This window comes from Cupriavidus sp. FW305-27, assembly GCF_058787995.1.
In genome coordinates this window covers 1-54,983 of the sequence record NZ_JBYTAG010000049.1, presented here as the reverse complement: position 1 = coordinate 54,983, position 54,983 = coordinate 1, and the positions used below count along the sequence as shown (strand labels likewise).

The 54,983-nt window shown below is 68.9% G+C and carries 55 protein-coding genes; 30 read left to right on the top strand and 25 right to left on the bottom strand.

Annotated elements, in window-relative coordinates; all coding sequences use genetic code 11:
• The first annotated feature begins 51 nt into the window (after positions 1-51).
• Positions 52-756: a tetratricopeptide repeat protein gene (locus AC3WRI_RS22405; protein ID WP_010811455.1), complete on the top strand. Its 705-nt coding sequence runs from the start codon at positions 52-54 to the stop codon at positions 754-756.
• A gap of 104 nt (positions 757-860) precedes the next feature.
• Here AC3WRI_RS22405 and AC3WRI_RS22400 read toward each other — a convergent pair whose 3' ends face one another.
• Positions 861-1,691, bottom strand: a complete 831-nt coding sequence (locus AC3WRI_RS22400; protein WP_010811456.1) for a MerR family transcriptional regulator — start codon at positions 1,689-1,691, stop codon at positions 861-863.
• Between the two features lie 98 nt (positions 1,692-1,789).
• Here AC3WRI_RS22400 and AC3WRI_RS22395 point away from each other — a divergent pair, with 98 nt between their 5' ends.
• The 3 genes from AC3WRI_RS22395 (at position 1,790) to AC3WRI_RS22385 (ending at position 4,918) form a co-directional block, all read left to right on the top strand.
• The gene (locus tag AC3WRI_RS22395) at positions 1,790-2,734 is read left to right on the top strand and encodes a LysR family transcriptional regulator (protein ID WP_010811457.1); all 945 of its coding nucleotides are present in this window, start codon (positions 1,790-1,792) and stop codon (positions 2,732-2,734) included.
• A 122-nt stretch (positions 2,735-2,856) separates the two neighbouring features.
• The gene (locus AC3WRI_RS22390; RefSeq protein WP_011614342.1) at positions 2,857-3,825 is read left to right on the top strand and encodes a Bug family tripartite tricarboxylate transporter substrate binding protein; all 969 of its coding nucleotides are present in this window, start codon (positions 2,857-2,859) and stop codon (positions 3,823-3,825) included.
• Positions 3,826-3,943: 118 nt separating this feature from the next.
• Positions 3,944-4,918, top strand: a complete 975-nt coding sequence (locus AC3WRI_RS22385) for a M14 family metallopeptidase (RefSeq protein WP_011614343.1) — start codon at positions 3,944-3,946, stop codon at positions 4,916-4,918.
• Positions 4,919-5,006: 88 nt separating this feature from the next.
• Here the strand turns inward: AC3WRI_RS22385 and AC3WRI_RS22380 are convergent, their stop codons facing one another.
• The 5 genes from AC3WRI_RS22380 to AC3WRI_RS22360 all read right to left on the bottom strand — a co-directional run bounded on the left by AC3WRI_RS22380 (position 5,007) and on the right by AC3WRI_RS22360 (position 8,836).
• Complete coding sequence (locus AC3WRI_RS22380) at positions 5,007-5,549, bottom strand: Sbal_3080 family lipoprotein (RefSeq protein WP_011614344.1); 543 nt, start codon at positions 5,547-5,549, stop codon at positions 5,007-5,009.
• A 139-nt stretch (positions 5,550-5,688) separates the two neighbouring features.
• Complete coding sequence (locus tag AC3WRI_RS22375; protein ID WP_010811461.1) at positions 5,689-5,892, bottom strand: hypothetical protein; 204 nt, start codon at positions 5,890-5,892, stop codon at positions 5,689-5,691.
• 30 nt (positions 5,893-5,922) lie between these two features.
• Complete coding sequence (locus AC3WRI_RS22370; RefSeq protein ID WP_492294111.1) at positions 5,923-6,492, bottom strand: OB-fold putative lipoprotein; 570 nt, start codon at positions 6,490-6,492, stop codon at positions 5,923-5,925.
• A gap of 41 nt (positions 6,493-6,533) precedes the next feature.
• Positions 6,534-7,778: a glycosyltransferase gene (locus tag AC3WRI_RS22365; protein ID WP_041687095.1), complete on the bottom strand. Its 1,245-nt coding sequence runs from the start codon at positions 7,776-7,778 to the stop codon at positions 6,534-6,536.
• Between the two features lie 101 nt (positions 7,779-7,879).
• The gene (locus AC3WRI_RS22360; RefSeq protein ID WP_011614346.1) at positions 7,880-8,836 is read right to left on the bottom strand and encodes a LysR family transcriptional regulator; all 957 of its coding nucleotides are present in this window, start codon (positions 8,834-8,836) and stop codon (positions 7,880-7,882) included.
• Positions 8,837-9,016: 180 nt separating this feature from the next.
• Between AC3WRI_RS22360 and AC3WRI_RS22355 the strand changes: the two genes are divergently transcribed.
• The 5 genes from AC3WRI_RS22355 to AC3WRI_RS22335 all read left to right on the top strand — a co-directional run bounded on the left by AC3WRI_RS22355 (position 9,017) and on the right by AC3WRI_RS22335 (position 15,519).
• Positions 9,017-9,991 (top strand): Bug family tripartite tricarboxylate transporter substrate binding protein, encoded by a 975-nt coding sequence (locus AC3WRI_RS22355; RefSeq protein WP_011614347.1) that lies wholly within the window; start codon positions 9,017-9,019, stop codon positions 9,989-9,991.
• Positions 9,992-10,038: 47 nt separating this feature from the next.
• On the top strand, positions 10,039-11,241 hold the full coding sequence (locus tag AC3WRI_RS22350) for a CaiB/BaiF CoA transferase family protein (protein WP_037025277.1): 1,203 nt from the start codon (positions 10,039-10,041) through the stop codon (positions 11,239-11,241).
• Between the two features lie 65 nt (positions 11,242-11,306).
• A complete protein-coding gene (locus AC3WRI_RS22345; protein WP_492294110.1) occupies positions 11,307-12,080 on the top strand; it encodes an enoyl-CoA hydratase/isomerase family protein in 774 nt (257 codons plus the stop codon).
• Positions 12,081-12,135: 55 nt separating this feature from the next.
• Complete coding sequence (locus AC3WRI_RS22340) at positions 12,136-14,490, top strand: acyl-CoA dehydrogenase family protein (protein ID WP_058697469.1); 2,355 nt, start codon at positions 12,136-12,138, stop codon at positions 14,488-14,490.
• 33 nt (positions 14,491-14,523) lie between these two features.
• Entirely contained in the window at positions 14,524-15,519 is a 996-nt protein-coding gene (locus tag AC3WRI_RS22335; protein WP_492294108.1) for a Bug family tripartite tricarboxylate transporter substrate binding protein, read from the top strand.
• Between the two features lie 16 nt (positions 15,520-15,535).
• Here AC3WRI_RS22335 and mnmE read toward each other — a convergent pair whose 3' ends face one another.
• Positions 15,536-16,963, bottom strand: a complete 1,428-nt coding sequence (mnmE, locus tag AC3WRI_RS22330) for a tRNA uridine-5-carboxymethylaminomethyl(34) synthesis GTPase MnmE (protein ID WP_492294106.1) — start codon at positions 16,961-16,963, stop codon at positions 15,536-15,538.
• A 71-nt stretch (positions 16,964-17,034) separates the two neighbouring features.
• Positions 17,035-17,856, bottom strand: coding sequence for a CHAD domain-containing protein (locus AC3WRI_RS22325; protein ID WP_058697471.1), 822 nt, complete (start codon positions 17,854-17,856; stop codon positions 17,035-17,037).
• A 174-nt stretch (positions 17,857-18,030) separates the two neighbouring features.
• Between AC3WRI_RS22325 and AC3WRI_RS22320 the strand changes: the two genes are divergently transcribed.
• Both AC3WRI_RS22320 and AC3WRI_RS22315 read left to right on the top strand, forming a co-directional pair.
• Positions 18,031-18,468, top strand: coding sequence for a PaaI family thioesterase (locus tag AC3WRI_RS22320; protein ID WP_010811472.1), 438 nt, complete (start codon positions 18,031-18,033; stop codon positions 18,466-18,468).
• A gap of 31 nt (positions 18,469-18,499) precedes the next feature.
• Entirely contained in the window at positions 18,500-18,886 is a 387-nt protein-coding gene (locus AC3WRI_RS22315) for a VOC family protein (RefSeq protein WP_058697472.1), read from the top strand.
• An 8-nt stretch (positions 18,887-18,894) separates the two neighbouring features.
• Here AC3WRI_RS22315 and tam read toward each other — a convergent pair whose 3' ends face one another.
• The 6 genes from tam to gatC all read right to left on the bottom strand — a co-directional run bounded on the left by tam (position 18,895) and on the right by gatC (position 24,770).
• Positions 18,895-19,665, bottom strand: coding sequence for a trans-aconitate 2-methyltransferase (gene tam, locus AC3WRI_RS22310; protein WP_058697473.1), 771 nt, complete (start codon positions 19,663-19,665; stop codon positions 18,895-18,897).
• A 77-nt stretch (positions 19,666-19,742) separates the two neighbouring features.
• Positions 19,743-21,200: an Asp-tRNA(Asn)/Glu-tRNA(Gln) amidotransferase subunit GatB gene (gene gatB / locus AC3WRI_RS22305; RefSeq protein WP_011614355.1), complete on the bottom strand. Its 1,458-nt coding sequence runs from the start codon at positions 21,198-21,200 to the stop codon at positions 19,743-19,745.
• Between the two features lie 90 nt (positions 21,201-21,290).
• Positions 21,291-22,382 (bottom strand): dienelactone hydrolase family protein, encoded by a 1,092-nt coding sequence (locus tag AC3WRI_RS22300; RefSeq protein WP_010811476.1) that lies wholly within the window; start codon positions 22,380-22,382, stop codon positions 21,291-21,293.
• A 17-nt stretch (positions 22,383-22,399) separates the two neighbouring features.
• Positions 22,400-22,876 (bottom strand): hypothetical protein, encoded by a 477-nt coding sequence (locus AC3WRI_RS22295; RefSeq protein WP_010811477.1) that lies wholly within the window; start codon positions 22,874-22,876, stop codon positions 22,400-22,402.
• Positions 22,873-24,378 (bottom strand): Asp-tRNA(Asn)/Glu-tRNA(Gln) amidotransferase subunit GatA, encoded by a 1,506-nt coding sequence (gatA, locus tag AC3WRI_RS22290; protein WP_010811478.1) that lies wholly within the window; start codon positions 24,376-24,378, stop codon positions 22,873-22,875. Before gatA ends, AC3WRI_RS22295 begins: the two co-directional genes overlap by 4 nt.
• Before the next feature lie 92 nt (positions 24,379-24,470).
• Positions 24,471-24,770, bottom strand: coding sequence for an Asp-tRNA(Asn)/Glu-tRNA(Gln) amidotransferase subunit GatC (gatC, locus tag AC3WRI_RS22285; RefSeq protein WP_011614358.1), 300 nt, complete (start codon positions 24,768-24,770; stop codon positions 24,471-24,473).
• A gap of 589 nt (positions 24,771-25,359) precedes the next feature.
• Here gatC and AC3WRI_RS22280 point away from each other — a divergent pair.
• The 7 genes from AC3WRI_RS22280 (at position 25,360) to AC3WRI_RS22250 (ending at position 33,469) form a co-directional block, all read left to right on the top strand.
• Positions 25,360-26,403 carry a rod shape-determining protein gene (locus tag AC3WRI_RS22280; RefSeq protein ID WP_008648066.1) on the top strand — a complete coding sequence of 348 codons (1,044 nt, stop codon included), beginning with the start codon at positions 25,360-25,362 and terminating at the stop codon, positions 26,401-26,403.
• Between the two features lie 196 nt (positions 26,404-26,599).
• Positions 26,600-27,565 carry a rod shape-determining protein MreC gene (gene mreC, locus AC3WRI_RS22275; protein WP_010811480.1) on the top strand — a complete coding sequence of 322 codons (966 nt, stop codon included), beginning with the start codon at positions 26,600-26,602 and terminating at the stop codon, positions 27,563-27,565.
• A complete protein-coding gene (mreD, locus tag AC3WRI_RS22270; RefSeq protein ID WP_010811481.1) occupies positions 27,562-28,074 on the top strand; it encodes a rod shape-determining protein MreD in 513 nt (170 codons plus the stop codon). The genes mreC and mreD overlap by 4 nt, the downstream gene beginning before the upstream one ends.
• A gap of 53 nt (positions 28,075-28,127) precedes the next feature.
• Positions 28,128-30,434, top strand: a complete 2,307-nt coding sequence (gene mrdA / locus AC3WRI_RS22265; protein ID WP_011614359.1) for a penicillin-binding protein 2 — start codon at positions 28,128-28,130, stop codon at positions 30,432-30,434.
• 11 nt (positions 30,435-30,445) lie between these two features.
• Complete coding sequence (gene rodA / locus AC3WRI_RS22260; RefSeq protein WP_010811483.1) at positions 30,446-31,588, top strand: rod shape-determining protein RodA; 1,143 nt, start codon at positions 30,446-30,448, stop codon at positions 31,586-31,588.
• 89 nt (positions 31,589-31,677) lie between these two features.
• Positions 31,678-32,364, top strand: a complete 687-nt coding sequence (locus AC3WRI_RS22255) for a DUF484 family protein (protein ID WP_010811484.1) — start codon at positions 31,678-31,680, stop codon at positions 32,362-32,364.
• Between the two features lie 25 nt (positions 32,365-32,389).
• The gene (locus AC3WRI_RS22250; RefSeq protein WP_010811485.1) at positions 32,390-33,469 is read left to right on the top strand and encodes a tyrosine recombinase XerC; all 1,080 of its coding nucleotides are present in this window, start codon (positions 32,390-32,392) and stop codon (positions 33,467-33,469) included.
• A 1-nt stretch (position 33,470) separates the two neighbouring features.
• Here the strand turns inward: AC3WRI_RS22250 and AC3WRI_RS22245 are convergent, their stop codons facing one another.
• Entirely contained in the window at positions 33,471-34,427 is a 957-nt protein-coding gene (locus tag AC3WRI_RS22245; RefSeq protein ID WP_010811486.1) for a transcriptional regulator GcvA, read from the bottom strand.
• Positions 34,428-34,675: 248 nt separating this feature from the next.
• Between AC3WRI_RS22245 and AC3WRI_RS22240 the strand changes: the two genes are divergently transcribed.
• The 9 genes from AC3WRI_RS22240 (at position 34,676) to pcp (ending at position 42,163) form a co-directional block, all read left to right on the top strand.
• On the top strand, positions 34,676-35,044 hold the full coding sequence (locus tag AC3WRI_RS22240; protein ID WP_010811487.1) for a DUF2917 domain-containing protein: 369 nt from the start codon (positions 34,676-34,678) through the stop codon (positions 35,042-35,044).
• Between the two features lie 170 nt (positions 35,045-35,214).
• Positions 35,215-35,970 carry a lipoyl(octanoyl) transferase LipB gene (lipB, locus tag AC3WRI_RS22235; RefSeq protein WP_041687105.1) on the top strand — a complete coding sequence of 252 codons (756 nt, stop codon included), beginning with the start codon at positions 35,215-35,217 and terminating at the stop codon, positions 35,968-35,970.
• Positions 35,971-36,010: 40 nt separating this feature from the next.
• Positions 36,011-37,006 carry a lipoyl synthase gene (gene lipA, locus AC3WRI_RS22230; RefSeq protein ID WP_010811489.1) on the top strand — a complete coding sequence of 332 codons (996 nt, stop codon included), beginning with the start codon at positions 36,011-36,013 and terminating at the stop codon, positions 37,004-37,006.
• 241 nt (positions 37,007-37,247) lie between these two features.
• Positions 37,248-37,895, top strand: a complete 648-nt coding sequence (gene pxpB, locus AC3WRI_RS22225; protein ID WP_010811490.1) for a 5-oxoprolinase subunit PxpB — start codon at positions 37,248-37,250, stop codon at positions 37,893-37,895.
• Positions 37,892-38,911, top strand: a complete 1,020-nt coding sequence (locus tag AC3WRI_RS22220; RefSeq protein WP_011614361.1) for a 5-oxoprolinase subunit C family protein — start codon at positions 37,892-37,894, stop codon at positions 38,909-38,911. Before pxpB ends, AC3WRI_RS22220 begins: the two co-directional genes overlap by 4 nt.
• A gap of 55 nt (positions 38,912-38,966) precedes the next feature.
• Positions 38,967-39,707, top strand: a complete 741-nt coding sequence (pxpA, locus tag AC3WRI_RS22215; RefSeq protein WP_011614362.1) for a 5-oxoprolinase subunit PxpA — start codon at positions 38,967-38,969, stop codon at positions 39,705-39,707.
• A 100-nt stretch (positions 39,708-39,807) separates the two neighbouring features.
• On the top strand, positions 39,808-40,536 hold the full coding sequence (locus AC3WRI_RS22210) for a DUF969 domain-containing protein (RefSeq protein WP_010811493.1): 729 nt from the start codon (positions 39,808-39,810) through the stop codon (positions 40,534-40,536).
• 10 nt (positions 40,537-40,546) lie between these two features.
• On the top strand, positions 40,547-41,497 hold the full coding sequence (locus AC3WRI_RS22205; protein WP_010811494.1) for a DUF979 domain-containing protein: 951 nt from the start codon (positions 40,547-40,549) through the stop codon (positions 41,495-41,497).
• A 15-nt stretch (positions 41,498-41,512) separates the two neighbouring features.
• Positions 41,513-42,163 (top strand): pyroglutamyl-peptidase I, encoded by a 651-nt coding sequence (pcp, locus tag AC3WRI_RS22200; RefSeq protein WP_010811495.1) that lies wholly within the window; start codon positions 41,513-41,515, stop codon positions 42,161-42,163.
• A 12-nt stretch (positions 42,164-42,175) separates the two neighbouring features.
• Here pcp and AC3WRI_RS22195 read toward each other — a convergent pair whose 3' ends face one another.
• The 5 genes from AC3WRI_RS22195 to AC3WRI_RS22175 all read right to left on the bottom strand — a co-directional run bounded on the left by AC3WRI_RS22195 (position 42,176) and on the right by AC3WRI_RS22175 (position 47,071).
• Complete coding sequence (locus AC3WRI_RS22195) at positions 42,176-43,426, bottom strand: VanZ family protein (protein WP_010811496.1); 1,251 nt, start codon at positions 43,424-43,426, stop codon at positions 42,176-42,178.
• Positions 43,427-43,445: 19 nt separating this feature from the next.
• On the bottom strand, positions 43,446-44,075 hold the full coding sequence (locus AC3WRI_RS22190; protein ID WP_492294104.1) for an ABC-type transport auxiliary lipoprotein family protein: 630 nt from the start codon (positions 44,073-44,075) through the stop codon (positions 43,446-43,448).
• A gap of 70 nt (positions 44,076-44,145) precedes the next feature.
• Positions 44,146-45,087 (bottom strand): MlaD family protein, encoded by a 942-nt coding sequence (locus AC3WRI_RS22185; RefSeq protein WP_011614365.1) that lies wholly within the window; start codon positions 45,085-45,087, stop codon positions 44,146-44,148.
• Positions 45,084-45,938 carry an ABC transporter ATP-binding protein gene (locus tag AC3WRI_RS22180; RefSeq protein ID WP_010811499.1) on the bottom strand — a complete coding sequence of 285 codons (855 nt, stop codon included), beginning with the start codon at positions 45,936-45,938 and terminating at the stop codon, positions 45,084-45,086. Before AC3WRI_RS22180 ends, AC3WRI_RS22185 begins: the two co-directional genes overlap by 4 nt.
• Positions 45,935-47,071, bottom strand: coding sequence for an MlaE family ABC transporter permease (locus tag AC3WRI_RS22175; protein WP_011614366.1), 1,137 nt, complete (start codon positions 47,069-47,071; stop codon positions 45,935-45,937). The genes AC3WRI_RS22180 and AC3WRI_RS22175 overlap by 4 nt, the downstream gene beginning before the upstream one ends.
• A 171-nt stretch (positions 47,072-47,242) precedes the next feature.
• On the opposite strand from AC3WRI_RS22175, the gene AC3WRI_RS22170 reads away from it, so the two are divergent.
• The 3 genes from AC3WRI_RS22170 to AC3WRI_RS22160 are packed head-to-tail and all read left to right on the top strand — an operon-like array spanning position 47,243 to position 49,721.
• The gene (locus tag AC3WRI_RS22170) at positions 47,243-48,124 is read left to right on the top strand and encodes a biotin--[acetyl-CoA-carboxylase] ligase (RefSeq protein ID WP_037025304.1); all 882 of its coding nucleotides are present in this window, start codon (positions 47,243-47,245) and stop codon (positions 48,122-48,124) included.
• Positions 48,121-48,963 (top strand): type III pantothenate kinase, encoded by an 843-nt coding sequence (locus AC3WRI_RS22165; RefSeq protein WP_011614368.1) that lies wholly within the window; start codon positions 48,121-48,123, stop codon positions 48,961-48,963. The genes AC3WRI_RS22170 and AC3WRI_RS22165 overlap by 4 nt, the downstream gene beginning before the upstream one ends.
• 41 nt (positions 48,964-49,004) lie before the next feature.
• Entirely contained in the window at positions 49,005-49,721 is a 717-nt protein-coding gene (locus AC3WRI_RS22160; protein ID WP_010811503.1) for an SPOR domain-containing protein, read from the top strand.
• Between the two features lie 15 nt (positions 49,722-49,736).
• Here the strand turns inward: AC3WRI_RS22160 and rfaE2 are convergent, their stop codons facing one another.
• The 5 genes from rfaE2 to AC3WRI_RS22135 form a co-directional block, all read right to left on the bottom strand.
• On the bottom strand, positions 49,737-50,231 hold the full coding sequence (rfaE2, locus tag AC3WRI_RS22155) for a D-glycero-beta-D-manno-heptose 1-phosphate adenylyltransferase (protein WP_010811504.1): 495 nt from the start codon (positions 50,229-50,231) through the stop codon (positions 49,737-49,739).
• A gap of 717 nt (positions 50,232-50,948) precedes the next feature.
• Positions 50,949-51,812 carry a ferritin family protein gene (locus tag AC3WRI_RS22150; protein ID WP_010811505.1) on the bottom strand — a complete coding sequence of 288 codons (864 nt, stop codon included), beginning with the start codon at positions 51,810-51,812 and terminating at the stop codon, positions 50,949-50,951.
• A gap of 200 nt (positions 51,813-52,012) precedes the next feature.
• The gene (locus AC3WRI_RS22145; RefSeq protein ID WP_010811506.1) at positions 52,013-53,278 is read right to left on the bottom strand and encodes a patatin-like phospholipase family protein; all 1,266 of its coding nucleotides are present in this window, start codon (positions 53,276-53,278) and stop codon (positions 52,013-52,015) included.
• A 37-nt stretch (positions 53,279-53,315) separates the two neighbouring features.
• Positions 53,316-54,107, bottom strand: coding sequence for a polyhydroxybutyrate granule multifunctional regulator PhaM (gene phaM, locus AC3WRI_RS22140; RefSeq protein WP_011614369.1), 792 nt, complete (start codon positions 54,105-54,107; stop codon positions 53,316-53,318).
• A 74-nt stretch (positions 54,108-54,181) separates the two neighbouring features.
• Positions 54,182-54,983: enoyl-CoA hydratase/isomerase family protein (locus AC3WRI_RS22135; RefSeq protein ID WP_492294103.1), on the bottom strand; the 802-nt coding region annotated here is incomplete at its 5' end.

Sequence of the window (54,983 nt, the reverse complement as noted above, 5' to 3'; positions counted from 1 at the left end):
TGTCCTGACTTCTACACTGGATTCAGGAAGGCGCTGTGCCCGGAGTCCGCCATGTCGATTGCCCGCCCCCCGATTGCCGCCTTGCTCGCCGGCGCCACCGCCGCATGGCTGTTGTGCATGCAGGCGGCAGCCTCCGCACCGCAGCCGCCTGCCCCCGCGCAGGTCCAGACCCGCGACGCGGTCACCGCGTATGAAGCGGGCAACTTCGACCAGGCCCTGCGCGGCTTTGCCGATGCGGCCCGGCTGGGCAACCGTCTGGCCCAGTTCAACTACGCAATGATGCTGCTGCGCGGCGAGGGCACCGCCGCCCGCCCGCAGGAGGCGCTGGTCTGGCTGAAAAAAGCGGCCGACAACCAGATGACGCATGCCCAGTACACCTGGGGCGACCTTTACGAGCGCGGCGAACTGGTGCCGAAGTCACTGGAGGAAGCCAACCGCTGGTATGCACTGGCGGCACAGGGCGGGCATGTGCAGGCGCAGATGGCGCTGGCGACGAATTACTTCACTGGCCGGGGCGTGCCGCGCGACTACGGACAGGCGTTCATGTGGTACAGCCGCGCGGCCAGTGCCGGCGACGGCGGCGCGCAATACATCGTCGGCAGCTTCTACGAACACGGCGAGCCCGGCGTGGTCGACCGGGATCTCGAGCAGGCCAAGATCTGGTATGCGCGCTCAGCCGCGCACGGGGATCCGGGCGCGCTGGCGAAGTTGCGGTCGTTGCTGGAGGAGTCGGTGCGGGGAAGGGCGGCGAGGTAGCGCGGTGGGATGCGTGTGCCGGGAAGCGTCAATCATGTCCTCGCACACCTGTCACCTGTGTGCCCGCTCTGTACAGCGGGGGAGGGGACCGGACCGGAGCGGAATCATGGCTTCCCGCCGCTGCCATCTTCCTCGTCATGCAGATGCTCGATGATCGCCGCCACCCGGTCCCCCAGGTATTTGTTGGCCGAGATCTCCAGCGCCCGCATCATCTCCGTCTCCGCCATCACCAGTGCCAGCGGGCGGATGCGCCACAGGATCTCCACCAGCCGCGGCACGTCCTGCGGTGGCGGCAGCTTGCCAATGCCAAAGCGGTCCAGCTCGCGCACCACGGTAGCGACGATATGGTCAGATACCGCCTGGAAATGCCCGCGCGACTGCGCGATGATCTCCAGCACGTCTTCCAGCGCAAAGCCCGCCTGGGCGATCTCCGCGCCCGCGGCCAGCGCGCGCGGGCTGCGCGCGAGATAGCCCAGGCCGTCCGGTTCCAGCAGCCCCAGCGAGATCGCCTTGGCCAGGGCCGGGCGCGAGATCGCGCGGCCGAACAGCCGCGCCAGCGCCAGGTAGGAGTAGTGCCGCGGCGTCTCGTTGGTCCACGGGCTGCTGATGGCAGTCTCCAACCCAAGGATCGAGCGCAGGTCGTGCCCCTCGACGATGGCCTTGAGCAGCTCGGTGATATTGGCCAGCGTATAGCCGCGCGCCAGCAGGTGGTGGATCAGCTTGAGCCGTCCCAGGTGCGCCTGCGTGTAGATGCCGACGCGCCCGCGCCGCTGCGGCGGATCGATCAAGCCGCGGTCCTGGTAGGAGCGCACGTTGCGCACCGTGGTGCCGGCCACGCGCGCCAGCTCGTCGATGGTGTATTCCGGGGCGGGCGGCGTGGTGTCGGACGCCTGGCTGGTCGGGGACGAGGGGTGGCGGCGCCGGATCAGTGTCATGCGAAAAATTCTAACCGAGGAATGCGGCAGGCAAAGGTGGCGGCCGGTATTGCCGATAATGAGGGCATTGCCGCCCCACCTTCAACGGTCCGCCTTCCATGCATATCCGCTGGCTTGAAGACTTCGTCTGCCTGGCCCAGGCCGGCAGCCTGGCGCGCGCCGCCGAGCTGCGCAACGTGACCCCGCCCGCGTTTGGCCGGCGCATGCAGGCGCTTGAGGTCTGGGCCGGCGCCCCGCTGATCGACCGCAGCGCGTTCCCGGTGCGGCTGACCGCCGAAGGGCGCCAGTTCCTGGAAGCCGCGCAGAGCGCCTTGCGCACGCTGGACGAGACCCGCGTGGCGCTGCGCGCCGCGCACCGCGCCGACGCCAGCACGGTCACCATCGCCACCGGCAAGACCCTGGCGCGCTCGATGGTGCCGGCGTGGCTGGCGGGCCTGCGCGAGGCGCTGCGGCACGACCCCGCGGCGGCCGGTTTCCGCACGCAGCTGTCGACCTTCCCGATGCATGACGCGCTAGCCATGTTTGCCGAGGGCGATGCCGATTTCCTGCTCTGCTACAGCCCGCCGGACCTGCCGGTGATGCTGGATGACGCGCGCTACCAGTTCCACCTGGCCGGCGTGGAGCGGCTGGTTTGCGTCAGCGCCGCCGATGCGCGCGGCGCGCCGCTGCACCGGCTTGCGACCGGCAAGGCTGCGGCGAAGCCGGTGCCCATGATCGCCTACGCCGAGACCCTGACACTCGGCCGCATGGTCAACCAGGAGATCGCGCGCCGCAAGCTGGCGCCGCGGCTGGACGTGATCGCGGTCAGCGACTTTGCCGAGTCGGTGCACGAGATGGTGCGCCAGCGCATGGGCCTGGCCTGGCTGCCGGCACGCCTGATTGCCGACGACCTGCACGCCGGGCGCCTGGTGCGTGCCATCAGCGGCGCGCGCAGCGATGATGGCGGCGACCTGGCGCTCGATATCCGCCTGTACCGCCCGCGCGCGCCGATGCGCCCGCTGGCCGAGGCTTTCTGGCAGGCGGCGGTGCAGGCACCGCGCTGATGCGCCTTCGGCCACCATTGCCGAATCGGCAACCGCCCTTGCCAAAGCTGCACGCCGGGCCGGTTCCGCGCTCACTACCATCGCTCCACAACAACCATTCCGGGACCCCCAGAGCCAAGACCATGAAGACCATCCTGCGCGCGGCCGCTGCCGCACTCTGCCTTGCCGCTTCCGCCGGCGCCGTTGCCTCCGCCTGGCCCGCCAAGCCGATCACGCTGGTGGTGGGCTACACCGCCGGCGGCAGCGTCGACCTGGTGGCCCGGACCATTGCCCCGGAGCTGGGCAAGCGCCTGGGCCAGAGCGTGGTGATCGAGAACCTGGGCGGCGCCGGCGGCACCATCGGCGCGGCCAAGGTGGTCAAGGCCGAGGCCGACGGCTACACCCTGCTGATGGGCTCGGGCAGTGAAGTGTCGATCGCCCGCCTGACCAACCCCGCCGTGCGCTACGACGGCGAAAAGGACCTGGTGCCGGTGACCTTCGTCGGCACCCAGCCGATGGTGCTGGTCGGCAAGCCCGGCCTGGCGGCCAGGAACGCGGCCGAGCTGATTGCGCTGGCCAAGGCCCAGCCGGGCAAGCTGTCGTATGCCTCGTCGGGCGTGGGCACGCCGCTGAACCTGGCCGGCGAGCTGATCAAGCAGCAGGGCAAGGTCAATATCACGCACGTGCCGTACAAGGGCGCGTCGGCCATGGCCACCGACCTGCTCGGCGGCCAGATCGACCTGGCGGTAATGGTGCTGTCGTCGGCGCTGCCGCATATCCAGGCCGGCCGCGTGCAGGCCTACGGCGTGACCAACGCCAAGCGCTCGCCGGTGGCGCCGAACGTGCCCGCGCTGGCCGAGACGCCCGCGCTCAAGGGCGTCGACATGGGCGTGTGGTTCGGCCTGATGGGCCCGGCCAGGCTGCCGCAAGCGGTGGTGGAGCGCCTGAACACCGAGATGCAGGCCGTGCTGGCCATGCCGGATGTGAAGAAGAAGCTGGCAGAAGCCGGTGTGGAAGTGGCGCCTGCCAATCCGGCGCAGTTCGGCAGCTTTATCAAGCGCGAGACGGGGCGCTATCGCACCATCGTGCAGACCGCTGGCATTCATGAATAAGTGAGGTTGCGGGGCGGCGTCGCTTCTTGCAAGTGCCCGCCGCCCTTCCTCAACTCGATTCACAACAACGACCCCGCAGGCATACGACCTGCCAGGCGCCCTGAACGCACCGATTCCCATGACCCAGCCCACCGCACCGATCGACGCCTACCCAGTCGATGTCGCGTTCCCCGACATCCGCGCCTACGCCGCCGGCAATACCGGCATCCCCTACCTGTACACCTTCGACAGCGGCCAGCCCGGCCCGCACGTGATGGTCAACGCGCTGACCCACGGCAACGAGGTCTGCGGCGCCATCGGCGTCAAGGCGCTGCTGGACCACGGACTGCGCCCGCGCCGCGGCCGGCTGACGCTGGCGTTTGCCAACGTCGACGCGTACCACAGCTTCGATGCCGCCAGGCCCGACGCATCGCGCTTTGTCGACCAGGATTTCAACCGCGTGTGGACCGCCAGGGTGCTGGATGACGCCAGCCTGGATTCATCGGAGCTGCGCCGCGCGCGCGCCATGCGGCCGGTGATCGACACCGTCGACCTGCTGCTGGACCTGCATTCGATGCATGAGAAAAGCCGGCCGCTGATCGTCTCCGGCCCGCTCGACAAGGGCATCGCCCTGGCGCGCGCGCTGGGCGCGCCGGCCGATGTGATCGTCGACGAAGGCCACCCCGAAGGCCGCCGCATGCGCGACTACGATGGCTTTGGCGATGCCGCCAGCCCGCGCAATGCACTGCTGATCGAGTGCGGCCAGCACTGGGAGCCCGCCGCCGTGACCGTGGCGCAGGACAGCACCGCGCGCTTCCTGCTGCATGCCGGCGTGATCGATGCGAGCGACTTGCCCGCAGGCTGGCTGCAACCGCTGCCCGCCACGCAGCGCGTGGTGCGCGTGACCGAGCCGGTGGTGGCCACCAGCATGGACTTCCGCTTTGCCGGCCCCTATACCGGGCTGGAGACCTTTACCGAGGCCGGGACCGTAATCGGCTGGCGCGACGGCGAGCCAGTGGTGACGCCGTATCCGGATTGCGTGCTGGTGATGCCGTCGCTGCGGCAGCTGCGCCCGGGCGTGACCGTGGTGCGCCTGGGGCGGCTGGAGCGCTGATCCGGGTACGCTGGGCCGGGCGCGGCTGCGCCCGGCAAGATGCTGCGCAGAGAGGCATGGTCCGGCCCTCCGGTTGACTGCTGACAGGCTAGGCCGCCGGGGCGGCCGTGCCCGCCGGCGGCGGGGGCGGCGGCAGCATGCCGGGGAACAGCTGTTCGACCAGTTCATCCAGCTTGGACGACGGCTGCACGAAGTTGCTCAGGTTGAGCCCGCCCGCGCTGCGGTTGGCGTTATAGATGGCCTTGCCGACACGGTCGCCGTTGCGGAACACGGTGATGTCCGCGCTGTTCAGGTACGCAGTCCAGTACCAGGCGCTGCGCGCCGTGTACAGCGCCACCACCGGGCATGCCGCGATCGAGGTCTGCGCCTGCAGCACCTTCACCTCAAAATTGCGCCGCCGCAGCGATGAGAGAAAGTTCTCGACAAAGTCATTGCCTGTGACCGGGTTCACCACCACGCACAGCAGCGTGCCGTTGGCGCCGTAGTTGCCCAGCGGGCCGCCGCCAGCGGGCACCTGGAACGCGACCAGGGGATCGGTGTGGTCGGGCCGGTCGACCGGGGTCACTGCCTGGTAGGTCGAGCAACCGGTGATCAGCAGGCCAAGGCCTGCGGCCAGCATAGCTTTGTACATGGATGTCCTGTATGGCTGGGGCGGGCTGCCATGCAAGACACAGTGGCCACCGCATACCTTCACACTGTAGGCGCCGGCACGCCGATCCAATCGTCCAAACAGAAGCGCAAAACGGCCGCTTCTGCGCCGCGGTGGCGCCTCAGCCGCCCGCGCCGCCGCCTTGAGCCAGCCGGCCCACCAGGACCAGGCACAGCCCGGCAAGGCAGACCCCGATCACTGCGACCTGCAGCCGCGTGACGGGTCTGCCGCCAAACAGCGTCTGGCTGAGCCAGGCGGGCGAAACCACGCCGACGATGGTGGCCACCATGATCAGGATGGCAAGGACGGACAGAACGGATTGCATGGCGGGACTCCGGAATCTAGGATGGCGCGATCAGTTGGCGCCGCCGCGCAGCAGGCAGTCGCGCAGCAGCGGTGCGCTATCCGCCAGCCCTGCGCCGTTGCATTCGAGCGCGACCTTCTGGCCGCGCCGCACCATGGTGGCTCGTGCTTCCACCTCGCACACCCGCCCTGCCGGGCCGCAGATCTGGCGTTGCAGCAGCAGTGCGCGCACATTCACGCCGGGATCGTTGGTGCGGATATCGACAAAGACCTGGTCGCGCTCGCGGCGAATGCCGCTGGCGACGCCTTCGACGATCAGGTACTGGCCCAGGTAGCGGGTGTCGGCTTCCTTGGGGTTGTCGCGGTAGTCATTCAGCAGCGTGTCGGCCTGGAGCTGCGGCAGCCGGTCCGCGGGGCGCTCCGGGTCAATGCTGATCGGGTCGAGCGTGCCATCGCGCGGGATCCCGCGCACGACGCTGGCCGGCACCGCGCTGGCTTCGGCCTGCGCCTCGGGCGCGGCATCGCCGACATCGTCGCGGCGGTCATTGCCGGCAAACCACAACATGCCAAGGACAGCCACGGCGACGATGGCAACAAGGATTTGCTGGGTACGGTTCAACATCGGAAGGTCCTGCGTCAGTGAATGCGGAATGCGGAACGGGATTATGCGCCCTGCCTGCCGCAAAAGCGCTCAATCGCCGCCACGGCGTGGTCGACGCCACGCTCGGCGGCCATCGCGCGGCCCAGCCTGGCGGCCCGTTCGCGCGTGGCCGGCTGCTCGGCAAAGGCGATCATCGACGCCAGCCGCGGCGCGTCGATCTTGTGCCCGGCGACATGACGCGGCGCCACGCCCAGTGCCGCCAGCCGGCCCGCCCAGAAGAACTGGTCGCCCGCAAACGGCAGCACGATCGCCGGCACGCCCGCCGCCGCGGCCGCATGCGTGGTGCCCGCACCGCCGTGATGGATTGCCGCCGACACGCGCGGCAACAGCCAGTCATGCGGGGTGGCGCCCACCACGTGGAAGCTGGATGGCAACGCCGCCACGTCGATGCCGCTCCAGCCCGGATAGAACAGCGCGCGCCGGCCATCGGCCGCCTGCACCAGCGCCGTCACCACCTTGTGCCGGTCAAAGCCCGCCATGCTGCCAAAGCCGATATACAGCGGCGCCTCGCCGGCCGCCAGGAAGTCGCGCAGCGGCGCGTCCGGTTGCCAGTCCGGCTGCGGCGGCATGGTCCACGCGCCGCTCACCAGCCAGTCGTCATGCCAGTCATGCGGACGCGGGACCAGCTGCGGCGAGATCGCGTACAGCGTAGGAAAGTCCGCCCACATCGCCTTGCGCGCCGACGCGCCGAACAGCCTGGAGCGCGCAGCATTGGTCGCGCTACGGAACATGCGCCACAGCACGAAGTTGATCACGTGGTGGCTGGCGCGATTGGCCCACCCCGGCATCCTGAACGGCGGCAGCAGCGCGGACGGAAAGGCCCGCGTCGGCGAGATCGGGAACATGCCCGCGCCGATCACCGGCTTGCCCAACTGCTCGCCCACCGACAGCGCCACATACGCCGTCAGCCCCGAGAACACGATGCCGTCCGCATCGCGCGCAGCCTCCGCCAGCTGCGCCATCCACGCCTCGGTGTTGTCCTCGGCAATGCGCGCGAATGCACGCGTGGCCTCGGCGACGTTGCCGCCTTCGGTCATCAGCTTGTGCAGCGCGCCGCCGGGCGCCAGCGTCTGCTGGATATCGCCTGCCATCGGCGCGAAGGCGAGGCCGTGCTCTGCCGCGAGCGTGGCCGCCGAGCGTTCGCCCAGCATCAGCACGTCATGGCCGGCGGCGCGCAGGCCGAGGCCCAGCGCGACGATGGGGCGGCAGTCGCCCTGGGTACCGAAGGTGATCAGGATGAGGCGCATGGCGGGGGAAAGGTGCGATGCAAAAATCCGCATCGCAGCTTCGATTGTGGTGTTCCCGACAGTTTACCCGGGCGTAGCTTGCGCAGTAGGCCAGCCTGGCCTCAGGAAGCGTGTGCCGGCCAGCGGCCGTCGGCGACCAGGGCCTGCACCGTGTCGGAAATCAGCGCTTGCACGGTCGATGCGGCCATCGACAGTGGGGTGGTGGCAGAGCGGCACAGGTAGACCGGCCGCGAAATGCCGGGCTCGACGATGCGGGCCGCGGACAGCAAGCCGCTGCGCAATTCGCGGCGGACCGACGCATAGGACAGGATGGTGAAGCCGACCCCCGCCGCGGCCAGCTCGATCAACTGCGGAATGGCGTTGACCTCCGCCAGCACGCGCAAGCTGACGTGATGGGATTTCGCATGGCGGTCGATCAGCGCGCGCAGGCCATGCAGCCCGGCCGGCAGGAGCATGGCGTAGTCAGCCAGTTCGGCGAAGGCGACCTGGCCGACCGTGCCCGGACTGCCGCTGGCATTCGGCGCCCCATGGAGCGCGCCAGGGGGTCCCACCAGGACCAGGTCCTCGTCCAGCAGATGCTCGAACAGCAGCCCGGCGCCAGGATCCACCTGGAAGGTCAGGCCGATGTCGATGTGCCCGCTGAGCAGGCGCTCCGGGATATAGCCCGTGCTCAGTTCGATGATCTGGAGCTGGATCTTCTGCCAGCGCGCCAGCGTCTCGCGCACCAGCGCCAGGGTCAGGATCTGCGCCATGGACTGGGGCAGGCCGATCGCGACACGGCCCGCCGGCTCGGCCACGAAGTCGCGGACATCCTCGCAGGCCAGGTCGACGCGGGTCAGGATGTCCTTGGCGTGGCTCACGAAGCGCAGGCCCGCCGCCGTGGGTAGCACGCCCCTCTGGGTACGGTCGAACAGCCTGACGCGTAGTTCTTGCTCGAGTTGCTTGATCTGGAGGCTCAGCGCCGGCTGGGCCAGATGCATGTGCTCGGCCGCCCGCGAGATCGAGCCTGCGGACACGACGGCCAGGAAGCACCGCAGATCCCGTATATCAATGGCCATGATGGGATTTCCAGCAAACGCGCGACAAGGCGGGGAGCTCAGTATATAAAAATTATATGTATGGCATCGTGAAACGGTCTTTTACTTATAGCAAGGCCGGCGCCATAGTGGCAACCAGATTCCCATCCTGCCAGGCAAGCGTGTCCGGCCAGGGACAAGGGAACCACACCGGAGACTGCCATGACATTCAGCCGCCGCACCCTGCTGCTCGGCACTGCCGCCGCCTTGCTGGCCCGGCACGGGTTTGCACAGGGCTGGCCTTCCAGGCCGGTCAGGATCGTGGTGCCGTTCGCGGCGGGAGGTCCGGGCGATTTCGTCGCGCGCCTGGCCGCGAAGCATCTCGCGCAGGTGCTGGCGCAGCCGGTCGTGGTCGAGAACAAGCCAGGCGCCAGCGGCAACCTGGGAGCGCAGTTCGTGCTGGACACGGAGGCCGATGGCCATACCCTGCTGCTGAACACGGTCGGCATGCAGGCGGTCAATCCCCTGATGTACCCAGCCGCGCGCTTCCTGCCGCAGCGCGATTTCGTGGCCATCGGCATTGCCGCCACCGTGCCGAACGTGCTGGTGGTCCATCCGGGCAAGCTCGGTGTCTCGACCATGGGCGACCTGGTCAGGCTTGGCAAGCAGCGGCCCGGCAACCTCACCTTTGCCACCTACGGGCCTGGGAGTTCTCCGCATATCTACGGTGCGCTGCTCCAGCGGCTGGCCGGCTTCTCGGCCATTGAAGTGCCGTACAAGGGCAGCGCGCCGGCCAGCAGCGATGTGATGGCGGGCCAGGTGGACTTCCTGTTCGACAGCATGACCACCTGCGTGAGCCAGATTCAGGGCGGCAAGCTGAAGGGGCTGGCGATCACCTCGGCAGAGCGGTCGCCGCTGTTGCCGGCCGTCCCCACCATGAAGGAGGCGGGCTACGGCGGCCTGGCCATGAAGTACTGGCTGTCGCTCCAGGCTTCGGCCAGGACCCCGCCTGAGATCGTGTCCGCGCTGCGCCAGGCCCTGGCCAGGGCGCTGGCCGATCCCGCCTATCAGCGCGCCCTGGCCGCGCGTGGCGCAGAGCCGCTCCTGATCGCCCCGGCGCAAGTGCAGGCCTTTGTCGACCGCGATGCTGAACGCTGGACTGCCGCGGCCCGCAGCATTGGCATTCGGGCGGAATAGCCGCCACCCGGCCCTCTCATCCGACTTTACATCCATTGAAACTGCCCATGCTTGCGCTACAAGGAATTCGCGTGCTGGACCTGAGCAAGGTGCTGGCCGGCCCGCTGTGCGGCCAGTATCTGGGGGAACTCGGCGCCGACGTCGTCAAGGTCGAGCCGATCGGCGTGGGGGACGATACCCGCGCCTGGCTGCCGCAGGAGCAGGGCCAGTCGGCAACCTTCCTTTCGGTCAACCACAACAAGCGCAGCATCGCGGTCGACCTCAAGACCGCCGAGGGACAGCAGCTCGTGCAGACCCTGGCCGCCGGCGCGGACATCGTGCTGCAGGGCTTCGGCGGAGGCACCGCGGCCCGGCTGGGCGTGGACCATGACAGCCTGAGCGCGCGCAATCCCCGCCTGATCTACTGCGAGATCTCCGGCTATGGCCGCACCGGCCCGCTCGGCAACGAGCCCGGCTATGACGTCATGCTGCAGGCGTTCAGCGGCATGATTAGCACCATGGGCGATCCGGCAGGCAAGCTGGCGCGCGCCAGTTTCTCTCCGGTCGACCTGGGCACGGGCATGCATGCCTTCAGCGGCATCCTGGCCGCGTTGATCGAACGCGAAAAGACCGGGCACGGCGTCTACCTGGAGGTCTCGCTGCTCGATACCGCGCTCGGCTTCATGGGCTACATGGCGCAGAACTACTGGCGCACCGGCCGGGCGCCGGCGCGCATGGGGACCGCGCACCCCGCCATGGCCCCGTACCAGGCCTTCGATGCAGCGGATGGCCCGCTCATGATCGGCGTCGGCAACGATGCCCAGTGGCGCCGCTTCTGCACGGTCGCCGGGCTGCACGACCACGTCGATGACCCCGCGTTCGCCACCAATGCGGCGCGCGTGGCCAACTTCGCGCGCACCGTGGACCTCGTGCAGCGCCGCATCGCCACGCAGCCGGTCGCATTCTGGCTGCAGGCATTGCGCGTGGCAGGCGTGGCCTGCTCGCCCATCCACACACTCGACCAGGCCCTTGCCCACCCGCAGCTGGAGGCGCGGCAGCTGGTGGTCGAATCGGAACACCCGGTGCTGGGCACGGTCCGGAACATGGGTTTGCCGGTGCGGTTTCGCGACGGCAAGCGGCAGGCGCACCGCGCGCCGCCCTTGCTGGGGCAGCACACCGAGGAAATTCTGCGCGAGGCAGGCTTTGGCCCCGACATGATCCGGCGCTACCAGGCCGACGGCATCGTGGCGGTCGCCGGATCCGTCACGTAGTGAGCGCGAGGCAAGCCCGCCCCCAAGTCAACTGAAGCCCGTCCCATATCCACTCAATGGAATCCATGTCCTCCATCCGCTATGCCGTGCGCGACCAGGTCGCCGAAATCCAGCTGGACAGCCTGCCAGTCAATGCGCTGAACGAGGCCATGATCGACGACCTGATCGGCGCCTTGCGGCGCGCCGCCGAAGACGACTCGGTGCGCGCCGTCATCCTCGGCAGCGCCATCCCGCGCCGCTTCTGTGCCGGCCTGCGGCTCGATGCCGTGCAGCAGTCTTCACCGAGCCAGCTCTATGCGCTGGTGGAGAAACTCTATGTGGGGTTGTGCGAGGCGCAGTTCCAGCTGAAGAAGCCGTCGATCGCGGCGGTCGAGGGTGCGGCGCGCGGCGGTGGCATGACCCTGGCCATCTCGTGCGACATGATCGTCGCGGCCGAGGACGCAACATTTGGCTATCCCGAGATCGACGTCGGCATGATCCCTGCCATCCACTACACGCATCTGCCGCGCATCGTCGGGCGCCACCGCGCCTTTGACCTGCTGTTCACCGGGCGCGCATTCGATGCCGACGAAGCCTGGCGGCTTGGCCTGGTCAGCCGCGTCGTGCCGCAGCTGGACGTCATGCGCGAAGCCCGGGCGCTGGCGCAATCCTTCTGCGAGAAATCGCCCACCATCGTGCGGATGGGCCGCGCCGCCTTCCTGCGCGCCAACGACTCCGACTACCGCCGCGGCGTAGCCGGTGCGGTGGAGAGCTTCGGGAATATCGCGGTAACCGATGACGCAAAGGAAGGCGTGGCGGCGTTCGTGGAGAAGCGCAAGCCGGCATGGTCGCCAGGGTGACTGTGATCCCGTCAGGAGAACGCAACCCAGCAGTGCTTTCATCAAAGGGCCAACCATGCCAGATCATTCCCGAGCCGATCGCCTCGAAGCATTCCGCCAGGAGGTTCGCAGCTTCCTGCGCGAGGTGGTCCCGCCCGATATCCGGGCCGCTTCGCGCGCCCATTGCCTGGTGACGCGCGAGCAGGCCGTGCGCTGGCAGCGGATCCTGCATGCGCGCGGGTGGGCGGCACCTGGCTGGCCGCGGGAGTACGGCGGCCCGGGATGGTCGCTGGTGGAGCAGGCAATCTTCCGGGAAGAGCTGGCGGCCAGCGACGCGCCGCGCTATGACAATCTCGGCATCGATACCATCGGACCCACGCTGATCCGCTATGGCACGCCCGAGCAGTGCCGGCGCTTCCTGCCCGGCATGCTGTCCTTCGATGACTTCTGGGCGCAAGGCTATTCCGAGCCCGACGCCGGGTCCGACCTAGCGTCATTGCGCACCGTTGCGCGCCGCGATGGCGACGAATGGGTCGTCAACGGCAGCAAGATCTGGCAGACCCTGGGCCAGTGGGCCAACTGGGCACTGGTGCTGGTCCGCACCGATCCGTCTGCCCGACGCAAGCAAGAAGGCATCTCGGTGCTGCTGATGGACCTGCGCACACCGGGCGTGACGGTGCGGCCGATCCGCTTTATCAACGGCGCGCACTTCCACGTGCAGATGTTCTTCGACGACGTGCGGGTGCCCGCGGCCAACCTGGTGGGCGTGGAACACGCCGGCTGGTCCATCGCCAAGGGACTGCTGGTGATCGAGCGCCTGTTCGTCGCCCGGGTGGGAGACTGCAAGGCGGAGCTGGCCAGCGTCGCGAAACTGGCCGGCAAATGGCGCCCGGGCCCCGGCGCGCAGATCGACGATGCCTTGCTGGCGCGCCGGCATGCCGAGCTGGACATTCGCATGCGCGCGCTCGAAGCCGCGTGGTGGCCGGCAGTGCGGTTTGCTGAGCAGGGCGGCAGCCCTGAGCTGGAAGCCTCGCTGCTCAAGCTCGATGGCAACCTGCTGCTGCAGGACCTGCACACGTTCAAGCTGGATGCGTTGGGCGCCCGAACATTGCCCTTCGATCCCCGCGCGATCGATGGCGAGCCCAGTCCGGAGCCGCTATCTCCTGGCCATGCCGAGAATTTTCCGCTGCACTACTGGCGCTACCGTGGCATCACGCTGGCCGGGGGCTCGTCGGAGATACAACGCCAGATCGTTGCCAAGGCTGTGTTCGGCGGACTGACCGAGATCGACCGCCCCCGCCAGGACCAGATGGACGAGCAGCAGGCGATCATGGACGGCACCCTGCGCCGCTGGCTGGACAAGCACTACGGCTTCGAGCGCAGGCGCGAGGTCGTGGCTGCCAGGGACGGCTTCGACCCTGCCGCATGGGCTGCCCTTGCCGAGCTGGGCCTGACCGGCCTGCTGATCCCGGAGTGCGACGGCGGCCTGGGCGGCACCCTGTCCGACCTCATGCCATTGCTGGAAGCGCTCGGCGAGGCCCTGGTGGTGGAGCCCATGCTCTGGAGCGCGGTCCTCGGCACGCAGGTGCTGCTTGGCGCGGAGAACGCAGAAGGACGCGAACCGCTGCTCGCAGCGCTGGCCAGCGGCCAGGCCCGCTGCGCGCTGGCTTATCGCGAGGGCCAGTCCCGCCGCGACGTCCACCATCCTGAAACCGTTGCGCGCCGGGATGGCGTTCACTGGCGCCTGCACGGCGTCAACCGGCTGGTGATGGGCGCCGCCCAGGCGCAGCATCTGTTTGTTACGGCTTGCCTGCCTGAAGGCGGGCTGGCGCTGTTCGATGTGCCGAGCCAGGCGGCCGGTGTCGGCCTGCGTGCCTATCAGCTCCACGACGGGCGCAGCGCGGCGGACATTCGCTTCGACAACGTCGAACTGCCTGCGTCCGCGCTGCTCTGCGGCGCGGACCACGCCACGGCGTTGCTGGACGACGCGCTGGAACTTGCCACCCTCGCCCTCTGCGCGGAAAGCATCGGGGCCATGCGGCGATCGCTTGCCCTCACGGTTGAGTACATGCGCATGCGCAAGCAGTTCGGCCGCACCCTTTCAGAGCAGCAAGTGCTTCAGCATCGGGTGGCCGACCACTATCGCGGCTGGCATGCCGCACGCCAGCTGGTGCGCGAAGCCGTTGCAGGCTGGTCCCTGGTGCCGCCGGCCGAGCGCTCGCGCCGCGTCAGCGCCGCCAAGTACATGGTTGGCCATGCCAGCCGTGTGCTTGCGCTTGACGCCCTGCAACTGCATGGGGCGATCGGCATGCAGGACGAAACCCCGATCAGTCACTACAGCAAGCGCCTGATGGCCAACGATGCACTGCTCGGCAATGCCTCGGCGCATCTCGGGCGCTTTGTCGATGCCGGCCATCGCTCGCAGGCGTGAACAGGACAACACTGAGAAGAAAGAGGCAATGCCATGCAAGCACTCCGCAGTACCAGGCGCCTGGCGCTCGCACTTGCCGCTGCCCTGGGCGCAATGATGGCGGCCCCGGCTGTGTCCGCGCAAACGGGCGCGGCGTGGCCTGCGCGGCCGGTTACCATCATCGTGCCGGGCGCGGCAGGGGGCACGATCGATATTCCCATCCGCCTGCTCGCGCAGAAACTGAGCCTTCGCCTTGGCCAGCCTGTCATCGTGGACAACCGGCCCGGCAGCGGGGGCATCATCGGCACACAGGCGGCGCTACGCGCGCCCGCCGACGGCTACACGCTCCTGGCCGGGAATGTCGGGCCGCAGGCCATCAACTACAGCGCCTACAAGACCCTGCCATACAAGCCGGACGATCTGGTGGGGATTACCGATGTCATCTCTTTTCCCAGCGTCCTGGTCGTCAACGCACAGTCGCCGATCCGGAGCGCCGCCGACCTGGTCGCGCAAATGAGGGCGCAGGCGGGAAAGCTGTCCTTCGGCTCCTCCGGCATCGGCCAGACCAGCCACCTGACCGGCGAACTGCTCAAGCAGCGCACGGGAACGGATGCCATTCACGTTCCCTATCGCGGTTCCACGCCGGCGACCACCGCGCTGCTGGCCGGTGAAACGACTTTCCAGTTCGACAACCTGACCCAGGCCCTGCCGCATATCCGGGCCGGCAAGCTGCGCCCGCTCGCCGTGACGTCGGCACGGCGAATCCCCAGCCTGCCCGAGGTGCCGACCATGGAGGAAACCGGGGTGGGCAACCTCTTGTCGACGGCGTGGATCGGCATCTTTGTGAAAGCCGGCACGCCGCCGGAGATCGCAGCCAGGCTGCATGAGCACCTGGTCGCGGTCCTGCGCGCCCCGGACGTGGTTACCGAAATCAGCCGGACGGGCGGTATTCCAGGCGGACAGGCACAGGAGAGATTCGCCGCCTTTGTCACGGCGGAACGCTTGCGCTGGAGCGAAACCATCAAGACATCGCAGCTGAGCCTGGATTGAGGTCAGGCGCTGCGCCTTATTTTCCGATGCAAAACCGCGTAAAGATCGTCCCCAGCAGATCATCACTGGTGAACTCACCCGTAATGCTGTTCAGGCAATCCTGTGCCAGCCGCAGTTCTTCGGCAAACAGGTCCAGCGCCTGCGCCTGGTGCTCGGCCTGCTCGGCGGCGACATCCAGGTGCGATTGCGCATTCCGCAGCGCCGTCAGGTGCCGCTCGCGCGCCAGGAAGTTGCCTTCATTGCCCGACTGCCAGCCCACCAGCCGCAGCAGCTCACGGCGCAGCAGTTCAATGCCGGCCCCGGTGCGCGCCGAGATCCAGATCTCGGTCGGGTTGGGGCCGTTGGCGGCGACCACGTGCGGGCGGTTGCCGCCGAAGACGACATCGCCAACCGCGGGCGCCTTGTCGATCTTGTTGACGATGCGCACGATCGGCGAGCCCGGCGGCAGCTGGCCGCTGAGCTGGTCGTCGATGGCGTCGTCAGTCTCTGACAGGCCATGGCGCAGGTAGTCGGTGGCGTCGACCAGGTGCAGCACGATGTCGGCGCGGCGGATAGCGTCCCAGGTGCGTTCGATGCCGATGCGCTCGACTTCGTCGGCGGCATGCTCGCGCAGGCCGGCGGTGTCGATGATATGCAGCGGGATGCCGTCGATCTGGATGGTCTCGCGCACGCGGTCGCGCGTGGTGCCGGCGATGGGCGTGACGATGGCCAGCTCCGCGCCGGCCAGCGCGTTCAGCAGCGACGACTTGCCCACGTTGGGCTGGCCCGCCAGCACCACCGACAGGCCCTCGCGCAGCAGCGCGCCCTGGCGCGCCTGCGCCAGCACGCCGCTCAGTTCGGTGCGGATGGTGGCAAGCTGGCCGCGCGCGTCGGACTGTTCCAGGAAATCGATCTCTTCTTCGGGGAAGTCCAGCGTGGCTTCGACCAGCATGCGCAGGTGGATGACCTTGTCCACAAGCTGGCGGATGGCGTTGGAGAATTCGCCCTCCATTGAACGCGCCGCCGAGCGCGCCGCGGCCTCGGTGCTGGCTTCGATCAGGTCGGCCACGGCCTCGGCCTGGGCCAGGTCGAGCTTGTCGTTGAGGAAGGCGCGCCGCGTGAACTCGCCGGGCTCTGCCAGGCGCAGGCCGATGCCGTCGCCCGCTTGCAGGCAGCGTGTCAGCAGCATCTGCATCACCACCGGCCCGCCGTGGCCCTGCAGCTCGAGCACTTCCTCGCCGGTATAGGAATTGGGCGCCGGGAAATACAGCGCCAGGCCGTGGTCGATGACCTTGCCATGGCCATCGAGGAACGGCAGGTAGGTGGCGTGGCGCGGCTTCAGTGCCTGGCCGCAGACGGCGCGCATCACGGGGCCAACATCGGGGCCCGACACGCGCACCACGCCGATGCCGCCGCGTCCGGGCGCGGTGGCGATGGCGGCAATGGGAACCTGGGGAGCAGTCATGGCGCTATTGTCGCAGATCGGGTGCGGTTGGCGTGGCACGCGGTGGGCAGGCCGCCATGGCGGGCGGGTGGTCAGCTGGCACCGGGCAGCGGGCGCGGCGGCGCCTCGTCCGGCATTGCCTGCGCCTGCAGGCAATCGGCCAGCAGCCGGCGCGCGACGATGCCGTCGACAAGGCGGCCGAGCTTTGCCTGCCCTTTGACCAGCTTGCGATGCAGGTCCCTGGTGTAGCGGGATGGCAGCACCGGCTCGAATGCCTCGATCACATAGCGCAGTCGCTTGCCGGCGATGCGCTGCTCATGCACCGCGCGGGGATCGCCGCGGCGTGCGGCCTTTGCCAGCGCGCGCAGGCGCTTGCGGCCGCGGCGCACGCGCCTGCGCGCAAAGGGCCCGAGGCGGCCACCGCCATTGCGGGCGCGGGCGGCCAGCTGGGCCAGGTGCGCCAGGTCGCGATGCAGCGCTGGCAGCGGCCAGTCACGGTAACCGGCCAGGGCCGCCAGCATGGTTTGCCGTGCGGTGTCGCGGCGCTCTCGGGCGGTGTCGGCGATGGCCGACAGCACGGTATCGTCCGGTTCCAGTTTGCGTGCCGGGGCAATGGTTTCGGCCAGGAATACGTCCCAGTCGCGCACGTCGCTGGTGGCGCGCGCCAGCATGCGCAGGTCATGCTTCCAGCGATCGCGCTCCTGCCGCGGCAACGACGGCCCCAGGGCCCAGAGCACCGCGCGCGCATGGCGCACCGCCACGCGCAGCGCGTGCAGGTCTTCGGGCTCGTCGCGGTGCAGCAACTGGGCCAGGCTCGCTTCGATGCGCGCCAGGCTTGCCTGCGTCAGCGCGGCAAAGGCCGCGGCGGGCCGCGTCTTGCGGCGCAGTGTGGGGGGATGGGTGTCGGCGATCATTGCGGGCTGCATGCGCTCAGGCGCGCACTCGGGTCGCGGATGCTTCCAGTGTAGGCGACGGCACGCCGGCCCGCTTCCGCGCGGCGTAACAGGCGCATGGATGGTTGACAGCCCCGCGCCTTCACGCTGCAATGCGCACATCCCGGTGATGCAGTGACCCGACAAGGAACAGCCATGACCACCGAACAGGAACGGCTTCTGCTGCGCGACACCATCGAGGCGGGCTTTCGCCAGGCCGCCTTTGTCAACGATGTCGGCATCACGCTGGCGGACTGCGGGCCCGGCTGGTGCGAATCCACGCTGGCCATTGCGCCGCGCCACCTGCAGCACGGCGGCATCGTCCATGCGGGCGTGCAGGCCACCATCGCGGACCACACCGCGGGCGCGGCGGCATCCACCATCCTGGAGGCAGGCCAGCACGTGGTCACCGCGGAGTTCAAGATCAACCTGCTCAGGGCCGTGCGCAGCGAACGGCTGCGCTGCCGTGCCGATGTGCTCAAGTCCGGCCGTTCGATCATCGTGGTGGAGGCGGATGTCTTCGCCGACGTCCACGGTGAATCGGTGCTGGTCAGCCGCCTGAACGCCACCATGAGCGTGCTGGACCTGGCCTGAGCCCTCTCCCACCGTTGAAAGGAAGCGACCCATGATCGACCACACCGGCGTAAGCGTCAGTGACTACGGCAAGAGCCGCGCCTTCTACCAGGCGGCGCTGGGCGCCATCGGCTATGTGCTGGACAAGGAATTCCCGGCCAGCGTCACCGGCAGCACCGATGTCGCAGGCTTCGGCGCACCGGGGCAACCCGACTTCTGGATCCACCGCGGCACGCCCAACCAGCCGCCGCTGCATGTGGCCTTCCGCGTGGACAGCCGCGAGACCGTCGATGCCTTCCATCGCGCGGCGCTGGCCGCGGGCGGGCGCGACAACGGCGCGCCGGGCATCCGCGCGCACTACCACCCCAACTACTACGGCGCCTTCGTGCTGGATCCGGACGGGCACAACATCGAAGCGGTGTGCCACAAGCCGGCGTAGGGCTGGCCTCAGCGCGTCGCGACGATAAACAGGCGCGGGAACGGCAGCAGCACCGACCCGTCCGGCAGCGCCGGGTACGCCTTGGCAATCTCGGTCTGGTAGCGCGCCAGGTAGGCGGCGCGCTCGGCCTCGTCCAGCGGTTGCAGGAAGGGGCGCAGGCCGCTGCCCTTGAACCACTCCACCACCGCGGCCGGGCCGCCCGCCAGCGGATGGTGGTACGTGGTCAGCCATACGTCCACGCGCTGGCACAGCGGGCGCAACAGCTCGTAGTACCACTGCGCCGGGGCACGCTCGGCGCGGGCCTTGCTGGCGCCGGCGAGCTTTTCTGCCCACGGGCTTTCCGCCGCCACCTGGCGCATCAGCCGGTGCGCGGGTTCTTCCAGGTTGTCCGGCATCTGCACGGCCAGCGTGCCGCCGGGAGCGAGCCTGGATACCAGTGCCGGGAACAGGCTGGCGTGGTCAGGCAGCCACTGCAGCACGGCATTGGCCAGGATCACGTCATAGGGCCCGGCCTCGTCCCAGGCGCCGATGTCGGCCACGCGGAACTGCACCGCGGGCAGGCGCTTGCGCGCCGCATCGACCATGTCCTGCGAGCTGTCCAGCCCGGTCACCGACGCCCCCGCATAGCGCGCCAGCAGCACCTCGGTGGAGTTGCCCGGCCCGCAGCCGATATCCACCGCGCTGCGCGCGATCTCATTGGGGATGGCAGCCACCAGGTCGCGGACCGGGCGGGTGCGTTCGTCTTCGAAGGCGACGTATTGGTGGGCGGACCAGCTCATGGGGGATCTCCTGACTTTTAGAGCAGGCCAGTAGGATACGCCTGCCGCAGCGGTTCGCTGGCCCTGTCAGCCAGCCCTTACCCCAGCTTCTTCTTCAGCAGCTCATTCACCTGCGCCGGATTGGCCTTGCCCTTGGTCGCCTTCATCGCCTGCCCGACCAGCGCATTGAACGCCTTCTCCTTGCCCGCGCGGAATTCCTCGACCGACCTGGCGTTGGCAGCCAGCACGTCGTCGATGATCTTCTCCAGCTCGCCGGTGTCGGACATCTGCTTCAGGCCCTTGGCCGCGATGATGGCGTCGGCATCGCCGCCGTGCTCGCCGGCCCACATCGCCGGGAACACGTCCTTCTTGGCGGTGTTGTTCGATACCGTGCCGTCGGCGATGCGCGCGAGCAGCCTGGCCAGTTGCGCCGGCGTGACCGGTGCGGCGTCGATGGCGATGCCTTCGCGGTTCAGCTGCGAGGCCACGTCGCCCATCAGCCAGTTGGCCGCGGGCTTGGCGTTGGCGGCGCCGGCGTCGGCCACCACGGCCTCGTAGTAGGCGGCGAAGGCCTTGGTCGCGGTCAGCGTGGTGGCGTCATAGGCCGACAGGCCGTACTGCGAGACAAAGCGCGCCTGCATCGCCACCGGCAGTTCCGGCAGCTCGCCGCGCACGCGCTCGACCCAGCTCGCGTCGATTTCCAGCGGCATCAGGTCGGGGTCTGGGAAGTAGCGGTAATCGTGCGCGTCTTCCTTGGTGCGCATGGCGCGCGTTTCGCCCGTTTCCGGGTCGAACAGCACGGTGGCCTGCTGGATCTTGCGGCCGTCCTCGATCTCGGCGATCTGCCACTGCACTTCGTACTCGATGGCCTGCTGCAGGAAGCGGAACGAATTCAGGTTCTTGATTTCGCGGCGGGTGCCGAATTCCTTCTGGCCGAGCGGGCGCACCGACACGTTGGCGTCGCAGCGGAAGCTGCCTTCCTGCATGTTGCCATCGCAGATGCCCAGCCACACCACCAGCGAGTGCAGCGCCTTGGCATAGGCCACGGCTTCGGCGGCGCTGCGCATGTCGGGCTCGGTGACGATTTCCAGCAGCGGGGTGCCGGCGCGGTTCAGGTCGATGCCGGTCATGCCGGCGAAGTCTTCGTGCAGGGACTTGCCCGCGTCTTCTTCCAGGTGGGCGCGGGTCAGGTTGACGGTCTTTTCGTAGAACTCGCCCTTCCTGCCTTCGACCTGGATGGTGATGGTGCCGCCCTGTACCACCGGGATCTCATACTGGCTGATCTGGTAGCCCTTGGGCAGGTCGGGGTAGAAGTAGTTCTTGCGCGCAAAGACGCTGCGCGGCGAAATGGTGGCGCCGATCGCCAGGCCGAACTGGATGGCGCGCTCGACCGCGCCCTTGTTGAGCACCGGCAGCACGCCCGGCAGCGCCAGGTCCACCGGCGAGGCCTGCGTGTTGGCCTCGGCCCCGAAGGCGGTGGAGGTGCCGGAAAAAATCTTGGAGGCCGTCGAAAGCTGAGCGTGCGTTTCGAGGCCGATCACCACTTCCCATTGCATGGCGGTATTCCTGTTCGGTTCTTTCGGTTCTGTCTGTTGCGGTGGAGCGGCGCAGCCGCCCCGGGGTTCAGTCTGGTCTTGCCCCGGCCCTCAGGGGTCGGGGCTGGCAAGCCATGAGTCGAGCTGGGCCAGCGCGGCCACGCGGGCCACCGCATCGCCGCCGACGGTGACGCCCTGGGTCTTGCGCATGCCCGCCGGTACGTCGCGGCGCATATGCAGCTCGCTGGTGCCGTCAAAGCCGTGATAGGCGCCGGGGTAGATCTCCAGCCGGAAGCGCGCGCCCGGCTGGCGCGCCAGCACCGCGCTTTGCAGCATGGCGCAGCGGGTGGCGGGCGTCCAGTCGTCGGCGCCGCCGATCATCAGCAGCATAGGCGCGCGCAGGCGGAAGTTGTGCTGCTGCACGGCGCGCCTGCAGCCCGGGTAGAACGCCACCGCACGCTCCACCTGGGGCGTGCCGGCCGGCCACGGGCGGCTGGCATCGACGGTGGCCAGCACCGCCTGCGCGCCGTTGGACCAGCCCAGCAGCACGATACGCGCGGTGTCGACCGCCGGCTGCTGCGCCACCCAGCGCAGCGCGGCCAGCGCATCGGCGCGGCGCGTGCGGTCGTCGATGCCGCGCGCGTCGATGGGTTCGGAGCAGATGCCGTGGGGCCTGCCGCGCGCGCTGAAGCTGTCGGGCATCAGCACGGCATAGCCGCGCTCGTTCAGCCAGTGCGCGTATTCGCGGTAGCGTTGCTGCAGCAGTCCGGAAACGTCCGCCTGGGCGGTTCCGGCGGCACCCGCCGCGCTCGCGCGCGCGGGGCGCGCGGACAGCAGGCCGCCGCAGCCGTGCAACGCCACCACCACCGGCAGCGCGCGCGGGGTGGCGCCCTCGCGCGGCAGGAACCAGTAGGCGGTGAGCGCGGGCGTGGCCGCATCGCCGCGCAGCTGGACACGCTGCGCCGGCACGGGTGCCGTGGCCGCGGATCCTGGCGCGGCCCGGCTCACCGCATTCGGCGCCAGCACGCCGGCGGGCGTCAGCGGCGCCGGCTGCGCCAGCGCGGGCGCGGGCAGTTCCGGTGTATGCGCGGATGCGCCGGCCAGCCATGCGCCCAGCCCCAGTGCCACCGCGGCGCGCAGCACCGCCACCGCCGGACGGGCGGTGCGCGGTGAGCGTTGCGGGGTGGCGGGTGCGTGGGTCATGGCCGGCTTCGGTGGCTTCAGCGCGTGCGGGCGCAGGCGCCGCTGCCCGGCTCGAACATCACGGGCCAGGCTTCTTCGTAGACGCCGGGGGTGCAGCGCTGCTGGCAGTTGGCGTGCGCCAGCGTAACGCGGCGCGGGTCCTGCCAGACCATCAGCTTGCAGCCGCTGCCGTCATTGGCGCGCAGCTCGATATGCGGCTTCTTCTGGACCTGGCGGAAGTCCGCCAGGTTGAAGCTGCACGAGCCGCGCTTGCCTACCCACAGCTTCCACGACAGCTGCTGCACGCTGTTGTCCGACACGCGCAGCTGGGCGTCTTCGCGGAAGCCGTCTTCCTCGGTGCGGCGGCAGTCGCCGGCCAGGTCGATGTCGCGGCTGGCGATTGGAGCGGGCCGGCCCAGCCCGCCCGGCAGCGGGATGCAGCCGGCCACCGCCGCGGCGAGCGCGGCCGCGGCCATCAGGCGCAGGGTCAGCGAGGAGCGCGCGGTCATGTTCATGCCTTGCCCGGACGGCGCAGGTGCCAGTCGGTCGCCTGCTGGAACGCGTGCGCGGTCTGCAGCAGGCGCGCCTCGTCGAAGTAGTTGCCGATCAGCTGCAGGCCCACCGGCATGCCGGCCTCGCCAAAGCCGCACGGCACGCTCATGCCGGGCAGGCCGGCCAGGCTGGTCGACAGCGTGAAGATATCGGCCAGGTACATCTGCACCGGGTCCGAGGTCTTCTCGCCCAGTTTCCACGCCACCGTCGGCGCCACCGGCCCCATGATCACGTCGCACTGGGCGAAGGCACGCTGGAAGTCGTCGGCGATGATGCGGCGGATCTTCTGCGCCTGCAGGTAGTAGGCGTCGTAGTAGCCATGCGACAGCACATAGGTGCCGACCATGATGCGGCGCTTGACCTCGGCGCCGAAGCCTTCGGCGCGGCTCTTCTTGTACATGTCGAGCAGGTCGCGGTATTCGGCCGCGCGGTGGCCGTAGCGCACGCCGTCAAAGCGCGACAGGTTGGACGAGGCCTCGGCCGGCGCGATCACGTAGTACACCGGGATCGACAGCTCGGTCTTTGGCAGCGTCACCTCGACCAGCGTGGCGCCCAGCTTTTCATACTCGGCCAGCGCGGCGCGCACGGCCTGCTCGACGTCGGCCGACAGGCCCTTGCCGAAGTATTCCTTCGGCAGGCCGATGCGCAGGCCGGCGAGCGGGCGCTCGGTAGTGGCGCCGGCGCGCGGCTGGCCCAGCAGGCGGGTGTAGTCCTCGTCCACGCCGCCCTGCGCGGGCGTGATGCTGGTGGAGTCCCTGGGGTCGAAGCCGGCCATGGCGTTGAGCAGCAGCGCGCAGTCTTCGGCGCTATGGGCCATCGGGCCGGCCTGGTCCAGCGACGAGGCGAAGGCGATCATGCCGTAGCGCGACACGCGGCCGTAGGTCGGCTTGATGCCGGTGATGCCCGAGAACGACGACGGCTGGCGGATCGAGCCGCCGGTGTCGGTGCCGGTGGCGGCGGGGGCCAGGCCGGCGGCCACGGCCGCGGCCGAGCCGCCCGACGAGCCGCCGGGCACGCGGCTGGTGTCCCAGGGGTTGCGCACCGGGCCGAAATGCGAGTTCTCGTTGGACGAGCCCATCGCGAACTCGTCCATATTGGTCTTGCCCAGCGTGACCATGCCGGCCGCGGCCATGCGTTCGACCACGGTGGCGTCGAACGGGCTTTCATAGTTGGCCAGCATCTTCGAGCCGGCGGTGGCACGCCAGCCGCGCGTGACGAACACGTCCTTGTGCGCGATCGGCACGCCGGTCAGCGGCGCGGCCTCGCCGCGGGCGCGGCGTTCATCGGCGGCGCGCGCCTGCGCCAGGGTCCGCTCGGCATCGACGTGGATAAACGCGTTGAGCGCGGCGGCCTGCTCGATGCGGGCCAGGTACTCGCGTGCGAGTTCCTCGGCGGAGACGGAGCGCGCGGCCAGCGCATCGGCTAGCTGGCGCAGGGAGGTCACGGAATCAGCGGAAAAGGGCATGACAGTCGGTTGGCATCAGGGGGTGGCGTACTGGCGGATGGCCGGCGCCGGACAGGCATGCACGGGTGCGTCGGGTCCGGGCCGGGCGGCGGTCATTCGATGACCTTGGGCACCAGGTACAGGCCGTCTTCGGTGGCCGGCGCGGGGCGCTGGTAGTCGGCGCGGCGGTCGGATTCGGTGACCACGTCCTCGCGCAGGCGCTGGACCATGTCGCGCACGGCTGACAGCGGGTGGGCCAGCGGCTCGATGCCGCTGGTGTCGACCGCCTGCATCTGCTCGACCAGCGAGAAAAAGTTGTTCAGCTGCGCAAGCGTCTGGGCGGCCTCGTCATCGCTGATTTCGATGCGGGCCAGGTGGGCGATGCGCTTGACGTCGGATAGAGCGAGGGCCATGGCGTGGTGGTTCGGATGCTCGGATGCGGGGGCGCGGGCTGCGCCGGCGGCTGGCTCATGGGGCGGCTGCGTCGCACGGCCCGTGGCCTGACCGGGGGCGCCGGAGTGGCGCCCCGGAGTCGTCGGAATTACAGGTATTTTCAGGCTGTAAACGCCCGAAGCAGCAGGAATTATAAGGTATCATTGCGAGTTACCGACCCTTGGCAACGCTTACGCCACATGGCCGCAGGCCGGCGCGCTTGCGCCTGGCATCCGCAGGCGCCCGAAGGGCGGACCTGGGTCCTCTGATTAGGCCTCTGCAGCCGGCCAGCGCATGTCGCAGTGATTCGATATGGTGCGCCGGTGCCTGCACATTTCCGCGAACTTTTCCGCGGGGTCTAATCAAAGGTTCCCGTAGGGCCGGCGCGCGCGGTGCGCCGGCGATTGCCGTTCCCATTCCATCCCGGCCCGGGCAGCCCCGTGCCGGACGGCGGGCGGACCGGGAAGCCGGGAACCATTCCGTATTCAACACAACGTATTTCGTGGCCGGGCCGTTCGCGGTGCCGGCCGCTTCGCCTACCCGCGAACACCACCACAGACAGGATTCCTGATGTTCGGATTTCTCCGCAGCTACTTCTCCAACGACCTGGCGATCGACCTCGGCACCGCCAACACGCTGATCTACATGCGCGACAAGGGCATCGTGCTGGACGAGCCCTCGGTCGTCGCGATCCGCCAGGAAGGCGGCCCCAACGCCAAGAAGACCATCACGGCGGTGGGCAAGGAAGCCAAGCAGATGCTGGGCAAGGTGCCGGGCAATATCGAGGCGATCCGCCCGATGAAGGACGGCGTGATCGCCGACTTCACCGTCACCGAGCAGATGCTCAAGCAATTCATCAAGATGGTGCACGACAGCAAGCTGCTGCGCCCGAGCCCGCGCATCATCATCTGCGTGCCGTGCGGCTCGACCCAGGTCGAGCGCCGCGCCATCCGCGAATCGGCGCTGGGCGCCGGTGCCAGCCAGGTCTACCTGATCGAGGAGCCGATGTCGGCTGCGATCGGCGCCGGCCTGCCGGTGTCCGAGCCGTCGGGCTCGATGGTGGTGGATATCGGCGGCGGCACCACCGAGGTGGGCATCATCTCGCTGGGTGGCATGGTCTACAAGGGTTCGGTGCGCGTGGGCGGCGACAAGTTCGACGAGGCCATCGTCAACTACATCCGCCGCAACTACGGCATGCTGATCGGCGAACAGACCGCCGAAGCGATCAAGAAGGAAATCGGCTCGGCCTTCCCGGGCTCCGAAGTCCGCGAGATGGAAGTCAAGGGCCGCAATCTGTCCGAAGGCATCCCGCGCGCCTTCACCGTGTCGTCCAATGAAATCCTCGAAGCCCTTACCGATCCGCTGAACCAGATCGTTTCGGCGGTGAAGATCGCGCTGGAACAGACCCCGCCCGAACTGGGCGCCGACATCGCCGAGCGCGGCATGATGCTGACCGGCGGCGGCGCGCTGCTGCGCGACCTGGACCGCCTGCTGGCGGAAGAAACCGGCCTGCCGGTGCTGGTGGCCGAAGACCCGCTGACCTGCGTGGTGCGCGGTTCCGGCATGGCGCTGGAACGCATGGACAAGCTCGGCAGCATCTTCTCCTACGAGTAAGAAGGACGCTCACGTGGCGATGCGCGGCCTGCCGGATCCAGCGATCAGGGCGGCGTCGCGGCGCCTCATCCGCCGGGGCCGGGCCCTGGCAGTTCCCGCCGCCCGGCCGTGCCGCTCCCGTCCCCGCAAGGGACCCGGGCGCGGCACGGCGGGCGGCGGGGCGTTTCCGCGTGGGCTTTGGCCTTTGTTCGGGTAAATGGATTACTCCCCTCCGCCGCTCTTCAAGCAAGGCACCTCGGCTGTCGCCAGGCTGGTCCTGTACGTGGGTATCGCGCTGGCGCTGCTGGTGGTCGATGCCCGTTTCGACGCGCTCAGCGTGGGCCGGCAGGTTGCCGCCACCGTGCTGATGCCGGTCGAACGCCTGGTGCTGACGCCGCGCGACGCACTGCGCACGATGTTCGACTATGCGCAGTCGTCGGCGATGCTCGCCACCGAAAACCGCGAACTGCGCCAGAACGCCGTGCAGCAGGCCCAGGCCTCGGTGCGCCAGGCGCAGCTGGAGTCCGAGAACAACCAGCTGCGCAAGCTGCTCGGGCTGGCGCAGCAGTCGGCCACGCCGGTGACGGCCGCCGAGATCCTGTATGACGCGCGCGATCCCTACACCCAGCGTATCGTGATCGACAAGGGCAGCCAGCACGGCCTGCGCGCCGGCTACCCGGTGATCGACGAGCGCGGCGTGGTGGGGCAGGTCACGCGCGTGTCGCCGTTCCAGTCCGAGGTGACGCTGCTCACCGACAAGGACCAGGCCATCCCCGTGCAGGTGGTGCGCAACGGGCTGCGCAGCGTGGCCTTCGGCGGCGCGCGCGCGGGCCAGCTGGACCTGCGCTTCATGGCCGCCGCCGCCGACCTGCAGCAGGGCGACCTGCTGGTGACCTCGGGCCTGGACGGCACCTACCCGCCGGGCCTGCCGGTGGCAAAGATCGTCCATATCGAGCGCAAGGCCGATACCGCGTTTTCGCGCGTGTACTGCGAGCCGGTGGCCGGCGTGCGCGCGCACCGCCTGCTGCTGGTGGTGCGCTACGACGCGGCCATTCCCGCGCGGGAAACGGTCGAGGCCAAGCCGGAGGCGCCGGTCAAGGGCGCCAAGTCCGCTGCGGCACGCGCTGCCGCCGATAGCGCAGCGGCTGCCAAGGCCGCACCCGCCAAGGAGGCACCACGGTGACCAATCCCCAATACCTGCTGCGGCCGGTCAATCCCGCCTTTATCGCCTTCAGCTTCGTGCTGGCGTTCCTGTTCAACCTGATGCCCTGGGGCACCACGCTGTGGGTCCCCGACATGGTGGCGCTGGTGCTGGTGTTCTGGAACATCCACCAGCCGCGCAAGGTGGGCATGGGCGTGGCCTTCCTGCTGGGCCTGCTGATGGACGTGCACGATGCCCGGCTGCTGGGCGAGCACGCACTGGCCTACACTCTGCTGGCCTACTTCGCCATCACCATCCACCGCCGCGTGCTGTGGTTCACCGTCTATACCCAGGCGCTGCACGTGCTGCCGCTGCTGTTCGTCGTGCACGCGGTGCCGGTGCTGATCCGGCTGGCCATGGGCGCGCCGCTGCCGGGCTGGCAACTGCTGCTGGCACCGGCGATCGAGGCGCTGCTGTGGCCGCTGGCCACCAGCCTGCTGCTGGCGCCGCAGCGCCGTTCGAGCGATGTCGACGAGACGCGTCCGATCTGACGCCGCACGCACCTGACCGCACCTAAACGCTCATCCCTGGCCAACGCAGTACCATGACCGAAATCCGCAACGTCGAACTGGAAATCGGCCGCTTCCGCATCCGCGTGGCGGCCGCGGCCCTGTTCACGGTGATCTGCTTTGGCCTGCTGTTCACGCGCTTCCTGTGGCTGCAGTGGTACAAGCATGACCAGTACTCGGCCAAGGCCGAGGACAATCGCATCTCGGTGGCGCCGATCGAGCCCAACCGCGGCATCATCATGGACCGCAACGGGATCGTGCTGGCGCGCAATTATTCCGCGTACACGCTGGAGATCACGCCGTCCAAGCTGGGCGATACGCTGGACAACACCATCGAAGGCCTGTCGGCGCTGGTGGATATCCAGCCGCGCGACCGGCGCCGCTTCAAGCGGCTGATGGAAGAGTCGCGCAGCTTTGAAAGCCTGCCGATCCGCAGCCAGCTGAGCGACGAGGAAGTGGCGCGCTTCTCCGCGCAGCGCTTCCGCTTCCCGGGCGTGGATGTGCGCGCGCGGCTGTTCCGGCAGTACCCGCTGGGCGAGTCGGCTTCGCACGTGATCGGCTACCTGGGCCGCATCTCGCAGCGCGACCAGGAACGCATCGAGGCCATGGACGAGGCCAACGATGCCGACGGCGCCAAATACGATCCGCGCAAGGACGCCGACAACTACAAGGGCACCAACTACATCGGCAAGATCGGCCTGGAGCAGAGCTACGAGAGCGAGCTGCACGGCCTGACCGGCTTCGAGGAAGTGGAAGTGAGCGCGGGCGGGCGCCCCATCCGCACGCTTTCGACCTCACCCGCCACGCCTGGCAACAACCTGATCCTGTCGCTGGACATCCGCCTGCAGCAGCTGGCCGAGGCACTCTACGGCAACCGCCGCGGCGCACTGGTGGCGATCGAGCCGTCCACCGGCGACATCCTGGCCTTTGTCTCCAAGCCGACCTACGACCCCAACCTGTTCGTCGAGGGCATCGACACCAATACCTGGAACGAGCTCAACAACTCGCCCGACAAGCCACTGCTGAACCGCCCGCTGCGCGGCACCTACCCGCCGGGCTCGACCTACAAGCCGTTCATGGCGCTGGCCGCGCTGACCACCGGCAAGCGCACCGCGGCCTGGGGCATGTCCGACCCCGGCTTCTTCACGCTGGGCAACCATACCTTCCGCGACGACAAGCCGGGCGGCCATGGCTGGGTCGACATGCACAGCTCGATCGTGCATTCGTGCGACACCTACTACTACGCGCTGGCGCGCGACATGGGCGTCAACGGCATCCATGACTTCATGAAGCCGCTGGGCTTCGGCCAGATCACGGGCATCGACATCGAGGGCGAAAGCCGCGGCATCCTGCCGTCGACCGACTGGAAGCGCAAGGCGTACCGCAAGCCCGAGCAGCAGAAGTGGTACGACGGCGAGACCATCTCGCTGGGCATCGGCCAGGGCTACAACAGCTTCACCATCCTGCAGCTTGCGCAGGCCACCTCGGTCATCGTCAACGACGGCAAGGTGATGAAGCCCCACCTGGTCAAGGCCGTGGAGGATGCGGTCACGCGCAAGCGCACGCTGACCGTGCCCAAGGAAAGCTACACGATCCCGCTCAAGCAGGCCGACATCAACGTGATCAAGCGCGCCATGGTGGCGGTGACGCATTCCGGCACGGCCGCGCGCGTGTTCGCCGGCGCCGCCTACGAATCGGCGGGCAAGACCGGCACGGCGCAGACCTACAGCCTGGCCAAGGGCGAGAAGTACAACCACCACGCGCTGGACGAGCGCAAGCGCGACCACTCGCTGTACACGGCCTTCGCGCCCGCGGACAACCCCAGGATCGCGATTGCGCTGATCGTCGAGAACGCCGGCTTCGGCGCCGCGGTGGCCGCGCCGATCGCGCGCAAGGTGATGGACTACTACCTGACCGGCAAATGGCCGGCGGAGCTGGAAGCCATCGCGCCGCCGGAAGCCGAGCGCATGGCGGGCCGCCCGCCGGTGGCAACGCCGAGCGTGTTCACCACCGGCCAGACCGCCAGCATTGCCAGCGCCACGGTGATGTCGAGCGGCAGCGCGCCGGCCAGCGGCGCGGCCGCCAGCGAGGTCGCCGCGGCGTCGGGCGCGCATGCCGGGGCGTCTGACGCGATCGCGGCGGCGCTGGACCCGGCCGCGATCGCACCGGCCTCGGCCGTGCAGACGCTGGATGAACGCATGCTGCAGGCGCTGGGCCACAGCAAGCCGAAGGTGCCGCCGCCGGCTTCCGCGCCGGTCGTGCCGGCCAAGGCGCCCGCGCCCAAACCACGCGTCAAGCCCGTGGCTGCCAAGGCAGCCAGCGGTGCCGACGCCACTCGCTGAAGGAGACGCGCATGGATCGACGCCGCGTCCTGTCCCTGATCAAGACCGCGCTGACCGGTTTTGACAAACCACTCTCGCTGATCGTCTTCCTGCTGTTCGCCACTGGCATCGTGGCGCTGTACTCGGCCGCCATCGACATGCCGGGCCGGGTTGAGGATCAGCTGCGCAATATCCTGCTGTCTTATGTGGTGATGATCGTGATCGCCTACCTGCCTACGCAGACGCTGATGCGGGTGGCGGTGCCGATCTACACGGTCGGAGTGGCGCTGCTGATCGCGGTGGCCATGTTCGGCCTGATCCGCAAGGGCGCGCGCCGCTGGCTCTATGTCGGCATGGTGATCCAGCCGTCCGAGATCATGAAGATCTCGATGCCGCTGATGCTGGCCTGGTATTTCCAGAAGCGCGAGGGCGTGATCAAGTGGTTCGACTTCGTGGTGGCGCTGGGGCTGCTGCTGATCCCGGTCGGCCTGATCGCCAAGCAGCCTGACCTGGGCACGGCACTGCTGGTGATGGCCGCGGGCGTGTACGTGATCTACTTCGCCGGCCTGTCGTGGCGGCTGATCCTGCCGCTGCTGGGGCTGCTGGTGGTGGCGATCACGCTGCTGATCACGTTCCAGAACGATATGTGCGCGCCGGGCGTGAACTGGCCGGTGCTGCACGACTACCAGCAGCACCGCGTCTGCACGCTGCTGGACCCGACCAGCGATCCGCTCGGCAAGGGCTTCCACACGATCCAGTCGATCATCGCCATCGGCTCCGGCGGGGTCGAGGGCAAGGGCTGGCTCAAGGGCACGCAGACGCACCTGGAATTCATCCCGGAAAAGCACACCGACTTTATCTTCGCGGTGTACTCGGAAGAGTTCGGCCTGATCGGCAATGCGGTGCTGCTGGTGCTGTACCTGCTGCTGATCTTTCGCGGCCTGTTTATCGCGGCCAATGCGCCGACGCTGTTCTCGCGGCTGCTGGCGGGATCGATCACGCTGATCTTCTTCACCTATGCCTTCGTCAACATGGGCATGGTCAGCGGCATCCTGCCGGTGGTGGGCGTGCCGCTGCCGCTGATGAGCTATGGCGGCACCGCACTGGTGACGCTGGGCGCGGGCATCGGCATTCTGATGAGCATTTCGCGGCAGAAGCGGCTGATCCAGACGTAGCGCAGCCTGCGTAAAAAGGGGGCCGCGGCTGTGCCGCCGGTCCCCTTTGCTAAACTGCCACCCACTTTACCTCTACCGGTCCACGCCCCATGAACGCCCAAGACGTTGCCGCCTACCTGCAGAGCCACCCCGAATTCTTCGAAGAACACGCCGAGCTGCTGGCCGCGGTGCAGCTGACCAGCCCGCACAGCCACCGCGCCGTGTCGCTGCAGGAACGCCAGATGGAAATCCTGCGCGAGAAGAACAAGGGCCTGGAGCTGCGCCTGGCGGACCTGGTCCGCCACGGCCATGACAACGACCGCACCCAGCAACGCATGCATGCCTGGCAGCTGCGCCTGCTGGCCGAAGCCGATTCGCACGCGCTGCCCTATGCAGTGCAGGACGGCCTGCAGCAGGTGTTCGATGTGCCGGCGGTGGCGCTCAGGCTGTGGGATGTCGCCGAGCAATACGTCCATATGGAAGTGGCGCAGGGCGCCAGCGAAGACCTGCGCATCTTTGCCGAAGGCCTGCGTGCGCCGTACTGCGGCAGCAACGGCGGCTTCGAGGCCGCGGGGCTGCTGGAGCGCGACGATATCACCTCGCTGGCGATGGTGACGCTGCGCGTGCCGGTGCGTGCCGGCGATGCCGAGGCCGGTGCCGACGTGCGCGGCGCAGCCTTTGGCCTGCTGGTGCTGGGCTCGCCCGATCCGCGCCGTTTCCACGAAGGCATGGGCACCGCCTACCTGTCGCAGATCGGCGAAGTCGCCGGCGCCGCGCTGCACCGGCTGCGCGACTGAGGCGCGGCGGCCCACGCCTGACGCCATGACTGCACGCCGGCCGCCCCGCAGCGTGGTTGCGGATATCGCTCCTGCCAGCGACGGCCCGCCGCCGGCACCCGAGCCGCTGGTCACACGCTACCTGGACTGGCTGCGCGGCAGCCGCAAGCTGGCCGAGCACACGCTGACCAGCTACAGCCGCGACCTGCGCGTGCTGCAGGGGCACGCGGCGCGTTATGCACCCGGCGTGGCCCTGCTGGCACTGCAGACCCACCATATCCGCAACTTTGCCGCGCGGCTGCATGGCGCCGGGCTGGTCGGCACCAGCATCGCGCGCACCTTGTCGGCCTGGCGCGGTTTCTTCCAGTGGGCGGCGCGCCACGGCCATGGCGTCACGGTGAACCCGGTCGACGGCGTGCGCGCGCCGCGCTCTGGCCACGCACTGCCCAAGGCCTTGTCGGTCGAACATGCGGTGGCACTGGTCGCGCATCCTGCCGGCACGGATGCCCAGGCACTGCGCGACCAAGCGGTCCATGAGCTGTTCTATTCAAGCGGGCTGCGGCTGTCCGAGCTGGTGCAGCTGGACCTGCGCTATGCCGATGCCGACGGCTACCGCTCCAGCGGCTGGCTCGACCTGGCCGGAGCGGAAGTCACCGTGACCGGCAAGGGTTCGCGCCAGCGCTCGGTGCCGGTCGGCAGCAAGGCCATCGAGGCGCTGCGTGCCTGGCTGGCGGTGCGCGACACGCTGCTGCGCCCAGGCGCCTTGCCGGAAGATGCCCACGCCTTGTTCCTCGGCCCGCGCGGGCGGCGCCTGTCGATGCGCACGGTGCAGTTGCGGCTCAAGCAACAGGCGCTGCGCGCCGGCGTGCCGGCCGATGTGCATCCCCATATGCTGAGGCACTCATTTGCCACCCACGTGCTGCAGTCGTCGGGGGACCTGCGCGCGGTGCAGGAGATGCTGGGCCATGCCAGCATTTCGACCACGCAGGTCTATACCGCGCTCGATTTCCAGCATCTGGCGAAGGTCTACGACAAGGCCCATCCGCGGGCCGGCCGGGCGCGCGCCAGGCCGGCGGCGGACGCAGCCGCCGATCCTGCTGACTCCGGCGAAGCGTCGGAAGACTAGTTCACTCCCACTGCGCCAGCACCTCGCGGAAGCGCTCGATCTCGGGCAGCAGCCAGCCGCGGAACGCCTGCACCTTGGGCAGGTTCAATGAGCCCGGGGCGCATACGAAGTACAGCAGCCATGGACAGGGGATGCTGACATCGAACAGCCGCACCACGCGCCCGGCCAGCAGGTCGTTGTAGGCCAGCGAGGAGCGGATCAGCGCAATGCCCTGGCCTTCGGACGCGGCCTGCAGCAGCAGCGAGGAATCTTCCAGCAGCAGGCCCTTGCGCGGCTCGGGCCAGTCCAGCCCGGCGGCCTCGAACCACGGCTTCCACGGATCGCCCTCGCCGCGCAGCAGCGGCAGCCCCGCCATGTCCTGCGGCCGCTCGGGCAGGCGGCCGCCATTGAAGCCGGGGCTGCAGACCGGGAAGAAGACGTCGTCCAGCAGCCGCTCCACATACAGGCCGGGATAGTCGCCGCTGCCCATGCGCAGCGCGATATCGACTTCCTCATGCGCAAAGTTGACCAGCGTGTTCGACGACAGCAGCTCGACATCCAGCTCCGGGTGGCGCTCGATAAAGCTGCCGATGCGCGGCGTCAGCCAGCGCGCGGCAAACGACGGCATGGTGCTGATGGTCAGGCGCTTGTCGCGGTTGCCGGCCTGCAGCGCGCGCGTGGCATCGGCGATCTGCAGCAGCGCGTCACGCACGCGCTCGGCATAGAGGCGCCCCGACGGCGTCAGCGCGACACGCTTGCCGTGGCGCTCGAACAGCGGCATGCCCAGTTCGTCTTCCAGCGCGCGGATCTGGTGGCTGACCGCGCCGTGCGTGACAAACAGCTCCGTGGCCGCGCGCGAAAAGCTCTCGTGCCGCGCCGCGGCCTCGAAGGCGCGCAGCGCGGTCAGCGCCGGCAGGCGCGGCAGCTCGCGGTGCCAGCCGCGCGGCAGGTCCTTTTCCCAGGCGCTCTTCCATGCCATGGTGGTCTCCAGGCGGTCGTGTGTATGTGAGTTTGTCTAACAAGAACAAAGAAAATATATCGTTTTGATAGTGGCCGGGCAATCACTAATATTCCATCACCGGCCCCCGCAGTAGTCATTTACTTCACGGCGATATTCAGAGGATTTAACTGGCCTGGTCCCCTTGCCGGGCCAGTTCCGGTACCCCGCCGCGAATTCGTACTGGGTTTGGCGTATCCCCGCCGAGGCCGGCTGAACGGAGAACCACCATGAAAACCGTGCTCACAACGACCGTGTTCACCCTGAATCCTGGCGAAGTCACCACGCTGTCGGTGCATGCTGCCCAGCGCCTGCATGTCGAAGAGGCCCGCGGCGCTGACGTATGGCTGACCCGCGAGAAAGATTCAGAGGACTACTGGCTGCGTTGTGGCGGCAGCCTGCTGCTGCGCTCGGGTGACGAGGTGGTGCTGAGCGTTGACCCGCGTGCGCTGCACCCGGTGCGCCTCGCCCTGATCGCGGAAGCCCGCCGCCCGGCGCTGGCGCTGGCTGATGTGCCGCACCTGGTATATCGCAGCCTGCGCCGTCTGGTTCGAGGCACGGAGTGGACGCCTAACCAGGACCAGGTCACCGCATCCTGAGGCGAAGGCCGGCGGGGCATCGTCCGCATCACACCGCAGCCGCGGGCATCTGCGCCTGGTCTGGTCGCGTGACGCATCGGACGATTCCCGCCGGACCACGCCCTGAGCGGGCAGCACAAGTGACCGAGGCAGGGCCGGCGCAAGCCGGCCCTTTTCGTTACACTCTCGCCATGCATCCGATTCAAGTCATCGAACGCGGCCGCGAGGACTATCAGCCGTGTTTCGACGCGATGCGCGCCTTCACCGCCGCACGCACGCCCGAGACGCCCGACCAGGTCTGGCTGGTCGAGCATCCGCCGGTCTACACCCTGGGCCAGGCGGGCGACCCCGCGCACCTGCTCGCCCCGGACGACCGGATTCCCGTCGTGCAGATCGATCGTGGCGGGCAGATCACATATCACGGTCCCGGCCAGGTCGTGGCCTATTTGCTGCTCGATCTGCGCCGCCGCCGCCTGATGGTGCGCGAACTGGTGCACGGCATCGAGCAGGCGGTGCTGGACACGCTCGCGGCGTATAATCTCGCAGCCGAACGCAAGCCCGGCGCCCCCGGCATCTATTTGTCCGACGGGCCGCACCAGGGCGCCAAGATTGCCGCGCTCGGCCTCAAGATCCGCAACGGCTGCAGCTACCACGGCGTCAGCCTCAACGTGCAGATGGACCTGTCGCCGTTCCTGCGCATCAATCCCTGCGGCTATGCCGGGCTGGAAACAGTCGACATGGCCAGCGCAGGCGCCACCTTCGCGGCGGCGGATGCCAACGGCGCCCCCTTGCCCGTGACCGCGGCACAACAACCGGAAATCGCACTGCGCCTGGCGGCAGCATTGTGCGAGGTGCTGGCAGCGCACGAAGCCCGCGCGCTGGCTGCCGAAGGAACTGCCGCCCCGGCTGAAGCGAAGCAGCCGGGTGAGACGGCCCTGGCCTCCTAGTCAAAAGCGAAATGCACGCTGAGCGCGTGCGGAGAAATGTATGAGCGACGCCCTGATCGCCACTTCCAGCGAAGCCCCGCAGTCCCCCGCGGAGCAGTATGACCCGACCCGCAAGCAGAAGTCGGCCGACAAGACCGCACGCATCCCCATCAAGATCGTGCCGGCCGAAAAGCTCAAGAAGCCGGACTGGATCCGCGTCAAGGCCGCCACCGGCAGCTCACGCTTCTACGAGATCAAGGACATCTTGCGTGCCAACAACCTGGTGACGGTGTGCGAAGAAGCGAGCTGCCCCAACATCGGTGAATGCTTCGGCAAGGGCACCGCGACCTTCATGATCATGGGCGACAAGTGCACGCGCCGCTGCCCGTTCTGCGACGTCGGCCACGGCCGCCCCGATCCGCTGGATGTGAACGAGCCGGGCAACCTGGCCCGCACCATCGCCCAGCTCAAGCTGAACTACGTCGTGATCACCAGCGTCGACCGCGACGACCTGCGCGACGGCGGCGCCCAGCACTATGTCGACTGCATCTCGCAGACGCGCGAGTTGTCGCCCGCCACGCGCATCGAAGTGCTGGTGCCCGACTTCCGTGGCCGCCTGGACAAGGCGCTGGACATCCTGCAGGCTTGCCCGCCGGACGTGATGAATCACAACATGGAAACCGTGCCGCGGCTGTACAAGCAGGCGCGCCCGGGCGCGGACTATGAGCACTCGCTCAAGCTGCTGCAGGAATTCAAGCGCCGCAACCCCAACGTGCCGACCAAGTCCGGCCTGATGGTGGGCCTGGGCGAGACCGACGAGGAAATCCTCGAAGTCATGCGCGACATGCGCGCCCACGATATCGACATGCTGACCATCGGCCAGTACCTGGCGCCGTCGAACCACCACTTGCCGGTGCTGCGCTACGTGCATCCCGACACCTTCAAGATGTTCGAGGAAGAGGCTTACAAGATGGGCTTCACCCACGCTGCGGTGGGCGCGATGGTGCGCAGTTCGTACCATGCCGACCAGCAGGCGCATCAGGCTGGGTTTGCCTGAACGACAGCGCTGCACACTGATCGAGCAGAGACGGCCGGGATTTCCCGGCCGTTTTTCTTTGGTGCCCGGCCATGGTGCAGCCGGTCGCAGTGGCCCTTGCACCCCTAGGGTCAATCCTGACTGTTTCTCCTCGTCTCATTTCGATATTATGAATTCATCGATAAATTATCGATGAAATACAAACACGTCACATTCCGGCTTGCCTGCCTAAACTGGTAGCAAGTGCGCTACCGGGAATCTCATGAACTGCACCGTCCACCGACTCGCCGAGCAGGCGCTGCTGTACAGCGTGGCTCCCCCCGCATCGCTGGAAGTCCAGCGCCGGATCTGGGCGATGGCTGCCCGGGCCGAGGACTGGCGCGGGGTGGTGGACGTGGTGCCGGGCATGAACAACCTGACCGTGATCTTCGACGGCAGCGCCGATGTGGACGCGCTGGAGCGCAACCTGAAGCTCGCCTGGGCCTCCGGCGAGGCACGCAATGCCACCGGCAAGCTGGTGGAGATCCCGGTGCGCTACGGCGGCGAGCATGGCCCGGACCTGGGCGATGTGGCGGCCCATACCGGGCTGACACCGCGGGAAGTGGTGCGCCGCCATGCTGCCGGCGAGTACGTCGTCTACTTCCTGGGCTTCCAGCCGGGATTTGCCTATATGGGCGGTCTGGCGCCGGAGCTGGCCACGCCGCGCCGGCGTGAGCCGCGGGTGGCGGTGCCGGCCGGGTCGGTCGGCATTGGCGGCGAGCAGACCGGGATCTATCCGGCGGTGCTGCCGGGCGGCTGGCAGCTGATCGGGCGCACCGATGCCGAGCTCTTCGTGGCGGACCGGGATCCGCCGTCCCTGTTTGCGCCCGGCGATACCGTGCGCTTTGTTGCCGAGGAAATCATCGCGTGATCGAAATCATTCGTCCCGGCGCGCTTGCCTCGGTGCAGGACCTGGGCCGTACCGGCTTTCGCCGTTTTGGCGTCGGCCGTTGCGGGGCCATGGACATGCTGGCGGTGGAGGTGGGCAACCGCCTGCTCGGCAATGCGCCGGGCTGTGCCGCCATTGAATTCACGCTGGGCCGAGCCGCGCTGCGCTTCCATGCCGATATGCGCGTGGCGCTGGCTGGTGCCGAATGCGGCGCCAACCTGGACGGCGTGCCGGTGTGGTCGTGGCATGCCTTTGACGTGCACAAGGGCGAGACGCTGACGCTGCCGTCGACGCGCGGCGGCACGCGCGTGTACCTGTGCGTGGCGGGCGGCATCGAGGTCGAGCCGGTGATGGGCTCGCGCAGCACCGACCTGAAGTCAGGCTTTGGCGGTCTGGGCGGGCGCGCGCTGCAGGAAGGCGACCGCCTGACGGCGGGGCGCCCGGGGCTGGCGGCCGAGACCGACTGGATCGGCGTGCAGGCGCCGGCGTGGGCGCTGCCTGCCAGCATCGCGGGCAAGGCCACGCCGGTCCGGATGCTGCCGGGGCCTGAATATGAAGACTTCGACGCGGCCTCGCGGGCCGCGCTGTGGCAGGCCGACTGGACCGTCACGCCCAACAGCAACCGCATGGGGCTGCGCCTGAACGGGCCCGCGCTGGCGCGGCGCGCCGAGCGCAGCGCCGACTTGCTGTCGCATGGCGTGGTGCCGGGCGTGATGCAGGTGCCGCCGGGCGGCCAGCCGATCGCGCTGATGGCCGATGCGCAGACCACTGGCGGCTACCCCAAGATCGGCGTGGTGATCGGTGCGGACCTGTGGCGGCTGGCGCAGGTGCCGCTGGGTGCGCCGGTGCGTTTCGTGCAGGTGACGCTGGCGCAGGCAGAGGCGGCGCAGGCCGAGCTGGAGCGCTACCTGCGCCAGATCGACCAGGCGCTGCGGTGGCAGGGCGATGGCATGCCCATCGCCGCGCGGCGGCGCGCAAGCACGCGCGTGGCGGCATAGGCGCGCACGCGCAACATCAATCGGGCGACGCAGTGCGCCGCACAGGAGAATGGCAATGCAGATCGATTTGAACGCTGACCTTGGCGAAGGCTGTGCCAACGACGAGGCGCTGCTGGCGCTGATCAGTTCGGCCAATATCGCATGCGGCTGGCACGCGGGCGACGCGGCCACCATGGTGCAGACGGTGAAGTGGGCGCTGGAGCGCGGCGTGGCGATCGGGGCGCACCCGAGCTACCCGGACCGCGAGAACTTCGGCCGCACCGAGATGCAGCGCGACCCGGAACACGTCTACGCCGACGTGCTGTACCAGATCGGAGCGCTCGACGCGATCGTGCGCGCGCAGGGCGGCGAGCTGCATCACGTCAAGCCGCATGGCGCGCTGTACAACCAGGCCGTGCGCGATCCGGCGCTGGCCCGCGCCATCGTGCGCGCGGTGCGCGACTTCGATGCCGACCTGGTGTTCTTCGGCCTGGCCGGCAGCCAGATGATCGATATCGCCAGGGAGGCCGGCCTGCGCGTCAAGCAGGAGGTCTTTGCCGACCGCGGCTACAACCCCGACGGCACGCTGGTCAAGCGCGGCTCGCCGGGCGCGCTGCACGAGGACGAGGAAGTCGCCCTGAACCAGACCCTGACCATGGTGCGCGAGAAACGCGTGCGCGCCATCGACGGCACCTGGGTACCGATTCAAGCCGAAACCGTGTGTCTGCACGGCGACGGCGCCCACGCGCTGGCCTTTGCGCGGCGCATCCGGGAACGGCTGGGCGCGGAAGGCATCGCGGTCCGCGCCGGCGACTGAGCACTCCGTCTCAACCGCCAGCATCCACTGCGGCCGGCGCTGTCGTGCGCTGACACGGCTGCCGTCCGCTCGCTTCCGTCACACTCGTTTGGTGTCTCTTATGGAACAGGCAGTCAATCTCTGGCCCCTTGTCGGGGTCGGCGTCATCATTGTCGGCTTCGTGCTGCGCTTCAATCCCATGCTGGTGGTGGTGCTCGCCGCGCTGGCCACGGGGCTGGCCGCGCCGATGCCGCTGATGCAGATCTTCTCGGCGATCGGCACCGCCTTCGTCAAGGCGCGCAACCTGCCGCTGATCATCCTGCTGCCGCTGGCCGTGATCGGCCTGCTGGAGCGGCACGGGCTGCGCGAACATGCGCAGGCATGGATCGCGCGCATTGCCTCGGCCACGGTTGGCCGCCTGCTGATCGTCTACCTGGGCGTGCGCGAGCTGACCGCCGCGATCGGCCTGACCAGCCTGGGCGGGCACCCGCAGATGGTGCGCCCGCTGCTGGCGCCGATGGCCGAGGGCGCGGCCGAGAACCGCTTCGGCCACCTGCCCGAGCCGGTGCGCCAGCGCGTGCTGGCGTTCTGCGCCGCCACCGACAATGTCGGCCTGTTCTTTGGCGAGGACATCTTCGTGGCCTTCGGCGCGATCGCGCTGATGCACACCTTCCTGCTGTCGTCGAACATCGACGTTGAGCCGCTGCATATTGCCGTGTGGGGCATCCCCACCGCGATCTGCGCCTTCCTGATCCACGCCGTCCGCCTGAAGCGCCTGGACCGCTGGCTCGAGCGCGAACTGGGCGGCAAGGCCGCCGCGGCCGCCGTACCTGCCAAGAGCGCAGAGTAAGGAGCCCGCCATGATCATTTCCATCGAATATCTCTACTGGCTCGCGGGCCTGGTGCTGGCGATCACCGCGCTGATGACCTTCGCCGACCGCGAGCATCCGCGCCGCCTCAGCACCGGCCTGTTCTGGCTGCTGTACGCGATCGTATTCCTGATTGGCGACCGGCTGCCGCCGGCCGCGGTCGGCATCGGCGCGGTGGTGATGGCGCTGATTGCGGGCTTCGGCGGCGTCGGCCACGGCAAGCACCACAGCCTGCCCGAGGAAGAACGCCGCGCCAGCGCGCGCCGCCTGGGCAACAGGCTGTTCATCCCGGCGCTGCTGATCCCGCTGGTGACCGTGATCGGCACCATGCTGTTCAAGGACGTCAAGATCGCCGGCGTGCCGCTGCTCGATCCCAAGAACGTGACCTTTGTCTCGCTGGGGATCGGCTGCCTGATCTCGCTGGCGGTGGTGTGCTGGCTCACGCGCGACACCGTGGCGCAGGGCCTGCGCGAGTCGCGCCGGCTGACCGAGTCGCTGGGCTGGGCGCTGGTGCTGCCGCAGATGCTGGCGATGCTGGGCCTGGTGTTCGCCGACGCGGGCGTGGGCAAGGCGGTGGCGCACCTGTCCACCGCCTATATCAACATGGACTACAAGCTGGTGGCGGTGGCGGTCTATTGCGTGGGCATGGCGCTGTTCACCGTGATCATGGGCAACGGCTTCGCGGCCTTCCCGGTGATGACCGGCGGCGTGGGCGTGCCGATCCTGGTCGGCATGTTCGGCGGCAATCCGGCGGTGATGGCGGCGATCGGCATGTTCTCGGGCTATTGCGGCACGCTGATGACGCCGATGGCGGCCAACTTCAATATCGTGCCGGCGGCGCTGCTGGAACTCGACGACAAGAACGCCGTGATCCGCGCGCAGGTGCCGACCGCGCTGGCGATCCTGGTGGCCAATATCGCGCTGCTGTACTTCCTGATGTAACTGCGGAGCCTCGCCATGCGTACCGTGCTGCTGACCGGCTTCGAGCCGTTCGAGAATGAACCGATCAATCCCTCATGGGAGGCAGTGCGCGCGCTCGACGGCGAGCGCGTGGGCGACGCGGTGATCGTGGCGCGGCAGCTGCCGTGCGTGTTCGGCGCGGCGATCGATACCATCGGCGAGCTGGTCGACGTGCTGCGGCCCGCGCTGGTGATTGCCGTGGGCCAGGCCGGCGGGCGCGCCGAGATGTCGGTGGAGCGCGTGGCGATCAATGTCGACGATGCGCGCATTGCCGACAACGCCGGCGCCCAGCCGATCGATACCGCCATCGTCGCGGGCGGCCCGGCCGCCTACTTTGCCACGCTGCCGATCAAGGCGATGGTGCGCGACATGCGCGCGGCGGGCGTGCCGGCCTCGGTGTCGCAGACCGCCGGCACCTTCGTCTGCAACCATGTCTTCTACGGGTTGATGCACCGGCTGTCGCAGCAGCCGGATGGCGACGTGCGCGGCGGCTTTATCCATATCCCCTACCTGCCCGAGCAGGCGGCGCGCCATCCGGGCCAGCCCAGCCTGGCGCAGGAAACGCTGGTGAAGGGATTGCGCGCGGCGGTGGCGACGGCGTTGTCGACCCGCGCCGATGTGCGCGAGCAAGGCGGGCAGTTGCACTAGGCCCCGTCAGCGCTATTCCTGCGTACCGGCCGCGGCCGCCTCACGGCGCGCCGCGGCTTTTTTCCTGGCATGGCGGCGCAGGCTGACCTGTTCGAAGCGCCAGATCACATAGCAGAACGCCAGGAACGGCCACAGCCAGCCCAGCCATTGCGCCAGGCTGTTGAAGTGGATGAAGCGGCCCATGCGCCAGCCTTGCTCCGAGATCCACGCATAGGGGTTGGATGGCAGCACATTGGTCAGCACCACCAGCACGATCAGTGCCACCATTGCCAGCACCGCGCGCAGCCAGCGCGGCAGGTACAGCAGCAGCGCCAGCACCAGCGAACTGGTCAGCAAGGCAAAGCGCCCGCCCTCGGACAGCCAGACAAAAGCGCTCTCGGACGGAAACTGCAGTTCGGCCGCGGTAGCCTTGAGCAGCAGCGCGGCCGCCAGCAGGCCGGCCAGTATGCGCAGCATCGGCGCGCTGCGGCGCATCGCGATCGAGGCGAACAGGCCGGTGCCGACCCAGCTGCTGGCGGTCACCAGCGATTCCAGCAACTGCTGGCTCTGCATGTCCTCGGGCCGCAGGCCGAAATGGTCCTGCCAGGCCTCAAGCTGCGGGAACACCATCTGCAGCGCCTGCATCGGCCAGGACTCCGGGTCGGTCAGCCATTCGCGCACGATGCCGCCCATGCCGAACAGGTGCTCTTGCGGAAACACCTGCGCAAACGGCCACAGCAGCAGCAGGATGATGGCAAAGCTGGCGTGCGGCTCGAACCACGCATGGCGCAGGCGCGTCAGGCGCCCGTCGTCGATCAGGGCCCGGGTGAACGGCGCCACCACCGCGCCGCCCAGCAGCGCGCCCAGCGCATTGGTGATCAGGTCGATATTGGAAGAGATGCGGCTTGGCAGCCAGGTCTGGAAGGCCTCCATGCAGGCCGCCAGCAGCGTCCCGGCCACAAGCGCCACCAGCGTGGCGCGCCCGCCCGACATGCGCGGATGCAGCGACAGCACCACCAGCGCACCGAACGGGAAGTACCCCAGCACATTGGTCAGCAGGTCGAAGTCGGTGATGTAGCGCGGCTTGGGCGCGCTCAGGAAGGCAAACGGCGAAACGCCGTTGTCGACCCAGCCCGAGAACGGGTACAGGCTGGCGTACACGACCAGCAGCGTGAAGCAAATCAGCCCCACTCGGGCCAGCGGCGAGTGCTGCGGGCCGGTGGCTTCCGGCGTTGGCTGAGCCGCCGGGGGCGGCGCGGAGGGCGGCGGGGGAGCCGGCTCCATGGCATTTCTCCTTGCGTGTCTACTTTAGCTGCAGCGTGCCGATCCAGTCGAGCAGCGCCGCGATCACCGCGTCGCTGGCCTCGGCCAGGGCCTTCACGCCGCCGGCGCCATCGGCGCTGGCAGCGGGCCGGCGTGCCTCGAAGGTCTGCTGGCCGAGCATGCCATGCTGGAACACCGTGGCGCGCAGCCGCACCACGCCTGCGCTGGTGGTGGCGCTGTCGAACACCTGGTCGAACTCGATCAGGTCCACCTTCAGCGCCGGCACGCTGCTGTCGCCGAACCAGCTCAGCGTGCCGCGCGCGGCCACGGCCTCGCGCAGCCGCTCGTCGAACAGGCGCGTGGGCGACATCACCCAGCGCTGCGTGGCGTAGGCCTGCAGGCGCTGCGCCTGCGCATACTGCAGCCGGTAGAAGAGGGCGTTGCCATCCAGCCAGTTGGGCCCATCGGTCTGCGCCACGCGCAGTTTGGGCAGCCGCGCCGGCGCAGGGTTCCCGTTGCCGGGGGTGGTGGCGGCCGGCGGGCCGAGGTCGTAGGTGACGGTGGGGTCGTTGCCGCGCGTCAGCGCGCAGCCTGACAGCGCCAGCCCCGCGGCGGCCAGCAGCAGGGCGGCCTGGAGGCGGGAGATCGCGGATCGGAGCAAGCGTGGCATCTCGGTCGCAGGGTTCACGGCGGTATCTCGCGGTTGGCGGTATCGGGTGAGGGGCGGCATGCGGGCCGCGCTACGGCGCGCTGAAGCCCGGCTCGCCCGGACCCGGCGCGGGCGCGGGCGCGCCGAACAGCACGCTGCTCGGGCTTTCGTTGAACTGGCCGGCGGCGCGCTCGAAGGTGCGCGCGGTCTGGCGCGCGTCGCGGGCCAGGCCATTGAGCTGCGGCAGGGTCTCTTCGCTGAAGGTGCCCGCCGCGGACTGCACCGACGAGGCCGCGCCCTGCAGGTCGCGCCCGACGCTGTCGACGGTGCGCATCACTGTGCCGTTGGGGTTGGCCAGCTCCTGCGTCAGGCGCCGGGTCGATTCCAGCGTGGCGTTCAGGTTCTCGGTCACCTTCGGCAGCCGGTTGGCGGCCGGGCCCAGCGAATCGGACAACCGCGAGTAGTCCTCGGCGGTCTTGCGCACCGAGCGGATCGCGGCCATCAGCTCGGCGCGGTTGGCGCCCTGGAACATGTCGTTGAGCGAGGCCATCATCGTCTCGACCTGTGTCAGCAGCGAATCGCCGCGTTTTTCCAGCTCTTCGAAGAAGCCGGGGCGCATGGCGATGCGGGCCACCGCCTTGGGCGAGGTCGGCAGCGGCGGCGAGGCCGTGGTGCCGTCGTGCGTAGCGCTGTCGTCCAGCTGCACGTAGGCGATTCCGGTCACGCCCTGGAAGCCCAGCGTGCCATAGGTGGTGCGCGTGATCGGCGTGTCCTTGTTGACGTTGACGCGCACAATGATCTGGCCCGGCACCTGCGGGTCGAACTTGATCGACTCGACCTTGCCCACCGCAAGCCCGCGGTATTTCACATCGCCCTGCGGCTGCAGGCCGTTGACGGTGGAGCGTGTGATCAGGTCATACGGCACGCGCACCGCGTGGTCGGTGCTGAACCAGAAGATCGCGAACAGCACCAGCACGGCCAGCCCGATGGTGAACACGCCGGCAAGGAATGCGTGTGACTTGTTTTCCATCATGCTTCTCCAGGGGGCGGCGCATCCGGCTGCGCGTGCGGCGGCAGCGCCTGCATGGCGCGCTGGGCGCGCTCGCCCAGGAAATACTCGCGGATGAAGGGGTGGTCCACCTTCACCACTTCAGGGATCGGCGCCGCGGCGATCACCTTGTGGTCGGCCAGCACCGCGACGCGGTCGGACAACGCCACCAGCGTGTCCAGGTCGTGCGTGATCATCACCACCGTCAGGCCCAGTTCGCGGCGCAGTTCGCGGATCAGCGCCACGTAGTCGTCCGAGGCCATCGGGTCCAGCCCGGCGGTGGGCTCATCCAGGAACAGCAGCTCGGGCTCCAGCGCCAGCGCGCGCGCCAGCGCCACGCGCTTGATCATGCCGCCGGACAGGTCCGACGGCATCTTGTCGGCATCGCGCGCTGATAGCCCCACCAGTTGCAGCTTGAGCAGCGCCGCCTGGCAGATCAGGTTGTCGGGCAGCGCGCGCAGCTCACGCAGCGGCAGCGCGATATTGTCGATCACCGACAGCGCCGAGAACAGTGCGCCGCGCTGGAACTGCAGCCCCCAGCGGTTGCGCAGCGCCTGCAGCTGCGCCGGGCGCAGCCGGGTCGGGTCCTCGCCGAACACCTTGATGCTGCCCGAGGTGGGCCGCTCCAGCCCCACGATCTGGCGCAGCAGCACGGTCTTGCCGCTGCCGGACCCGCCCACGATCGACAGCACCTCGTCGCGGTAGACGTCCAGGTTCACGTGGTCATGCACCATGGCCTTGCCGAAGCGCTTGACCAGGTTGCGCACCTCGATGACCGGGGTGCGGTCCTTTTGGACCTTCCCGTCCTGGGTGGCGGTAGCTGGCGCGGCGCTCACAGGCCCACGTCCTTGAACAGGACGGCGAAGACCGCGTCGGCCAGGATCACGATGGTGATCGCGGTCACCACCGAGGCGGTGGTGCCTTCGCCCAGGCTTTGCGTATTTGGCTTGATGCGCAGCCCGAAGTGGCATGCGGTCAGCGCGATCAGGATGCCGAACACCACGCCCTTGCCCAGCCCCAGCCACAGGTTGGCTACCGGCACCGCATCGGGCAGCTCGCGCAGGAAGAAGGTGGCACTGATGCCCAACTGCATGCGCGCGGCCAGCATGCCACCGGCCAGCGCCATCACGTCGGTCCACGCCACCAGCAGCGGCATGGCGATGGCCAGCGCGATCACGCGCGGCATGATCAGCCGGAAGCCGTGCGAGATGCCCATCACGCGCATCGCGTCGAGCTCCTCGGTCACGCGCATCACGCCGATCTGCGCGGTGATGGCCGAACCCGAGCGCCCCGCGATCAGGATCGCCGCCAGCACCGGGCCCAGCTCGCGGATCACCGCCATGCCCAGGATGTTGACGATAAAGGTGCTGGCGCCGAAAGTGCGCAGCTGGTTGGCCGACAGGTAGGACAGCACGATGCCGATCAGGAAGCCGACCAGCGCGGTGATGCCCAGCGCCTTGTAGCCCACGTTGTAGATATTGGCCGAGATCTCGCGCCATGGGCCGCGCTGCGGCACACCCGCAAAGCGCAGCAGATCGAAGGCCAGCTGGCCCAGCATGGTGATGCCGCTGCGCAGCTGCGCGCCGAACGACAGCACGTTGGCGCCGAACAGCGTGATCGGGTTGAAGCGGTCCACCATGTGCTTCTTCCACCCCTCGTTCTGCACCGCGGCGATGCGCTCGAACACGCGGCGCTGGCCCTCGCTGGCATCGAGCCGCTGCGGCAGCGCGCCGTTCCAGGCCTGCCACAGCAGTTGCCCGCCGATATGGTCCAGCCGCTCGACGCCGGCCAGCGACCACTGCGCGCTGTCTGGCGCCTGCGCCAGCTCATGCAGCTGCGCGCGCAGTTGCCGCGCCTGGTGGCAGCCGGCCAGGGCGAGCGCGGTCCAGTCGCCACGCAGCGCTACGCTGACGGTTCCGTCCCCGCGCGTGATATGGAAGTCTGGCGTCGTCTGGCGTTCCAAGGGCATGCGATGTGATGGCCGAGTCTCGATTCTAAGCCACCCGCCCCGCTGGCGCGACCGCGCCGTGCCGAGGCGGCGGCGCGGCTACAATGCGGCATCTGCCGCAGGCACCCGGGCCGCACCCCGTCCCCGCCTGTGTTTTCTACGATCGCCATCGATCCCAACCCTTTGCCGCGCATGTCCGCCGTTCCTCCGACTCCATCCGACCCTTCCGCCCCATCCGGCGCCAACTGGCGCATTGATGCCGGCGCGCTGCGCGGCATGCTGTCGCCCGCGCTGAGCGACTGGACGCTGGAGCTGGTGGAGGAAACCGGCTCCACCAATGCCGACCTGACCGCGGCCTGCCGCCAGGCGCCGTGGACCGACGCCGCCAGGCTGCGCCTGGCTTACCGCCAGACCGCCGGGCGCGGGCGCCAGGGCCGGCCGTGGCAGGGGCAGGCAGGCATGACCTTCTCGGTGGCACTGCCACTGGCGCTGGCGCCGGCGCAACTGAGCGGCCTGAGCCTGGCCGTGGGCCTGGCGCTGGCCGAGGCCCTGGGCGATGTCGATGCGCGACTCGGCGCACGGATCGGGCTGAAATGGCCCAACGACCTCCAGATCGATGGCCGCAAGCTGGCCGGCATCCTGATCGAGTCGGTGCCCGCCGGGCCGCAGCGCGTCTGGGCCGTGATCGGCATCGGCCTGAACCTGGTGCGCGACGCGCAGATGGAAGCGGCGCTGGGCCGCGAGCTGGCTGGCGTGGCCGAGGCCATGCCCGGCTTCGACGCGCAGCGCGATGCCCCGCGCCTGCTGGCCGCGCTGCTGGAACGGCTGGCGGCCATGCGCATCGCGTTCCTGGCGCACGGTTTCGGGCCGATGGCACGGCGCTGGTCCGCGGCCGATGCCTACCGCGACCAGCCGGTGCGGCTGCTGCACGAGGGCAAGGTGATCGCCGAAGGCATGGCGCGCGGCGTCGACGAGGCTGGCCACCTGCTGCTGGAAACGCCGGCGGGGCTTGAGCGCATCGCCAGCGGCGAGCTGTCGCTGCGGCCCGCGCCGGGGCAGGGAGACACCGCATGAGCGCGCCGCTCCTGCTGATCGATATCGGCAATACCCGCCTCAAGTGGGCCTGGTGCGAAGCCGGTGCGGCGCTGCCCGCCACCAGCGCGCTGCCCACGCCGTGGCAGCACGGCGGCGCGGTTACCCATGCCGACGCCGGCGCGCTGCAGGCGCTGGCCGCTGACCTGCGCGCGCTGCGCGGCAGCGGGCCGATGCCGTCGGTGTGGATCAGCAACGTCGCCGGGCCGGTGATCGCGGCCGCCGTGGATGTGGCGCTGGCCGACGCCTTCGGAGGCTGTGCGCCGGTGCAATGGGTGCGCAGCGCCGCCGCGCACGGCAACCTGGCCAACGGCTACCGCGAGCCCACGCAACTGGGCGTGGACCGCTGGGTCGGCGCCATCGGCGCGCACCGCTGGCTGCCGCACGACACACTGCTGGTGGTGACCGCGGGCACGGCCACCACGCTGGATATCGTCACGGCCGCGGCGGATGGCAGCGCGCGCTTCGAGGGCGGCCTGATCCTGCCCGGGCTGGCGCTGATGCTGGGCACGCTGGCGCGCAACACCGCGCAGTTGCCGGCGCTGGACGTGGACGATGCCGGCACCGTGGCCGGCGCGCACCTGCGCTGGGCCGACAATACGCACGACGCCATTGCCGCGGGCTGCCTGGCCGCGCAGGCCGGCGCCATCGAACGCACCTGGCGTGTGCTGGGCGAGCGCGGGCCGGGCCCCGTGCGCTGCCTGCTGTCCGGCGGTGCCCGCGGCGCGCTGGCAGGCGCGCTCGCCGTGCCGTTCGAGATGCACGATAATCTGGTGCTGCTCGGCCTGCACGCGATGGCGATGGCATCGGCCGGCGACTAGCGCGCAGCGCAACTTCTCACAGCCTCAATCCGCCCCGACCCATGACCGCCCCAGGCCAGCCCGCCCGGCCACGCTCGCCGCGCATCGTCCCGCTGTTGCTGCTGCTCGCCAATGCCGTGCTGCTGGGGGCGGTGCTCGGGGTGTTCGGCGCGAACCCGCTGGCCGGCTGGTTTGAAACCCCGCGTGAACCGCAACGGCTGCAGCAGCAAGTTCGTGGGGAGCGGATGCGGGTGCAGGCGCCGGCGTCGGCACCGGCGGCGGGTGCCGCACCGCGCAGCGCGCTGCCGTCCGCCACGCTGGCGGCAGCTTGCGTCGAGATCGGTGGCTTCAGCGCCCAGGCGGCGCGCCGCGCCACTGAAGACCTGGCCGCCGCCGCGCTGCGCGTGGAAGCGTTCGCGCGGCAGGAACAGGTGCGCTGGTGGGTCCATCTGCCCGCGCAGCCCACGCGCGAGCATGCCGAGCGCAAGCTGGCCGAACTGCGCCGGCGCAATGTGACCGAGTACTCGCTGGTGACCGCTGGCACGCCCGAGGCCCCCACCTATACGGTGTCGCTGGGCCTCTTCCGCGAGCGCGAGCGTGCCGAGCAATATCTCGATACCCTGCGCGGCTACGGCGTGCGTACCGCCATGCTGACCGAGGCCGCGCGGCCGCTCACGCGGCAGTGGCTGCGCGTGCGCGATGCCGACCACGCGGCGCGTGCCCGGCTCGAGGCCATGCGCCAGCGCTACGGCGCCGAGGACGTGCTGGCCTGCTCCTGAGCGCCCTGGGCTGCCTTAGCTGCCCTGGCGCACCCTGGTCAGCAGCTTGGTGGTCGAGCGGTCGTGCAGGAAGGGGATGGCGTAGGCCTGCCCGCCCCAGCTGCGCACCAGCCGGGTTTCTTCCAGCGTGTCGATGTCGTAGTCGCCGCCCTTGACGTAGATGTCGGGGCGCACCAGGCGGATCAGTTCCACCGGGGTCTGTTCGCGGAACATCGCCACCAGGTCGACCGACTCCAGCGCGGCCAGCAGCGCCATGCGGTCCGATTCATGGTTCAGCGGACGGTCGTCGCCCTTGCCCAGCATCTTTACGGAAGCATCGCTGTTGACGCCAACCACCAGGCTTGCGCCCAGTGCGCGCGCCTGTGCCAGGTAGGTGGCATGGCCGCGGTGCAGGATGTCGAAGACGCCATTGGTGAACACCAGCGGGCGCGGCAAGGCGGCGATGCGCGCGGCCAGCGCGGCGGGGGTGTCAGGCAGGGTCAGCTTGGATTCGAAAGCGGGTACGGACATGGGGTCGGCATCGGAAAGTGGAGGCTGGCCCCTGGTCGGAGCCGGCGTGCTTGCCCGAGATGGTACCCCTTCTTGGGATCCCCGCCGGCGGCGGGGTCCTGGTTACCCCGTCACGCACAGCCTCATGGCCGCGTCGTTGGCGACATCCCTGGCTGCCGGATCGGAGACCGGCCGGGCCTGCTGCACCGACGCGGTGGCAATGCCGCGCAAGGCGCCCTGCAGCGCCTGCCGCACGGCGTCGATATGCGCGGCCTGCGCGTTGCTGCCAGCTGCGGCTGGCGCTAATTCCGATATTATCGGAATTGCTAGGCATTACACCACGAATTAAATGAATTCGTAATGCTGGATTTACATCGAATTGATGGCCGGGGTAATTGAGGCGTGATTTAAATATTCTATTTCCGGATATAAATCTATTCGACAAACGGACGCCAGGCGTGGGTTTGCCGCCGCCGCGCGAGAGCGCGGCAGTGCGCGGGACGGGAATGGAATGATGTAGTAACCGGTTACTACCTGCGTGGCAACTCGCTCGTTTATCATGCCAGGCGCTCGAATTTCCGGGACAAGGAAATCAGCATCGCAGAATACCCGCCACAGCCGGACCAGGTCCGGTGCGCCGCCGCGGGTCGCATTTGTCGGGAATGCGTCAAGGCAAAAGAAGGGAAAAGAAAAGCCCCGCTTCGGCGGGGCTTTTTTTCGTGCTGCCGGACTGGCCGCTCAGGCTTGCGCCGGCTGGGCCCCGCCCGAGCCTTGCAGGCTGGCGTTCAGTTCCTTGCGGTAGCGGTTCAGGTCCTGCACGGTTTCGAAGGTGCGTTCGAACAGCAGCGACATGTTGTGCAGAATCCGTTCGATGACCTTCTTCTCCCAGCCTTCGTCAAAGCGGATCTGCTCGTCCAGCCAGTGCTCGAGCCAGTCCGGATCCGGCAGGCGCGACTGCACCGTGTCGTTGGGGAACAGCGCCTTGTTGACGTGCAGGTTGGTCGGGTGCAGCGGCTTCTCGGTGCGGCGGGCCGAGGCCATCAGCACGCCGATCTTGGCAAAGGCGGCGCGCGCGCTGTCGCCGAACTGCGCCAGGTATTTCTTCATGTAGCGCAGGTAGGCGCCGCCATGGCGGGCTTCATCCTGCGACAGGGTGCGGTAGATATGCTTGATCACCGGTTCCGTGTGCCATTCGGCGGCGCGGCGGTACCAGTGGTTCAGGCGGATCTCGCCGCAGAAATGCAGCATCAGGGTTTCCAGCGGCGGGGCCGGGTCGAACTCGAAGCGCACCGCGTGCAGTTCTTCCTCGGTCGGCACCAGGTCCGGGCGGAAGCGGCGCAGGTACTCCATCAGCACCAGCGAGTGCTTCTGTTCCTCAAAGAACCAGATGCTCATGAACGCCGAAAAATCAGAATCGTGGCGGTTGTCGCGCAGGAACATCTCGGTCGCGGGCAGGGCGGACCATTCCGTGATCGCATTCATCCGGATGGTCTTGGCCTGGTCGTCCGTCAGCATGCTGGCGTCAAAGGAGTCCCAGGGGATGTCCTTGTCCATGTGCCAGCGGACGGCTTCCAACGATTTGAACAGTTCGGGGTAGAGCATGGTAAGCCTTTGAAATTACGGGCAGATTCTACCAGATGCGAATTATTCTCTTCTCCTTTTTTAGTCCGGATCGGGGCAAATGCAACGCTTTTTGACGCGGTTTGGCGCAGCCGGCTGCATATTGCGGGCGATCAGCGGAGCGCCGAGGCGTCAATGTGCCAGCCGCGGCGCCTGGCAGGACGCCATGTGCTGGCGGGTGCTCAGGGCGAAAGCGCGCGTTCGTCCACCGGCAGCGCGGCCGGTGGCGTGCCCGGGACGACGCCGAACAGGAACGCCGCCAGCTCGTCCGCCTGGGCCTCGGCATCGCGCTCGCCCAGTGCCATCAGGGCTTGGGTGAAGGCGGGTTCGAACAGCAGGTAGCTGGCGAAGGCGGCGCCGCGCGCCTCGGTGCCGCCCAGTGGCGCCAGCAGGGCGCGCACCGTGCGCGGCAGCTGCTTCTGGTGCTCGGCGGCAATGGCTTCGATCGGCTCGCTGGGGGAGATCGTCATCACCTGCACCGGGCGCCAGCCCTCGCGGTCGCCGGCCAGCTCCGGCATGCGCGCCAGCAGGCGGTTGATATGCAGCAGCCGTTCCAGGTCGGCGTTGAGCCCGTCCAGGAAGATGCTGGCGAGCGCCTGTCCGCCCACCTGCGCCAGCGACGGGTAGCCGCCGGCCGGCATGGTGTCGTACCAGCCCGAGCGCTGGCGCGAGGCCGCGCCGATCGCCAGCACGCGCGACGCGCCCAGGTGGATCGCCGGCGACAGCGGCGACATCTGCCGCATGGTGCCGTCGCCGAACCACTCATGGTGGCCGTCCAGCTCCAGCGGCATGGCCGGGAACAGGAACGGGATCGACGCGGATGCCAGCAGGTGGTCAACCGTGATCGGCGCCGGGATCGCAATGCGCTGGCTGCGGTGCCACGGATGGATGCGGTGGTGCGACTGGTAGAAGGTCACGTGGCGCCCGGTGCTGTAGGACAGCGCGGTGACCGCGAAGGCCTGCAGCGCACCGCTGTCCAGGCTGGCCTGCACGCGCTCGGGCTCGAACAGCTCGCCCAGCATGCTGCCCAGCGGGGTGTTGTCGAACAGGGCACGGGGCGCGCGCCGCTGCGTGGCCCAGCCCAGCGCCAGCGTGGACAGCCAGCGCGCACCCGACACGCCCACGCGCAGCACGTCGGTGCGGTAGACGTCGTCGGCATGGATGCTGTGCCACAGCGCCGCCAGGCTCTGCGTGGCGGCCTGGAAGTCCCCCGCCTGGATTGCCAGCCCGGCGCCGTTGATCGCCCCTGCCGAGGTTCCGGCGATGATGCCGAAGGGCATCGCGCCATGGCCCTTGCCGTGCCGCGCGGCAATGCGCGCCAGCCCGCTCAGCACGCCCGCCTGGTAGGCGGCGCGCGCGCCGCCGCCCATCATGATCAGCGCGGTGGCGGCGGGATTGGGTCCGGATTGCGACGCGGGGTGGGGGGCCGGGAAGGACTCGCGGTGCATTGCGTTGGTGTGGACGATTTGTCGGAGTATCTGGCGGTCAGGCTGCGCTGCTGCCGTTGGCGCCGTTGTTGCCCCCGTTCTTGCCATTGTCCTCGCCGTTGCCGGCGTCCCTGGCCGGTTTTGCCTTGGCCGCCTTTTTGGCCGGCGCCTTCTTTGCCGGCGCTTTCCTGGCGGCGGGCTTGCCCGTGCCGGCGGAGGCGGCCTTGCCAGGCGCGTCCGTCTTCGGTTTTGCAGCCGCCGCTTGCGCTGCGGCGTCGGGGCTGGCTGCGGTGCCGAAGCCGCCCACGCCGCCCATGCCGAACGGGGCGATGCTGGCCGCGGCGGCGCTGCTGGCGATCTGGTTGAACTGCTGTTGCAGCAGGTCCCACCACAGCGCGGCGTTGGGCGGCAAGGCGGAATCGGTGTCGCTTGCCGCAGCTTGCGGGCGCTCGGCGGCAGGCGGCTCTTGTTGCGTGCCGCTGTCGGCATCCGCGCCGGCGTCGCGCTCCGGCGCTGCGGCGCTGGGCGTGTTGGCCGCGCGCGCGACGTTTTCCATGGCGGACTGCATGGCCTCGGGCGACAGCGCGTTGCCGAAGGTCTGCAGCGCCACCAGCGTGGCGCGCTGCACTTCCAGGCCCTGGATGGTGGTGCGCAGCAGGTTGGTGTTCAGTTGCAGCCAGCTCTCCACGGCCTTCAGGTCGGCAATGCGCTTGTCGAGGTCGTCGAGGTCCATCGGCGGCGTCATTGCCTGCAGGCCGGGCATCATGCCGGCGGGCATGCCGCTGCCGCTGCCCCACAGCCGGCGCATGAAGTCGAAGCCGTTGGTGAAATCGGGAATCTGTCCGAACATGGTCGAGCGCTCCGTGTGCGGCGCAGCCCCGGGATTGGCCAGGAGGGCCCGTCGGGCCGGCGGCTGCGTCGTCGTTACCTGAACTGTGGCGGCCGCTTCTGGCGCAGGCTCGCCACGCCTTCGTGCACGTCGGGGCCGGCAAAGCCCATGAATTCAAGCGCCAGCGAGGTGTCGAAGGCGGGGCCGGCCATGCGCAGCCAGTTATTGAGGGCGTACTTGGTCCAGCGGATCGCGGTCTGCGACCCGGCCGCCAGCCGGTTGGCCACCTCGAAGGCGCGCGCCACCAGTTCGTCCTCTTCCACCGCCAGCGAGACCAGGCCGATCCGCTCGGCTTCCTCGCCGCTGACCGACTCGCACAGCATCAGATAGTACTTGGCCTTGGCCATTCCGCACAGCAGCGGCCACACGATCGCGGCATGGTCGCCGGCGGCCACGCCCAGCCGGGTATGGCCGTCGACGATGCGCGCGCTCCTGGCCGCGATCGAGATATCTGCCAGCAGGCCCGCCACCAGCCCGGCGCCGACGGCGGGACCGTGCATGGCTGAGACCACCGGCTTGTCGCAGTTGATGACGTTGTAGACCAGGTCGCGCGCCTCGTGCCAGACGCGGGTGCGGGTCTCGAAGTCGTTGGCCATGTCTTCCACCAGCGCCAGGTCGCCGCCGGCGGAGAAGCCCTTGCCCTCGCCGCGGATCAGCGCCACGCGCACCTCGGGGTCGGCGGATACGTCGCGCCAGATCTCGGCCAGCTCGCGGTGCATGTTGGCGTCCGCCGTGGCCAGCTTCTGGTTGGCCGACTGGGCCGCGCCCATGATGATTTCGAGGATGGGGCCGTGGCGGCGCAGCGTCAGTGCGCGATAGCGCTCGTAGCGGGGGGAG

Coding starts and splice junctions, on each gene's coding strand:
- AC3WRI_RS22145 (WP_010811506.1), bottom strand. CDS start 53,278: ATGCACCGCGAGTCCTTCCCGGCCCCCCACCCCGCGTCGCAATCCGGA.
- AC3WRI_RS22340 (WP_058697469.1), top strand. CDS start 12,136: ATGCCAGATCATTCCCGAGCCGATCGCCTCGAAGCATTCCGCCAGGAG.
- AC3WRI_RS22385 (WP_011614343.1), top strand. CDS start 3,944: ATGACCCAGCCCACCGCACCGATCGACGCCTACCCAGTCGATGTCGCG.
- AC3WRI_RS22345 (WP_492294110.1), top strand. CDS start 11,307: ATGTCCTCCATCCGCTATGCCGTGCGCGACCAGGTCGCCGAAATCCAG.
- AC3WRI_RS22160 (WP_010811503.1), top strand. CDS start 49,005: ATGACCGCCCCAGGCCAGCCCGCCCGGCCACGCTCGCCGCGCATCGTC.
- AC3WRI_RS22390 (WP_011614342.1), top strand. CDS start 2,857: ATGAAGACCATCCTGCGCGCGGCCGCTGCCGCACTCTGCCTTGCCGCT.
- AC3WRI_RS22335 (WP_492294108.1), top strand. CDS start 14,524: ATGCAAGCACTCCGCAGTACCAGGCGCCTGGCGCTCGCACTTGCCGCT.
- mreC (WP_010811480.1), top strand. CDS start 26,600: ATGGATTACTCCCCTCCGCCGCTCTTCAAGCAAGGCACCTCGGCTGTC.
- AC3WRI_RS22175 (WP_011614366.1), bottom strand. CDS start 47,071: ATGCCCTTGGAACGCCAGACGACGCCAGACTTCCATATCACGCGCGGG.
- AC3WRI_RS22150 (WP_010811505.1), bottom strand. CDS start 51,812: ATGCTCTACCCCGAACTGTTCAAATCGTTGGAAGCCGTCCGCTGGCAC.
- AC3WRI_RS22205 (WP_010811494.1), top strand. CDS start 40,547: ATGATCATTTCCATCGAATATCTCTACTGGCTCGCGGGCCTGGTGCTG.
- AC3WRI_RS22360 (WP_011614346.1), bottom strand. CDS start 8,836: ATGGCCATTGATATACGGGATCTGCGGTGCTTCCTGGCCGTCGTGTCC.
- gatB (WP_011614355.1), bottom strand. CDS start 21,200: ATGCAATGGGAAGTGGTGATCGGCCTCGAAACGCACGCTCAGCTTTCG.
- mnmE (WP_492294106.1), bottom strand. CDS start 16,963: ATGACTGCTCCCCAGGTTCCCATTGCCGCCATCGCCACCGCGCCCGGA.
- AC3WRI_RS22190 (WP_492294104.1), bottom strand. CDS start 44,075: ATGCCACGCTTGCTCCGATCCGCGATCTCCCGCCTCCAGGCCGCCCTG.
- phaM (WP_011614369.1), bottom strand. CDS start 54,107: ATGTTCGGACAGATTCCCGATTTCACCAACGGCTTCGACTTCATGCGC.
- rfaE2 (WP_010811504.1), bottom strand. CDS start 50,231: ATGTCCGTACCCGCTTTCGAATCCAAGCTGACCCTGCCTGACACCCCC.
- AC3WRI_RS22280 (WP_008648066.1), top strand. CDS start 25,360: ATGTTCGGATTTCTCCGCAGCTACTTCTCCAACGACCTGGCGATCGAC.
- lipB (WP_041687105.1), top strand. CDS start 35,215: ATGCATCCGATTCAAGTCATCGAACGCGGCCGCGAGGACTATCAGCCG.
- tam (WP_058697473.1), bottom strand. CDS start 19,665: ATGAGCTGGTCCGCCCACCAATACGTCGCCTTCGAAGACGAACGCACC.
- AC3WRI_RS22165 (WP_011614368.1), top strand. CDS start 48,121: ATGAGCGCGCCGCTCCTGCTGATCGATATCGGCAATACCCGCCTCAAG.
- lipA (WP_010811489.1), top strand. CDS start 36,011: ATGAGCGACGCCCTGATCGCCACTTCCAGCGAAGCCCCGCAGTCCCCC.
- AC3WRI_RS22240 (WP_010811487.1), top strand. CDS start 34,676: ATGAAAACCGTGCTCACAACGACCGTGTTCACCCTGAATCCTGGCGAA.
- AC3WRI_RS22300 (WP_010811476.1), bottom strand. CDS start 22,382: ATGACCCACGCACCCGCCACCCCGCAACGCTCACCGCGCACCGCCCGT.
- AC3WRI_RS22295 (WP_010811477.1), bottom strand. CDS start 22,876: ATGAACATGACCGCGCGCTCCTCGCTGACCCTGCGCCTGATGGCCGCG.
- AC3WRI_RS22245 (WP_010811486.1), bottom strand. CDS start 34,427: ATGGCATGGAAGAGCGCCTGGGAAAAGGACCTGCCGCGCGGCTGGCAC.
- pxpA (WP_011614362.1), top strand. CDS start 38,967: ATGCAGATCGATTTGAACGCTGACCTTGGCGAAGGCTGTGCCAACGAC.
- AC3WRI_RS22375 (WP_010811461.1), bottom strand. CDS start 5,892: ATGCAATCCGTTCTGTCCGTCCTTGCCATCCTGATCATGGTGGCCACC.
- AC3WRI_RS22195 (WP_010811496.1), bottom strand. CDS start 43,426: ATGGAGCCGGCTCCCCCGCCGCCCTCCGCGCCGCCCCCGGCGGCTCAG.
- AC3WRI_RS22400 (WP_010811456.1), bottom strand. CDS start 1,691: ATGACACTGATCCGGCGCCGCCACCCCTCGTCCCCGACCAGCCAGGCG.
- rodA (WP_010811483.1), top strand. CDS start 30,446: ATGGATCGACGCCGCGTCCTGTCCCTGATCAAGACCGCGCTGACCGGT.
- AC3WRI_RS22350 (WP_037025277.1), top strand. CDS start 10,039: ATGCTTGCGCTACAAGGAATTCGCGTGCTGGACCTGAGCAAGGTGCTG.
- gatC (WP_011614358.1), bottom strand. CDS start 24,770: ATGGCCCTCGCTCTATCCGACGTCAAGCGCATCGCCCACCTGGCCCGC.
- AC3WRI_RS22170 (WP_037025304.1), top strand. CDS start 47,243: ATGTCCGCCGTTCCTCCGACTCCATCCGACCCTTCCGCCCCATCCGGC.
- AC3WRI_RS22370 (WP_492294111.1), bottom strand. CDS start 6,492: ATGTTGAACCGTACCCAGCAAATCCTTGTTGCCATCGTCGCCGTGGCT.
- AC3WRI_RS22315 (WP_058697472.1), top strand. CDS start 18,500: ATGATCGACCACACCGGCGTAAGCGTCAGTGACTACGGCAAGAGCCGC.
- mrdA (WP_011614359.1), top strand. CDS start 28,128: ATGACCGAAATCCGCAACGTCGAACTGGAAATCGGCCGCTTCCGCATC.
- AC3WRI_RS22325 (WP_058697471.1), bottom strand. CDS start 17,856: ATGATCGCCGACACCCATCCCCCCACACTGCGCCGCAAGACGCGGCCC.
- AC3WRI_RS22355 (WP_011614347.1), top strand. CDS start 9,017: ATGACATTCAGCCGCCGCACCCTGCTGCTCGGCACTGCCGCCGCCTTG.
- pxpB (WP_010811490.1), top strand. CDS start 37,248: ATGAACTGCACCGTCCACCGACTCGCCGAGCAGGCGCTGCTGTACAGC.
- AC3WRI_RS22380 (WP_011614344.1), bottom strand. CDS start 5,549: ATGTACAAAGCTATGCTGGCCGCAGGCCTTGGCCTGCTGATCACCGGT.
- pcp (WP_010811495.1), top strand. CDS start 41,513: ATGCGTACCGTGCTGCTGACCGGCTTCGAGCCGTTCGAGAATGAACCG.
- AC3WRI_RS22255 (WP_010811484.1), top strand. CDS start 31,678: ATGAACGCCCAAGACGTTGCCGCCTACCTGCAGAGCCACCCCGAATTC.
- AC3WRI_RS22250 (WP_010811485.1), top strand. CDS start 32,390: ATGACTGCACGCCGGCCGCCCCGCAGCGTGGTTGCGGATATCGCTCCT.
- AC3WRI_RS22210 (WP_010811493.1), top strand. CDS start 39,808: ATGGAACAGGCAGTCAATCTCTGGCCCCTTGTCGGGGTCGGCGTCATC.
- AC3WRI_RS22185 (WP_011614365.1), bottom strand. CDS start 45,087: ATGATGGAAAACAAGTCACACGCATTCCTTGCCGGCGTGTTCACCATC.
- AC3WRI_RS22365 (WP_041687095.1), bottom strand. CDS start 7,778: ATGCGCCTCATCCTGATCACCTTCGGTACCCAGGGCGACTGCCGCCCC.
- AC3WRI_RS22405 (WP_010811455.1), top strand. CDS start 52: ATGTCGATTGCCCGCCCCCCGATTGCCGCCTTGCTCGCCGGCGCCACC.
- AC3WRI_RS22320 (WP_010811472.1), top strand. CDS start 18,031: ATGACCACCGAACAGGAACGGCTTCTGCTGCGCGACACCATCGAGGCG.
- AC3WRI_RS22395 (WP_010811457.1), top strand. CDS start 1,790: ATGCATATCCGCTGGCTTGAAGACTTCGTCTGCCTGGCCCAGGCCGGC.
- gatA (WP_010811478.1), bottom strand. CDS start 24,378: ATGCCCTTTTCCGCTGATTCCGTGACCTCCCTGCGCCAGCTAGCCGAT.